This window comes from Sphingobacterium arenae (genome assembly GCF_014692505.1).
Classification (GTDB): Bacteria; Bacteroidota; Bacteroidia; order Sphingobacteriales; family Sphingobacteriaceae; genus Sphingobacterium; species Sphingobacterium arenae.
Genome location: NZ_JACNYK010000005.1, coordinates 57672 through 115342 on the forward strand (window position 1 = coordinate 57672; position 57671 = coordinate 115342).

Genomic DNA, 57671 nt, shown 5'->3' on the forward strand with positions numbered 1-57671 from the left:
GTTTTATTAAGATTTTGGTACGCACTCGTTTCCTCTCAATTTTTATCCTATTTTTGCATTGATTTTATTCAAACGGATAAGAGGGATATTACGTATATGAAATTTACGCTTCAGGCAAAGGATACAGCATCTAAGGCGCGTGCCGGCGTCTTGGAAACTGCACACGGAGAGATTCAGACACCTATTTTCATGCCTGTTGGTACAGCCGGGACTGTTAAGGCTGTACACCAGCACGAATTGGTGCAGGATATCCAGGCGCAGATTATTTTGGGCAATACATACCACTTATACTTACGTCCTGGTTTGGATGTTTTGCATAAAGCCGGCGGGTTACATAAGTTTAATCATTGGAATGGGCCTATTTTGACAGATTCCGGCGGTTATCAAGTATATTCCTTGACAGAGGTACGCAAGATCCGAGAAGAAGGCGTTACCTTCCGTTCCCATATTGATGGTTCGAAGCATCTCTTTACACCGGAAAATGTGATGGATACGCAACGTATAATCGGCGCAGACATTATCATGGCTTTTGATGAATGTACCCCGTATCCCTGTGAATACAGCTATGCCCGAAAATCGTTGGACATGACCCATCGCTGGTTAAAGCGCTGTGTAGACCGATTTGACAGCACCGAACCGTTATATGGTTATGAACAAACACTTTTTCCCATCGTTCAAGGGTCGGTATATAAGGATTTACGGGAGAAATCGGCGGAGGTGATAGCATCTTTCAATCGGGATGGTAACGCTATTGGCGGGCTTTCCGTCGGCGAACCTGCAGAGGAAATGTACGCTATGACGGAAGTTGTAACCAATATCCTGCCGCAAGATAGACCCCGCTACCTCATGGGGGTCGGTACACCGATTAATATTCTCGAAAATATTGCGTTGGGTATCGATATGTTCGACTGCGTTATGCCTACAAGGAATGCGCGTAACGGTATGTTGTTCACGCAGCATGGTATTATCAATATTAAGAATGAAAAATGGAAGGCCGACTTTTCGCCTATTGAAGCAGAAAGCGATTTGTTGGTCGATCAGATACATACAAAAGCTTATCTTCGTCATTTAATCAGATCACAAGAGATTTTAGGTGCACAGATCGCATCACTGCATAACCTTCATTTTTATCTATGGTTGGTAAAACAAGCTAGAGAGAAAATTGTCGAAGGGACGTTCTATATCTGGAAAGAGAAGATGGTAAAAGTTTTAGGCCAAAGGTTATAAGAAGATGAACATCATTGACCGTTATATCATTAAAAAATACCTGAGCACATTCTTGTTCACGGTGGGTATTTTTGTTGTGGTGATTGTTGTTTTTGATGTTTCTGAAAAACTGGATGACTTCCTTAAGTATAAAGCACCTATGTCGAAGGTATTTCTGGAATACTACGCATTGGGTAGCATCCCTTTTTTCTTGAATATGTTGACGCCGCTGATCAATTTCATCGCCGTGATTTTCTTTACCTCCAAGATGGCCGACCAAACGGAAGTAGTCCCTATTTTGAGTGGCGGGATGAGTTTCAACCGTTTTCTGCGACCTTATATGATTGCGGCGAGTATCATCTTTTTATTTACACTGGTCTCCAATATCTGGATTATTCCCTATACCAATAAGATCAAAGTAAATTTCGAGAATGTCTATGTAAAACCACATAAGATCAGTACTTCAACGATGTCTACACACATGCAGATTGACTCCAATACCTATGTGTACATCGATAATTTTGATACGAAACGTAATATAGGTTATAATTTTTCTCTGGAAAAATTTGATGGTGACCAGCTGATCGAGAAGCTAATGGCGCAAAGTATTACCTGGGATTCCGTTGCCACGAAATGGAAAATAAAAGACTATACCGTTCGGATGATTGATGGTTTGACCGAAACCATGGAAAAGGGAGTGGATAGGGACACGACATTAGATATGTTGCCTAGAGACTTCGAAACCTACGACAATGTCTTTACCGCCATGGATACCAAAGAACTGAACCAGCGTATAGCAAAAGAAGAAACCCGTGGAACAGGTATGATGACTGATTTGCTACTGGAAAAATATAAACGCTATATCGGTCCATTTTCTGCCTACATTCTGACTTTAATGGGGGTGTCACTATCGTCTAAAAAAGTTCGGGGCGGTATTGGTTTGAGTCTTGGAATCGGTATCGCATTGAGTTTTACTTTTCTCGTCTTGGTCCAGTTTTCGACCATGTTCTCTTTAAAAGGAGGACTGCCGCCCTTAATTGCGATCCTGATTCCCAATATCTTGTTCTTGATTCTGGCACTCTGGCTAAAATATAAAGCACCGAAATAGTGAACAATAAAAATGTCCTTATCCTGCATTTCACGGTGTTGATTTGGGGATTTACAGGGGTGTTAGGCGGTTTGTTGTCGATATCGGCGGTCCATCTGGTCTGGTATCGTGTTTTGATCGCTGCACTTTCTCTTTTTATTTATTTTATCTTTATGGGTAAATCGATACACGTCTCTAAAGAAAAGCTAATCCAGTTTTTTCTTGTAGGGGGGATTGTTGGTGTACATTGGGTACTGTTTTTCCATTCCATTAAGATTTCAACCGTGTCCGTTACATTGGTGACCTTGTCCTCGCTGACACTGTTTACCTCTATTTTGGAACCCATTATCAATAAAACCAAAATATCGAAAGCCGATGTCGCCATAGGCCTGATTATTATCTTCGGGATCTACCTCATCTTTAAATTTGAGTTTCAATATGTCTGGGGAATAATATTTGGCCTTGCAGCAGCTTTCTGTGCTAGTGTTTTTTCTATCTTTAATGCGCGGATGGTGAAAAAAACCAGTCCCACAGTCATTACGTTTTACGAAATGTTAGGGGCGTTTTTCGCGGTATCCCTGATCATGGTGTTTATGGGTGATTTCAATGCGGAAATGTGGCTGCAAGATGCAGATTGGGCATATATTTTGTTATTGGGCGTTGTCTGTACCGCAATAGCTTACGTATTGGGCGTAGCGGTGATGAAAGAATTGAGCGCTTTTACGGTTGCGTTGACGACGAATATGGAGCCTATATACGGTATTCTTTTGGCGATGCTCATTTTTGGGAAACAGGAAACAATGAGTTTGGGTTTTTATATCGGAGCAGTTATTATTTTGGGAGCGGTATTCTTGTATCCTTACGTAAAAGTAAAAATAGAAAACAGAGAGAAAAGGTTAATTAACCGGAAGTTGCACTAAAAAGGGGCTGTAACACGTATTTATGATACAGCCCCGTTTCTTTGTGTTATAACACCTAAGCGTATGAAACTGCTTGATCTTTACATTCCAGTTCCGAGTACCCCATCAGGAACTCATCTACTTTTCGAGCGCATTCACGACCTTCGGAGATCGCCCAAACAACAAGAGATTGACCTCTGCGCATATCACCTGCTACAAATACCTTGTCAGCAGACGCTTTAAATTCGCCTTCCCGAGCTTCCACATTACCGCGTCCGTCAAGCTTTACACCGAGCTGTTGTAATAGACCTTCGTGTTGTGGATGCAAGAAGCCCATCGCTAATGTGACCAATTCACAAGGAATCTCCCGCTCGGAACCTTCTATTTCCTTAAATTTGGTGGGTCTGCCCAGCGCATCAGTTTCCCATTCTAAATCAACAATCAACGCCGCACGCAGATGTCCTTTGTCGTCTCCCAAGAATGCTTTCGTGCTTACGCCCCAATTACGTTGACAACCTTCTTCGTGCGATGTGGTTGTTTTGAGCAACATCGGGTAGGTCGGCCACGGCATTGCAGCTGTGCGCTCCTGCGGTGGTTGTGGCATCAATTCAAATTGTGTAACACTTTTTGCTCCGTGACGATTGGATGTTCCCACACAGTCGGAACCGGTATCTCCACCACCGATAACCAATACGTTTTTATCAGTTGCTAAAATTTCTTCCACCTCAACAGGGGAGTTGCCTACCCGTTTGTTTTGCTGTTTCAAAAATTCCATCGCGTAGTGAACACCTTTCAGTTCACGTCCCGGAATCGGCAAGTTACGTGGAATCGTTGATCCTCCAGCCAATACCACTGCATCGTAATCCTGTAATTCGCTGGCAGGAACATTTACACCTACCTCCGCATTTGTTTTAAATACGACACCCGATTGTTCCATCACTTCCACCCGACGGTCGATCACGGATTTATCCAGTTTGAAATCCGGAATGCCGTAACGAAGCAACCCACCCACTTTATCATCACGTTCGTATACCACGATATCGTGTCCCGCTTTGTTTAATTGTGCAGCCGCAGCCAACCCAGCAGGGCCGGAGCCGACTACTGCCACACGCTTGCCGGTCTTGATATAGTTTTTATTTGGCTGTACGTAGTTTTTCTTATAAGCAATTTCAATAATATGTTTTTCGATTTCTTCGATAGCTACCGGTGGTTTGTTGATACCTAGCACACACGCGGCTTCGCAGGGTGCGGGGCAAATTCTTCCCGTAAATTCCGGAAAGTTATTGGTGGACACCAAGATGTTATACGCTTCCTCCCAGCGGGCATCGTAAACGGCATCGTTAAATTCGGGGATTACATTTCCCAATGGACATCCCGAGTGGCAAAAAGGAATGCCGCAATTCATACAGCGCGCCGCTTGATGATTCAGCTGATCGTCTGTATAGCTGTGTACAAATTCCTGATAATTTTGTTTTCTGCTTTCTACAGACTCTTTCTGCGGAAGCACTCTTTCAAATTCTAAAAATCCTGTTGGTTTTCCCATGACTACTTTTCCTCCGCTAATTAAGCTTCCACTAATTTTTTACGTAACACATTTTTGTATTCACGTGGGAATACTTTGATAAATTTACCTTTTTCGTTCGCCCAGTTTTGCAAGATGAAGTTGGCGCGCTCGCTGTTCGTGAGGTGTACATGGCGCTTCAATAAAGCGATAATCTCGTTTTCATCTTCCGTGTCTAGCGGATCAAGGTCTACCATTTCCTGATTGCAATTGTCGCGGAAGTTGCCCGCTATATCGTAAATCCAAGCGATACCACCACTCATCCCCGCAGCAAAGTTACGCCCTGTTTCGCCTAGGATCAGTGCACGTCCTCCGGTCATGTATTCACAACCGTGGTCGCCTATACCCTCTACAACGGCAGTAGCTCCCGAGTTTCTTACTCCAAAACGTTCGCCTGCCATGCCATTAATAAAGAGGTGGCCCGACGTCGCGCCATATAAGGCAACATTCCCAATGATAATGTTCTCATGGGCTACTAACGGGCTATCATCTGTTGGATAAATAGCCAATTGTGCACCCGAAAGCCCTTTGCCTACATAGTCATTGGCTTCACCTTCCAATTCGAACGAAAGCCCTTTAACAGCAAACGCGCCGAACGACTGACCTGCCGAACCCTCAAACTTGAAGTTAATCGTGTTGTCCGGCAAGCCATCTGCACCATGTATTTTGGAAACTTCATTTGATAAAAGTGTACCAATGGTACGGTCTGTATTTTTCACTTTGAATGTGCCAAAGACCGGTGTTTTTGTATCGATAGCCGATTTCGCTTGATTCAACAATCCCCAATCTAAAATCATACTCATACCGTGATCCTGCTCTTGGGTGTTGTATAAACTCTCCGATGGAGCATTGCGTGCAACGTGTAATATCTGGGAGAAGTCTATCTTTTCCGCTTTCCAGTGATCGATGTTTTCCCGTTTCTTCAGGAACTGTGCACGACCAACCATTTCGTTTATGGTGCGGAAACCTAGCTGAGCCATCGTTTCCCGTATTTCCTCTGCGAGGAAGCGGAATAAGTTGACGATGTCTTCTGGTTTTCCAGAGAATAGCTTCCGTAATTCGGGATCTTGTGTAGCGACGCCTACAGGGCATGTGTTCAGATGGCATTTACGCATCATGATACAACCGCCTGCAATCAGTGCGGCGGTGGCAACGCCCCACTCTTCGGCACCTAATAAAGTCGCAATAACGATATCGCGTCCAGTTTTCATCTGTCCGTCGGCCTGCAAGACCACACGACTACGCAATTTGTTCTGTACGAGGGTTTGGTGTGCCTCGGCTAACCCTAACTCCCATGGTAAGCCCGCATGCTTAACGGAACTTAACGGTGAGGCGCCTGTACCCCCATCGAATCCGGCGATTAGAATGACATCAGCATGTGCTTTTGCTACGCCGGCGGCTATGGTACCTACCCCAGCTTTTGAAACCAGTTTTACATTGATTCTCGCTTGGCGATTGGCATTTTTTAAATCGAAAATCAATTGAGCAAGATCTTCGATAGAGTAAATATCGTGATGTGGCGGTGGAGAAATCAATCCGACACCTGGTGTTGCGTGGCGTAAACGAGCAATAAAATCATCCACCTTATGTCCGGGTAACTGGCCACCCTCGCCTGGTTTTGCCCCTTGGGCCATCTTGATCTGAATCTCGTCTGCCTCTGTTAGGTAATGCGAGGTTACGCCAAATCGGGCCGAAGCCACCTGTTTGATAGCAGAACGCATGGAGTCGCCATTAGGCAATCTTTTAAAACGAACAGCATCCTCACCACCCTCTCCTGTATTGCTTTTTGCGCCGATACGGTTCATCGCAATAGCGAGTGTACTATGTGCTTCCGTAGAAATAGAACCCATAGACATCGCGCCCGTGGCGAAACGTTTCATGATATTTTCGGCAGGCTCGACCTCTTCTAGTGGAACCGATGTTCTATGTTTCGCAAAATCAAGTAATCCCCGCAACGTATACATCCGTTCTTTTTGGTTGTTAATTATGGCTGCGTATTGTTTGTACGATTCGAAATCAGCCGTACGACAAGCTTTTTGTAGAAGGTGTACCGTTTCGGGGCTCCACAAATGGCGCTCACCACGTCGCTTCCATTGATAAATACCACCTTCCGGTAGGAGTTTCTGTTCTACACGCGCCCGACCAAAAGCTCGCCAATGTTTGGATAGCGCTTCTGTTGCGATATCGTCTAATGTCAATCCACCGATTCGGGAAACTGACCCGCAGAAATACGTGTCTACGACCGATTTGTCAATACCGAGCACCTCAAAAATCTGGGCGCCATGATAAGACTGTAGGGTCGATATACCCATTTTGGAGAATATCTTTAATAACCCAGCACAGATCGCTTTTACGTAATTTTTACGTAAATCCTCCCACGCAAGTTCCGTCTCGATCTGCCCCAGTTCTTTCATTGTACGAATCGACGCCAATGCCATATATGGGTTGACAGCTGTGGCTCCAAAAGCTAACAAACAGGCAAAATGATGGACTTCCCAAACATCACCTGCCTCTATCACTAACCCTACTGCACCCCTGTTTCCTGTTTTTATCAAATGATGGTGCACAGCAGATATGGCCAAGATAGACGGAATTGCACAATGTTGTGAATCGATGGCGCGATCAGAAAGAATGATGACCTCAAAACCGTCACGAACTGCATCATCAGCATATCGGCATAGCCTTTCCAACCCTGCTTGCAGTGAACCAGATTTGCCATCAGCTTTGAAGTACGTTTGTAACGTTTTTGCTTGGAATATCCCTGTATCAATGGATCGAAGTTTCTCGAGTTCACTCGAGGTCAGAATAGGATGTTCTAATTTAACACTATGGCAGAATTTTTTGTCTTCTACTAAAATATTGCCCGCATTGCCAATGAATGTTGCTAAGCTCATCACCAAACGTTCCCGAATCGGATCGATAGGTGGGTTGGTGACTTGGGCGAAGAACTGTTTGAAATAGCTGGATAGATGCTGTGGTTGGTCAGAAAGAATAGCCAATGGAACATCCGTACCCATCGAACCAATCGGCTCATATCCTGTTAACGCCATTGGTGTAATAATGCTTTCTAAATCTTCTCGTGAGTAGCCAAAAGCTTGTTGATATTTGAAAACAGATTCTTTTTTAAGATAAGTATAGGTAACCCGAGGCGCCTCCAATTCCGCCATCCGGATTTTGTAGTTATCCAACCATTCGCCGTATGGCTGCTGACGGATAAGCTCGCCTTTGACTTCATCGTCGGAGCGAATACACCCTTTTTCCATATCCACGACAAAAATTTTACCCGGTTGCTGACGACCTTTCTTAATGATGAGGTTTTCAGGTACCGGTAATGCACCTGCTTCTGAAGCCACGACCACACGATCGTCCGATGTAACAGCAAAACGTAACGGTCTCAAACCATTGCGGTCTAATGTCGCACCAATGGTATTACCGTCGGTAAAGCATAAGGCAGCCGGGCCATCCCATGGTTCCATTAACGTCGCGTGGTATTCATAGAATGCTTGTTTGAGCGGATCCATTTGTGTATTACCATCCCAAGCCTCCGGCACGAGCATCAGCATAACATGTGGCAAGCTTCTTCCACTATGTAAAAGTAGTTCTACCACATTATCTAAGCAGGCCGAATCCGATTGTCCGCGATCCACTACTGGAAGGAGGATCTGCATCTCTTCTTCAGTAAAATAAGGTGAAGAAAGTGCTCGCGCTCCAGCATAGAACCAATTTAGGTTTCCAGTCAAGGTATTAATCTCACCATTGTGCGCGATATTACGGAACGGTTGTGCCAAAGACCAAGAAGGGAACGTATTGGTGGAAAAACGAGAATGCACCAGTCCGAATGCTGATACGACACGCGGGTCTTTCAGATCTTCGAAATACGAGCCGACTTGATAGGTCGTTAATTGTCCTTTATATATGATGGTTTTGCAAGACAACGAAGCAATGTATAAAGGCAATGGATATGCCTGATGTTCCTTGATTTTTTGGATGATTAGACGTCTCAAGACGAAAAGCTTCCGTTCGAAGTCTGCTGTCGTGGATACGCCATCAGGACGGGAAACAAAAAACTGAATAATCTCGGGTTCTGCGCCTAGTGCAGTGGGCCCGATGCCTTCTCGATTGACGGGAACGTCGCGAAAGCCTAAAAACTTCATACCGCGCTCTTCTGTTGCTTCGATGACCGTATCGCGACAAATTTGGTTTAACTCCTCCTCTTTTGGAAGAAAGACCATGCCTGTGCCATAATAACCTGGCTCTTCTAATTGGATACCGAGGTTTATACATTCTTCCCACAAAAATTCGTGAGGTACCTGAATCATAATCCCAGCTCCATCTCCACTTTCCGGGTCACAGCCACATGCTCCTCGGTGTTCCATGTTCTCCAACATCGTCAAAGCATCCTGTACTTGCTGATGCGACTTCTTACCTTTGATGTGCGCGACGAAACCAACGCCACACGCATCGTGCTCAAAGTCAGGGCTATACAGTCCTTGTTCCGGTAATCTTTCGTTTATCATTTCTCTCCTAAAATATTAGGTTACAAATATATGAAGGAAAAATTGTTTTTATTGAATTTTTTTTAATAAAAATGATTTAGTGTTGTGTTATTTGTAATTTAATGTGTTTTTATTATGGAATTTGTATTTGTTATTTAGATTCTATCTAACCAAATCAAATGCCATAGCGAACCGTAATAATTCGGCGAAAGAATGGCATTCTATTTTCTGTATGAGGTTTTTACGATGTGTGGATACGGTATGGGGAGATAAAAAAAGTTGTTCGGCAATGTCTTTGGTAGACCGTCCGTTTGCGAGTAAGGAGATAATTTCTTTCTCCCGATTAGTCAGCAGGGCGAATTTTCGGTAATGCGTACGAATATAATTATCTTGATCCAGCGTTTTATTTACGCGGGCAACCAAATTATCCAAGCCCATCACAGGAGAAGAGAGCAATACCAATTTCTCGACAAACCCTGAATCCGTTTTTATCTTCAGTAATTTGCAAACGGTATAAAACCAAGTGTAGTTCGTGTGACTATAGAGTCTAACCCGCTGGAAGAAATTGTATTGCTTGTCAAAATCGCCTGCTGCTAGATAATTTCCGATGCCCTCAAAACTGGCCACTTTCTCTTCTGTTACGAAGTATTGGTCGTAGTATGTATCGCCGAGCTCATTTATCTCTTCAACGCAAGTACCTAAACGTTCACAACCCCATTTGTTCATATAGCTGCAGCCAATAGGCTGAAGTCCTTTCAATTCTTGAAGCATCAGGGCTGCTGGTACGACATCTCCGATATCAGGGATGCTGAAATCCCCCTGTTTAATGCCTTTCGCAATACCGAATAGCTGGGTATCAAATGTTTCCATAAATGAGACAATAATGGCAATTGTAAGTCAGTCAGTTGAAATTAAATAGTATTTATGGTTTTTCCAAATTTTGGAGTGCTAAAATACCTAACCTTAGGTATTTATGTGGCTTAGAAGAGTATATATCTTTGATAAAGTTGTGAACAAAATAAATTAGAGATGAGCAAAGAGTGTATCAATCCATACACTGTTAGCAACAGTGACTTTACGCATCATATTGATGTAATTTGTCCGCGTTGCGAGAAGAAAGCGATCGTCATCGGGACAAGTCTTTATGTACCTATGGTTGAGCATGAAGAAAAAGTACGCTTCGCCTGTGTGCGTTGTGGTTACGCCATCAAATATGCAAATACGCCGAAGATGATCGTCTATGTGAACAGCCGCGGTAAGCCGAAATATAGCCGGATGGTCTACCAGAATGCACCTGTCGATCCTTTCTTTGGTTTTTCGGTATGGTACAAAATTGAAACTAACCACGGGTTGCTTTGGGCTTATAATCTAGCGCATATGTCGGTTATTGAGGCTTATATTGCAAATCCCCTACGGGAGCGAAATGGGATAGAAAACAAAAATAGTAGTCTCGCAAGTCGCCTGCCAAAATGGGTGAGTGCTGCCAAAAATCGTTCGTATTTGCTGCGGTTGATTGCACGCGTGAAATCGAAATATTAGACCAAAAACCTCATATAAGCAACCCATCAATAAAATTAAGCTAATGATTGGTAACTTCAGAGCGCCCAGCTTTTGTTGATAAACCAAAATTCGGTGGGAATGATAGCACAAACCGGACAAAATCATTTTTTTGTATCGAAAATGGCCGATCTGTGCTATGCTATTGACCGATCAAAATATATTTGTTATGCGGTGAAGCTACTCTTTATCCGCAAGCTTGTTATACAAAGCCAGATATTCTTCTTTGGTTGGTGGGTACCCCGGAGGCCAATCACCATACACGTCGAAATAAGCGACTACAGCTTCAGGTGGCAACTCTCTTGCGATGTTAGTGAATACTTCATTGATCTCGGGATCACTTGTTATACCCCATTGGTAGTGTATTTTGTCTTTGTAGTTAGGAATTTGATTCGCTGGATCCTCATTCAGGCAATGGTCGACAGCCTCCAAAAGATCGAGATCCATATAGACTAAGGAATATTCTGTTTTTTGAAAGGCCTTTATCAAGATTTTCATAAGAGGGAGCCATTTAATCTTATGGAGCAATATCCTTTTATGGCTATCGATATTCGGGAATTGCATATAAGATCGTCCCTCAAATATTCCTAAATCACGTGCAACGATCGCAGCAGCATTGCTAGCCACATCCGGATGAACTTCTAGCCATTCGTCGGAATCTCTAGATTGAAAATAAAGGCAACGGGATATATAAAAGAGTGTTTCCGCAAGGAGAGAAGCCAGTTCCAGTTCAGGGCTGTACGATTGTTTTTTATAACTAGTTTTAATAGGGGCGATCGTGTTGAGCACCTCCCAGATTTCTTCGTCCGTTGGATTCTCTGATAGAACACCCGTTTTTCGGATACGGGAGTCTGTTCCGTACTGCAAGTCAAAGTTATGATCTACAACCCTGTAATAGAGTTGTTCAAAGAAATGTTCTCTCGCATTGAGATGGAATAACGCGTGATATGCACTTTTTTTCCCAACCTTCAGGGGTTAACTCTTGAATTAATTCGGGTAAGATTTTAAAGAGATCGGTGAATACATTGATCATTACTTTTCTCGGGAAAAGTTTGTGGTTTTTGAGCAAATTTGTCATAATGGTTTTAATTTGATGTTTTTCAAATATATGAAAAAAATATTAAACTAATACAATATAAAATATCCTATAACCAGCCCTTGTCTACGGCAAGGGAAATCAACTCGACAATGTTCTTGCATTTCGTCTTTTGAATGATATTTTTACGATGAGTAGCTACAGTTTGGGGACTGATACAGAGCATATCGGCGATTTCGCTGGTGGTTTTTCCTTGAGAAATTAGTCGTACTACCTCTATCTCTCTCGCACTTAGGGTGATATCCTTGTTGCTGCCTTGAGGAGCGATCGACGACGGTAGAACCTTTTTCCGTGCATGAGCAATGGAGAGATTGATAGTGAGCAACAGTTGTTCTTTGTGAAACGGTTTGAGAAGATAGGCATAAGGCATAACGAGCTCTGCTTTCTGTAGAGTCTGGAGATCAGAATAGGCGGTGAGAAACACGACTGGTATTCGTGCAGGGACAAATTGTTGTGCAAAGGTAATCCCATCAATAGCGTGACGTAGGTTGATATCGCTGAGTACTAAATCGAACAATCGATGTTCCAATAGCTTCACAGCTTCCTCGGGGTTCGTCGCTATTTGGGCAGCAAAGCCATTTGTTTCCAAATGAAGTTTGATGCTTCTGGCAATGATAATCTCGTCTTCTAATATCAATATATTGGCTTCCATGATTTTCGCTATTTGAGGGGAAGTTTGATGATAAACATCGTTCCAGCATTGATCACTAAATCGATTGTTCCTTTGAGTTCCACGATGAGTAAATGGATGAGGTTCATCCCTTGATGGCCCGCGTCCCAAATCTTGTCTTTGTTAAATCCGACGCCATTATCTTGGTACCGCAAGATCATCTTATCGCCACTTATATCCAGGTGAATATAAATTGTTTTATTCACCTGTTGATCCTGAAATGCATGCTTTACGGAGTTTGTGATCATCTCATTGATGATAAGTCCGATATAGGTTAACCTATTTGATGGTAGTATGACCTGTTCCATCTCGGAGTGAAAGGCAATCTCCTGTCCCGAAAAAACAATCAGATCTTGCGCAAGGTTATCGATAAAGGAGTTGATATATGCGCCTTGTTCCGAGTCGCGGATATTCAGAAGATCATGTATTTTAGAAACGGTAAAAATACGTGACTGCAAAGTGTGCAATTTATCCTGAATACGTTGGTCGCTGATTTCAAAACTTTGTATGTCGATAAGGCTGGTGATCAGCTGTAGATTATTCTTGACACGATGATTGAGTTCCTGCATCAAGAACGAGATACTTTCTTTTTGTTGCTGTGTCAACTCCAACGACTGGTGTAGCGCCCTATTGGTCTTCGACAGTTCTTCGGTACGCTCTTGGACCATGCGGAGCAGGCGGTGGTTCGTTTGTCGTTGCTGATAGGTTTTGTAGGAAAATCCGCCGGCGATGAGTATTAATACAAACAAAACCAATCCGATCCGGAAAACGGTGGTAGCATACCAGGGAGAACGGATAATAACCGTAATTTCATCGATATCACCCCATAACAACTCGTTGTTGCTTCCTCGTACTTTAAAGGTATAGGTTCCGGGAGAAAGGTTAGTATATGTGGTAGATCGGTCAGATGTCACGGGACGCCACCCTTTATCGAATCCTTCCAACGTAAATTGATACCTGTTTTTTTTGCTCCATAGATAATTTAAGTTCACATAGTCAAAAGTGATAACGTTCTGATCGTGCGAAAACACCAAGGTGTCTGTGTAAAGAATATTCTCTGCTATAGGTCTTCCGAACAGGAGCACATTTTCGATATGCGTTTTTCCTGTATGTGTATTGATAGGGATACTATCCGGGTGAAAAATGTTAAACCCATTCATTCCGCCGAAATAGAGATACCCTAAACTGTCTTGATATGCCGCTTTACCATTGAACTCGTTGTTTTGTAGACCATCATCCTCTGTGTAATTTTTAAATGTTTCGGTATGCTGATCCAATACGGAGATACCGTAATTGGTCGATACCCAGATATTGTTTTTGTCATCCACCTGTACACCGTAGATGAAATCGTTTGGAAGCCCCGTCTGTTTTGTATAGTGGGTTATTTTTCCTGTTTCGGGATGAAGTTTATTTAATCCTTTTGCTGTACCGACCCAGAAATGCTGTCGGTCCTCTGCGATCGCAAACACGCGTTCGTTGGATAAAGAGTCGTAATGAATAACTTTTTTGTTTCTTTTAATTTGATAGAGACCGTTCTCACTCCCGATCCATATATTCCCTTTGCAGTCTACATAACTGGTTCTAGAACCTAGAATGGGCTTGTCCCAAAGACCCACCCGATTCGCTTTTAGATTATGTATGTTGAGCGCATAAATCCCGCTGGCCAACGTGTGGACCCATATCGTATCTGAAGAGAGGGGGGTTATCTGGATGATGTCACGATCCACCATGGGTAAGGGGATGCGATCGAATTTGTCGGTCTGTGTGTTGTAGCGCAAAAGACCTTGGTCATAACCACCTGCCCAAAGTGTGCCTTGGGCATCCTCAGCGAGTGTGTACCCTACATAATCTGTCCGGTAGAGTTTGTAATCGACCGATTTTAACGGATGTTTTACAAATCCAAATTCGGTTGCCATCCATAAAGTGTTTGCCGATCGCAAAAAATTGAATACGCTTATAAAATCCTTCTTGGGAGCATTTCTTGCTTGGATACGCTGCGGTTTGAATTTGGTTTGATAAGGGTGATAATAAAATAGACCTCGTGTTTCCGTCCCCAACCATTTTCCCCCCTGTGTATCTTGCTCATAGGCTAAAACAACGGCTTCCAACTCTTTCCCTCGATGATCTACGAATGTTAATCTTTGCCATTTCCAGTCTTCTGTTACGAGAAAATTTGCACTGGAACCGCTCATCAATAGACAGGTATCGTCCCAAGGATAAATACCGCGGATAACCTGCTCACTTTCTTGCTGCAGTTCTTTTGTATCCCGTGCCCATGTATATAGTCCGTGATCTGTTCCGATGAGGATATCGCCGCTCGGTTGTTTATACAGAACGTTTATCTGTCTCCTCTGTAAAGTCTTTAAATAATCGGTGGCATACAAGGATTTTGATCGAAGGTCTAGTAGATACAAGCCGCTGGCATTTGTGCCTATTAAGTAGTGGCGTTCGTCAAGCGATGCGATACAGGTGACGAAGTCATGTTCGAGTAGTTGTGGAATCGGTAAGGCTTCATAGGTTAATGTATGCCGGTTAAAAAGTAAACAATGACCGGCCGTGCCAATTATCAATTGATTGCCAGACGCGGCATGTAATGCTAGACTCTGTTTGAGGGAAGGTGTGTTTTCAAAATCAAGTTGGTCGGAAAAATGAATAAACCTGCTTTCTGCCAAGAGGTAGGCACAGAGTGCATTCGTATGGGTGGTCATCCAGAGCGTATCGTTTTCGTAATACATCGCCCGGATAAGATCATTCGGAAAATTATTGATTTCTTCCTCGGCAAGCCAGACTTTCATTTGGTAAGCGTTGAAACGGTTCAAGCCATTTTGCGTGCCGATCCACAAATAGCCATTTTTATCAAATTGCAGTGATGTGGCGCCCAACTGGGAGAGCCCTTCCTCCTGTGCGATTTGAAGGACAGCAAGTGTGTCACCCCGCATCGTTTGTGCGTTGCCCGACAACCATGCTGTGACCACCATAAGATACAGGAGGAATAGTTTTCTCATTTCTTTTGCGAAAGGTTAATAATTCTTTCGGATGCTATCCAAAGTTAGGGAAACCATTTTTTGTTACCAATACCCGTTGGTGGGTATTTTTTTGTTTGCAAATTCAGACAGGTTTTTCTAAGTTTATCCAAAACCAAGTGTTTATTATGGAGCAAGAATTAGAAGAAAAATACAAAATCGGAGCGCCGGAGGCATGGGCAACCCCATTATCGGAAGAAGAATTGCTCTCCAACATGGTGGAAAGTAACTTTTCCCAACAACAATATGATGAAGGAAAGGATTATTGTTATTTCCTACGTAAAATTCAATATACCGACGATACACAGAATGCAGAATACAATTGTATGGCTTATAGTGCTCAACAGCCTGGAACACTTGAGTTTGCGTCGGTAAATGAGTTTGTCCTTTATCCATCCGAACACATGGTTTTCCATCGCATTGCCGTACTCCGCGATGGTGTGTTGATCGATAAATTGCCAGATACGACGTTTAAAGTGTTGGATAACGAAGGGGAAAGTTTGGATGGCGTCATCAATAGCTCGAAGAAAATCAATATCAACATTAAGGATGTACGTCTTTATGATATCATTTTGGTGGAAGATACGCGTGTGCTGACCTTCTCTGGTAAAGATTTTTTGCGTAAAGAATTGATAAAGTATGTCTGGTCCAGCCCAGATGTCTATTGGGCTTATGGAAGTTACACATTTGATTTTATTAACAAACGGTCAAAATCAGTGGCTTATAAAAAGCAGTTTTTTAGGGATGAGCGAGCGAACCTATTGCCTATAGAAGAAGGTGTGATCGCACCCGGCGAAACCTTTTCGCTGCGGTATGCAGATTATCTGAATCCGGTCGATGTCAATCGGGAGCTTTTTCCGTTTATTGATTTTAGCACGCAATATACATACGAAGAATTGCTCGGTTTGGTGATTCCTTATTATGAAGCCGCATTGACCGCTAAACCTCTTCCAGAGTATGCCCCCGACCTGATTGCCAAATTGGATGCACTGGGCGACGATATCGAAGCGAAGATCCAGTTGGCGATTGAGTTTGTTCAGAATCATGTCCGTTATATTTATAACGAAGAAGAAATGCATGGGCATAAACCACAAGACCCGTGGGTGACGTATGAATTTAAGCAGGGGGATTGTAAAGCGAAAACCGTTCTACTCAAATGTGTACTTGATTATTTAGGTGTCGATTCGTCGGTTGCATTGGTGAATTACAATGCAGACTATTATTTGAAATACTATTTACCGTCATTGTTCAACTTTAACCATGTCATCGTAAAAGTGCATCATAATGGGAACGATTATTTTGTGGATGCTACCTACCGCGACGAAAATGGTACGCTGGAGAACCGTACGTTTATCAGCTTTCTAAATTATATGGAAATCAAGCCAAATGGTACTTTGCAGCAGCGCGAGCCGTATAAGAGCCCGGATTTTTCTATTTTTGATGAGATTACGCTGGACGTAAAGGACGAGATCGGTATAATTACTATAAAAACGACTTATCGCTATGGTCGTGCAAACGGTATGCGCCGCTACGTGAAGACGACCAATAAGAAAGCCGTGATAGATAATACCAACAATTTTGTTTTCAGTTGTATGGATTTTGTCGAGAGTGAAAATGGAAATGACAAACGTGAGTTGTTTAAAGACGCTTCACTGACGGTCTTAAGTGACGATAAAGTAAATAATATCTTTGTGACGCTGTACACGGCTACCATTAATAAACCTTATTACGTAGGAAATAATGGCCGAAAGTACTTGAAATTCTATGACGGCAACATCTTGAAAAATCACTTAAAGGACTACGTGCTGAAAGATGTGAGTTTCTGGCATTCATATGATCGTGAGCGCTATTCAATAACGATCCGTTCGGATAAGCCGATCGATACAGAAGATCACTATACCAATCGGCAAATGGATGTGCACTATGTGCTGTTTAAGTATAGCTTGAAGAAAAAGATCGATATGTATGGTGCTAGGGCAGAGATTGAATATAGTCCACTGTCTAATGTGGAGGTGCCTATAGAAGATATTGCCGACTTGCGCGACAAGTACGCCGCCATAGGTAAGGAAAGCGCTTTCGGATTAGGCGTGGCAATGGCGAAGCCCGGTTTTTTTGATTCGGTTAGAGCATTGTTTCGCAGTAAGTAGGACGGCTGCTATAGGTAATAAACCGACCTGCTTTTACGCAGCGGATCGGTTTATTTATGGTGTGCAATTATCTTCCAAAATCATCTTCTACCCGAACGATATCCGTTTCGTCAGATGGATTGTCGGCATCGGTGTGCTGCCATATCTCTGCGACCACGCCGTAAGTTTTCAAACCAATCAATCGGTGACGTTCACCTTGAGAGAGACGGATAATATCGCCCTCCTTTAGTTTTTTTAGTTCGTTTTGCTCATCCGTAGCACTGGTAATAATGCCTACCTCGCCTTGTGTGACACGCCATATTTCCGCACGGCGGTGGTGATATTGCCAGGATAATCTTTTTTCGGGAGCAACCACCAAGACTTTAGGGCTTAATTTACCGGCTATTTTAAGATTTTGTATATCCATTCCGTCAAAATAGGTATTGGCAAATTGCTGTGCTTGTTCTTCCGCGATAACAAAGAAACCTCCCCAAGGGCGAGTTTGGTCGATGTGGTCAATAATGAAGCCCTGTACCTTTAGTTGCTCTGCTATTTGACTAAATAATTCGCTTTTATTAACGTATTCTTCTGACATGTCTTTTCTTGTTTGTTAGTAATTGGTGAAGTTAGCTGTTTTCTGGAAATTAAACAATACATGTTTTTAACCTCCTGAACTTTTCTTACATTTGATAGTCGGCAACATGCTTAACAATCCAAAAAAGAAAATCAATGACACAGTTAAAATTTGATAAACAAAACGACGCATTTTTGCAGGCAGTTTCTTTTGTGAATCAAACCAACCAGCATTTGTTCCTAACGGGTAAAGCAGGTACCGGTAAAACCACCTTTTTAAAATACATTCGGGAAAATTCCCATAAAAAAATGGCCATTACAGCCCCTACAGGAGTAGCAGCAATGAATGCAGGAGGAACCACCCTGCATGCGCTCTTTTGGTTGCCGTTTGGAACATTTATCGAAGATTACCCTTTGCAGTGGAACGAACAAGATAGCCATATATATAATAAGAGCCGTTTATTTTCGACCATCAAGCTTACCAAGCAGCGACGCGCCATTTTACAGGAACTGGAATTATTGGTTATTGACGAGGTTTCGATGGTTCGGGCCGATACATTGGATGCTATCGATGTTATTCTAAAATCGGTACGCCGCGATATGCGGCCGTTTGGCGGAGTGCAGATGCTCTTTATCGGCGACTTGTACCAGTTACCGCCTGTTGTCCGCGATCACGAATGGCAGGTGTTGCGTGATCATTATCGCAGTCCGTTCTTTTTTGATGCGAAAGTATTGCGGGAGCACCCACCGGTTATCTTGGAGCTGAGCAAGATTTACCGGCAGAATGACGACGAATTTATCGATCTGTTGAACAATATTCGAAATAACGAATGTTCGGCAGGCGACCTGGAGAAACTGAACGCGCATTATCAGTCCGCGTTTTCCCCGGATGAAGATGAACAATACATTACTCTTACCTCACATAATAAATTAGCGGATGCCATCAATCAGGAACAGCTGGCAACGCTAAAAGGAACCATGCATAATGTACGGGCGGTCGTAAAAGACGAGTTTCAGCAAGGCGCTTTTCCGGCAGATGAAATGTTGCCCTTAAAAATAGGTGCGCAGGTCATGTTTATTAAAAACGATAGTGGAGAAGATCGGAAATTTTTTAACGGAAAGATCGGAACGGTTAAGGAGCTGAATTTGGATCGCCATCAGGTGCTGGTGGGTTTTAATGACGGTTCCGACGATGTGGTGGTCCGGCGGGAGACTTGGGAGAATATTCGGTATAAGTATAACAAAGGCGAAGATAAAATCGAGGAAGAGGTGATGGGGACATTCTCCCAATTCCCCTTGCGGTTAGCATGGGCTATTACCATTCATAAGAGCCAAGGGCTTACCTTTGATAAGGCGGTCATCGATGCAGGTACTTCCTTCGCTGCAGGGCAGGTGTATGTCGCGTTGAGTAGACTAACGGGATTGGAGGGGTTAGTATTAAAATCCAAAATTCCGATGCATTCCATCCGAACGGATGCGCAGGTGGTAGACTTTATGCAGCGTATGATGCCCAATGCGGAGATGGTAAAAGTGCTGGAAACCTGTCAGCGCAACTATCTGGGGCAAATCGTGCTGCAAAGTTTCCGATGGGGTACCTTGGTCGAGAGTGTAGACGAACTAAAGGAATCGCTCGAAAAACGGAATATTGACAGCAAAGAGGTGGCATTGGAGTATTTGGGGAATCTTTCCATCATATTAAAAGAGCAGGAAAAAGTAGCGAATAAGTTCGTTACCCTATTATATACGATGTTGCGTGATAAGGAAGCTTTGGATTATGGCAAAATCTGCGAACGGACAAAAGCTGCGGTAGCTTGGTTCTTGCCCCGGCTCGACGAAGAGATACTGCTCACCATACAGGAACATATCGAAGCTTGGAAAATCAAGAAGCGAACCAAAAAATATGTACAGGAGCTGCGCTCGATATTGTTGGACTTCCGTCGGAAAAAGGAGCAGTTGGCACATTGTCTCACGATTGCCGACATCCTGACGCAAGAAGGCGATCTTTCCCGGCAGGTGCAGACGCTCAGCCAGCCGGAAAAAACAAAGGATGCCGAAATCAAGGAAATAGAAGACGAAGGTGTGGAAAAGGATACCAAATCGATTTCGTTAGATTTGTTTTTGGATGGATTCAGCGTGGACGATATCGCGCAGAAGCGGGGTATGGTCGTGGGCACGATATATGGGCATCTCATCCATTTTGTAGGAAATGAGGTGGAAGCGGAAGACCTCATCGATCGAGCTAAACTAGACGTGCTATTGGATGTATTGCGTAGGCACGAAGGTAAATCGTCTTCGGAGATCAAGATGATACTCGGTGAAGATTATTCGTATCCGGATATCAAGCTGGGGCAAAAGGTGTTGGAAGTGGAGAAAGTGATGAGTGATGAATGATAAGGTTATAAAGTTAACTCGCTAACGTTATAACAAGCTACACAAACAATGAAAACAAATACAAATCGCAAAAGAATGGCTGCGTGGATCGGTGTGCCATTTCAGATGCTAGCGACTATCTTTGCGGGCTATTGGCTGGGAAGCTGGCTGGACGAAAAGTATGCGGTAGAAAAAAGTTGGTGGACGATAGGGCTGACGTTGTTTGCTGTGCTAATTTCGTTATATCAGCTAGTTGTGCAGGTTCAGCGTATGGGGAAGAATAAAAGTAACAACTAAATTTATAACATATTGAAAATGTTAAAAGTCAGCGGGCAATTTGCTTGGAAGCTATTATTGGGAAGCGTATTCGTTTTCGGAGGTGCTTATTTTATACAGGAGTCGGTAGACTTCCGTTTTATAGATAGCAGCTTTGTGTCGCTCTGCATATGGCTATATATTATTACAGTATTGGCTTATGCAATATCGCGTTTGGGAATAGATAGTAATCCGGAACTTGGCGTCTATGCTATCCTAGGTGGTGTTATGATAAAAATGTTGGTATCTCTCGGTATTTTTATCGTTTTTCTGTACGGGTTTAAACCCGAAAATAAGTTGCTGTTAGGGCTGAATTTTTTTTGTATATATTTATTAATGTCATGCTTTGAAGTTATTGTTTTGTTGCGTAACTTGCGGCGCAAAATAAAATAGCTAAAAATATTGTATAGATGGAAATAAGCCACTTTTTAACTTCAGCCAAAATCAGAACTTTCATGATTTTGGGCGTTTTTCTAGCTTCTTTCTCTTCGTTTGCCTCCTCTTTAACTACGACATCTGCACCGGAACAACATGCCGAAACAGCGGGTGAACACGCACACGAGAAGAAAGGTTTTGACATTACAGCGTTTATTTTCCATCACATCGGCGATTCGCACGAATTTACCTTTTTCGGTGGTGATCCAGAGGGTAAAACAAAGTGGGTCGGTATTTATTTGCCGGTTATATTATATACAGAAAATGGGCTGGTAGCTTTTTGTTCCAGCGAATTTGCGAGGAACGACGACGGTACCAAAATCGTCGAGAAAAAAGGGCAAGCTTTCGTTAAATACCACGGTAAAATCTATTACGCGGCAGACCAAGCGAATGAGCATAGTTCATATATTGTGTATGACGAAGAACACCATGCTACTAACAAGCGTCCGTTAGATTTTTCCATCACGAAAAACGTATTCAGTATTTTTCTAGGATTCATCGTATTGATCCTTGTGTTCTTTGCGGTAGCAAGGGGGTATAAGAAAAATGCCGGAAAAGCACCTAAGGGTATACAGTCCTTTATGGAGCCCATCATTCTCTTTGTGCGTGATGAGATTGCGATTCCAAACCTAGGCCACCGATATGAGCGCTTTATGCCTTATTTATTGACGGTGTTCTTTTTTATATGGTTTATGAATATGTTGGGCTTGGTGCCTTTCTTCCCGGGGTCGGCCAACGTAACGGGGAATATTGCCGTGACGATGGTGTTGGCGGTTATCACGCTATTGATTATCTTGTTTAATGGGAATAAATATTACTGGGGGCATATTTTTAATCCGCCGGTACCTTGGTGGTTGAAGCCGCTGATGATCCCTGTCGAGATTATCGGTGTGTTTACCAAACCGTTCGCATTGATGATCCGTTTGTTTGCGAACATTACTGCAGGTCACATCTTAGTCTTGTCTTTGTTGTGTTTGCCGTTTATTTTTAACGCAAGCGCAGTCGCGGGCGGCTCGGTTATATTTACTATCTTTATCAGCTTGATTGAATTGTTAGTGGCTTTTATACAAGCGTTTATCTTTACAATTCTTTCGGCACTGTTCATCGGTATGGCCATCGAAGAACACCACGAACATTAATAATAACAGATTAAGGGATAATTTTTTAACTAATATATTTTAAAACTATGACAGGTACATTAGCCGCAATTGGAGCAGGTTTAGCTGCTATCGGAGCTGGATTGGGAATTGGTAAAATCGGTGGTTCTGCAATGGAATCTATCGCTCGCCAACCTGAAGCTGCTTCAAAAATCCAAACTGCCATGTTGATCGCTGCAGCCTTTATTGAGGCGGTTGCGCTTTTCGCAGTAGTTGTTTCTTTGATCGCTTAATAATAGCCTCAAAAAACACAAAGGGTCAAAAGAACCCGGCTTGGGATTGCCAATCGGGTTCTTTTATTCATACACAATAGTTAAAAAGAAAAACTTTAAACGTTATACATAGCATAATAATATGGATTTATTAATTCCCGAAATTGGTCTGATTTTTTGGCACACCATTAGTTTCTTAATCCTGTTATTTTTATTGGGTAAATTTGCTTGGAAGCCGGTGCTGAAAGCAATTAAAGAAAGAGAAGAAAATATCCAAAATGCGCTGGACTCTGCAGAAAAGGCAAAATTGGAAATGGCTCGTCTGACTAATGAAAATGAGCAGTTATTAAAGGAAGCACGCGTGGAGCGGGATAATATCTTGAAAGAAGCAAAAGAGCTTAAAGATAAGATTGTTTCGGATGCTAAAACAGAAGCACAAGAATCCGGTAAAAAGATTTTGGATCAGGCGAAAAGAGAGATCGAAGAGCAGAAAAACAAAGCATTAGCAGAAGTTAAAAATCAAGTCTCTTCCTTATCTTTGGATATTGCCCGTAAAGTTTTAACAAAAGAATTCGAAGATCAGGCTAAACAGGACGCTTTCGTAGGCGACTTGTTGAAAGATGTAAAATTAAACTAACGGGTTGTTCAGGTTTTAAATTAAAAATATGTCAATTTTTACAGTTGCATCCAGATACGCTAAATCTTTATTGGATCTAGCACAGGAACAAGGACAGTTAGATGCCGTGAAAGGGGATATCGACGGTGTGATTTCGGTTTTGAAGTCTAACTCCGAGCTGTTGGCTGTTCTTAAAAATCCGATTATCAGCGGTGATAAGAAGCGGAATATCCTGTCCTCCATTTTTGAGGGGAAAACCAATCCCATCATTCTTTCTTTCTTCTATATATTGGTGAACAAAGGACGAGCAACCATCTTATTGGATATTGCGCAAGAGTTTGTCCGGGAATATAACGAAGCAAAAGGCATTGTGAAGGCGTCCGTGACGTCTGCGACAGCGCTTTCAGAGGCAAATCTTGCAGAGCTTCAAAAGATCATTACGGAAGAAATCAAAGCGGCTGTTGTACTGAAAAATATCGTCGATCCATCCTTAATCGGTGGTTTCGTGGTGCGTGTAGGTGATAGACAGATTGATGCAAGTATTGCTGGTAGATTGAATAAATTAGAAAAGCATTTTGCAACACAAGGCGTATAGTCCTTGGTATTGAATTGGAAATAGAATCAAAAACCCCTTATAATAATAACAATGATAGAGGTAAGACCAGATGAAGTTTCGGCAATCCTTAGAGAGCAATTGTCGGGCTTTAAATCAGAAGCCGAACTAGAGGAAGTGGGTACCGTACTTACCATTGGTGACGGTATTGCTCGTATATACGGCTTAACTAAAGTTCAGTCCGGTGAGTTGGTTGAATTTGATAATGGATTAGAAGGTATCGTATTAAACTTGGAAGAAGACAACGTGGGTGTCGTTCTTTTGGGTTCTTCCGATGAAATTAAAGAAGGAGATACCGCGAAGCGTACCAATCGTATTGCATCTATTCAGGTAGGTGAAGGTATGTTAGGGCGTGTGGTAAATACGTTGGGTCAGCCGATTGATGGTAAAGGACCTATTGCAGGAGAGACGTACGAAATGCCGATCGAGCGTAAAGCGCCGGGTGTTATCTACCGTCAGCCTGTAACGGAGCCATTGCAAACAGGTATCAAAGCGATCGACGCTATGATTCCAGTTGGTCGTGGACAGCGAGAATTGGTTATCGGCGACCGCCAAACGGGTAAAACCGCGGTGTGTATTGATACCATTTTAAATCAAAAAGAGTTTTACGATGCAGGCCAGCCTGTATTCTGTATATATGTTGCTGTTGGACAGAAAAATTCAACCGTGGCAAATATTGTACGTGTACTGGAAGAGAACGGAGCGATGGCTTATACGGTTGTTGTGGCGGCTTCTGCTGCTGATCCGGCTCCGATGCAATTCTACGCGCCAATGGCGGGTGCAGCTATCGGAGAATTTTTCCGTGATACCGGTCGTCCGGCATTGATCGTTTACGATGATTTATCTAAACAAGCGGTAGCTTATCGCGAAGTTTCCTTGTTGTTGCGCCGTCCACCGGGCCGTGAGGCTTATCCGGGTGACGTATTCTATCTACACTCCCGTCTATTGGAAAGAGCAGCGAAAATCAACACGTCAGATGAAATCGCCCGTAACATGAACGATTTACCGGAGTCTATCAAGCACTTGGTAAAAGGTGGTGGTTCATTGACAGCACTTCCGATCATTGAAACCCAAGCGGGTGACGTATCGGCCTATATCCCGACAAACGTAATTTCGATTACCGATGGGCAGATTTTCTTGGAATCTAACTTATTCAACGCAGGTATCCGTCCGGCGATTAACGTTGGTATCTCGGTATCACGTGTGGGGGGTAACGCACAGATTAAGCCAATGAAGAAAGTATCCGGTACGTTGAAACTAGACCAAGCGCAGTTCCGTGAACTGGAGGCGTTTGCTAAATTCGGTTCGGATTTGGACGCGGCTACGAAAGCGGTGTTGGATAAAGGTATCCGTAACGTGGAAATCTTGAAACAAGGACAGTATTCACCGGTTTCTGTAGAGAAACAAGTAGCGATTATCTATGCTGGTACAAAGGGACTACTTCGTTCGGTTCCTGTAGATAAAGTTCGTCAGTTTGAGGAAGAATATTTGACACAATTAGAGCAACGTCATCCAGAAGTTTTAGCAGGTTTTAAAGCCGGTAAATTTACAGATGAGTTAACAGATGTATTGGAAAAAGTAGCTAGCGAATTAGCAGCAAAATATTAGTAAACACGCACAATACGTACTACTAAAGAGAAATGGCAAATTTAAAAGAAGTAAGAAGCAGGATTAGTTCGGTAACATCAACGCAACAGATTACCAAAGCCATGAAAATGGTGGCTGCGGCGAAATTGAAGCGTGCTACAAACGCTATCGTACAGTTACGCCCTTATGCCAATAAATTAAGGGATATTCTGGCGCAAGTTTCTGCTTCTGTCGAAGGGAATGATTCGCCCTATACACAAGATCGTCTTCCTAGAAGGGTATTAATTATCGTATTGACATCTAACAGAGGTTTGGCTGGTGCATTTAATGCTAATGCCATTAAGACGGCGAATAATTTGATTTTCGATAAATATGCAGAACAACACGCCAAGGGTAACGTAAGCGTTATTGCTATCGGTAAACGCGGACATGATTTCTTTCAGAAGCGCGGTTTTAACGTTATAGGAAACTATAATGAACTGTACAGTGATCTTAATTTCTTAAACGTATCCCAGGTGACGGATTATGCGATGAGCGAATTCAGAGCTGGGAACATCGATAGGGTGGAGGTTGTGTATAATGAGTTTCGCAATGCAGCGGTTCAAATATTGACAACAGAACAGCTGTTGCCGTTGGTGCCTCAAGATAAGCCGGAAACAGCAGTAACAGCAGAAACGGACTATATTATAGAACCCTCTAAAGAAAGAATTATTGAAGAGCTTATTCCTAAAGCTATCAAAACGCAGCTATATAAGGCGGTTTTAGACTCTAATGCTTCCGAGCATGGAGCACGTATGACAGCGATGGACAAAGCAACTGAAAATGCAGGCGAACTCTTAAAACAATTAAAATTGTCTTACAATCAAGCAAGACAAGCAGCGATTACGACAGAGTTGACAGAAATTGTCTCCGGCGCCGCCGCTTTATCAAATGGATAAGGTATAAAATACAATCATTAAAAAAGGGAATCTTTGCAGGTTCCCTTTTTTGGTATTAGCTTATATGCCATCTATTTTATGTAACTTTGTGACCTCATAAATAAGAACAGATCGGAATGCGGGCAAAGAAATCCCCATTGATGTATAAAATATAATATGGCAAATATAGTGGCAATTGTTGGTCGCCCGAATGTAGGGAAATCGACGTTATTTAACCGTTTAACAGAGAGCAGAAAAGCGATCGTTGACGATTTTAGTGGTGTGACGCGTGATCGCCATTATGAAATGGCGGAATGGATAGGAAAGAGATTCACGGTTATTGATACAGGTGGCTTTGTGCATGGCTCAGACGATATTTTTGAAGAGGCTATTCGCGAGCAAGTCCACATTGCTATAGAGGAAGCGTCTGTTATTCTATTTATGGTAGATGTGACTACCGGTATTACGGATTTGGATGATGAAATCGCCGATTTACTTCGTCGTACGTCGAAGCCCGTTTACGTCGTTGCAAACAAAGTCGATCATGCTAGACGAACGCACGACTCCGCTGAATTTTATGCTTTTGGACTGGGTGAAGTGTATAATGTGTCGTCTATCACGGGTTCGGGCACAGGCGAATTACTGGACGACGTGGTCTCTCATTTTCCAGAAGAGAAAGAGGAAGAGGAGATATCTCTGCCGAAGATCACTATTGTCGGACGACCCAATGTAGGAAAATCCTCTTTGACAAATGCGCTGCTTGGGAAGGATAGAAATATCGTGACAGATATTGCTGGCACCACTCGTGATTCTATCCGTATCCATTATAATCAATTTGGTAATGAGTTTTTATTGATCGACACGGCGGGGCTCCGCCGGAAAAACAAGGTAAACGAAGATATCGAATTCTACTCTGTTATGCGTACGATCAAAGCATTGGAGGATTCGGATGTCGTCATTTTGATGTTGGATGCCAATGACGGGATTGAATCACAAGATATCAATATCTTCCATTTGGCAGAAAAGAATAAGAAAGGAGTTTTGATTGTCGTTAACAAATGGGATACTATTGAAAAGGATCATAAGACAACCAAAGAATTCGAAACGCGTATTCGGGAGAAGATAGCGCCATTCACGGATGTTCCGATTATTTTTACTTCGGTCACAGAAAAACAGCGTATTTACAAAGTGGTAGAAAAAGCTATGGAGGTGTATGCTAATAAAATGAAAAAGATACCGACATCTAAACTGAATGACACCATGTTGGAGATTATTCAAAACTATCCTCCGCCGGCTATCAAAGGAAAATATATAAAGGTCAAGTATATTACACAACTGACTGGGCGCTCTCCTATGTTTGCTTTTTTCTGTAACCTCCCGCAATATATCAAAGATCCGTATAAGCGTTTTATTGAGAATAAATTGCGCGATCATTTTAATTTTACCGGAGTACCTATTCAAATATTTTTTAGACAAAAGTAAGCTGATTATAGATGGAAAAACAACTTGTTCTTTATAATACCCTTACCCGAAAAAAAGAAAAGTTTGCCCCCCTTAATCCACCGTTTGTAGGCATGTATGTATGCGGGCCAACGGTATATAGTGATGTGCATTTGGGAAATTGCCGGACGTTTGTGTCTTTCGACATGATCTTCCGGTATCTACTGCACTTGGGCTATAAGGTAAGATATGTTCGAAATATCACGGATGCGGGACATCTGGAGGGCGATAGGGACGAAGGAGATGATAAATTTTCTAAAAAGGCAAAGCTAGAACAATTGGAGCCGATGGAGATTGTGCAGAAATATACGCTCGGTTTTCATGAAGTTTTACGACTTTTCAATACATTGCCACCCAGTATCGAACCTACGGCAACAGGGCATATCCTTGAACAAATTGAAATGATACAACGTATCATCGACAATGGTTATGCCTACGAGGTTAATGGTACCGTGTATTTTGATGTGGAGAAATATATAAAAGAACATGATTATACGATTTTAACGAATCGTAAATTGGAAGATCTTTTGAATAATACCCGGGAACTGGGCGGACAGGACGAAAAGCGTGGACGATTGGACTTTGCTCTTTGGATAAAGGCAAAGCCGGAACATATAATGCGCTGGCCAGCTCCGTGGAGTGTGGGGTTCCCGGGTTGGCATATCGAATGTTCGGCTATGAGTAGTAAGTACCTCGGGGCACAATTTGATATACATGGAGGAGGAATGGATCTCGCCGCGACACATCATACCAACGAGATTGCTCAATCGGAGGCTTGTCATCATGTGCAACCTGCAAAGTACTGGATGCATACAAATATGCTAACCGTGAACGGTGCACGGATGTCGAAATCGGCTGGAAATGGCTTTTTACCGCATGAATTGTTTACCGGTAATCATCCGTTGTTAGAAAAAGGATATGCGCCCATGTCCGTGCGGTTTTTCATGATGCAAGCCCATTACCGTAGTACCTTGGACTTTTCAAATGATGCATTAGAAGCAGCAGATAAAGGGTATAAACGGTTGATGAATGCCATTACGTTGTTGGACAAAATTAAGCCTTCTAATAAAAATACCTATGATTTTGATTTAACCGATCTGAAAAAGCGTTGTTATAAAGCAATGGATGACGATTTTAATACGCCGGTGCTTATCGCGGAATTGTTTGAAGCTGTTCGTTTTATCAACGCAGCGTACGATGGGAAAGCGACGGCGGACCAGACAATGCTAGACGAACTCAAATCGTTTGTGAAAATTTTCGTAGTGGACATACTAGGGTTAAAAAATGACAATTTAGGTGCGGATACGGATGATGCGGAGGCCTTAATACAACTTATTATCAAACTGCGTAATGAGGCGAAGAAAAATAAAGATTTTACGACATCAGATCGTATTCGTGAAGATCTGCAGTCTATTGGTGTTCAATTAAAAGATAGTAAAGATGGGACGCTTTGGAATAAGATTTGATTGTATAGGACGAAAATAATAATTGGATGAAATTAATAAAGGTCTATTCGTTACTAGCCGTCGCCATATATAGCGGTGTATTTTCTGATGTATATGCACAGTTGCCCGATAAAGTGGGTAGTTTGATCAACGCAGATCGGACAGCATCTAATGTGGCAAAAAGAGAAAACCCGCATGAAGCGTTGATATCGATTGTAGATAAAGAATCTACACTATATGTTCCGTCGCCAGTAAATGCATTAAATTATCTAAATAACCGACCAAACATACCGGACGTTATGTCGTGGAATCCTAATTTTGCTTTGGTGTCTAAAAGCCTAGATTGGGGCGTTACATCGGGGCCGATGGAGTTTCAAAAGGTCGGAGCTATCAAACGATACGGACAATATCTTACCGTGTGGCGTCGGGACAGGAAAGGAAACTGGAAAGTACATATAAGGGCTGAAGTGGAAAATTTTGGAAAGGGGCCAAAATCGGATTTGGTGTTTTACGAACCCGATGATTCTTGGTATTTAAAACACCGATCGAAAGTCCGTCTGCAACAGCGCGAAGAGGTCGTAACGCAAAGTGACGAACTCTTTTCTACCATTCTGAAAGCAAACAATGAGGCTGCATTCAACGAATTTCTTGCCGATGATGTACGCTATTATTATCCTTGGGAAGCAGAAATAGAGGGGAAGAAAGATGTGTTGGCTTTTTTGAAGAAAAAAAGAATAGAGATTACTACGGACCCGTCAGGCGTAGGTCGCGCTTATAGTGGAGAATATGCATATACATCTGGGACAGCAACCGTGCGATCCAAAGAAAAAGTGATTAAATTCAACTATATCCGCATTTGGCAGTTGAAAGATGATTATCAATGGCGGGTGATTATCGAGATGATGTTTGAGAGATAAAAAAGAGGCCCCTGAGCCTCTTTTTTTATTTTTTTGCTAAAATTTCTTTGGTTTCATCAACCCATGGTTTCAATACATCGCATGCTAGGAAATCTTCATTGATGTCAATAAACGTATTTTCCTTGCGTTGTTCGAACCACTCACTAAGTTCTCTATTTACCTTATCTTGACTAGCCGCTTCTTGTATTTTCGCGAAATCTTGCTCTAAGTTTGCTTTGTGCGGCGCTATGCGAGATTTGAGATAAACAAACTTATAGACCTGTTCTCCGGTTTGATCGGTGGAGAGGAAGGATTTAGAATATTGCCCAATCTCTAATGGGTCTATCGCCGTAAATGTTTCCTTGTCTAATCTATTGATGGGAATCAAGGGCGAATTATCCTCCGGATTTGTAATCATTCCGCCGGCATATTTCGTTTCATTGGCATCGGAATGTAACGATGCAGCTGTATGGAAAGCCAATTTTCCTTCCGATACTTTCTCGTAGATACTGTCTATTTTTGCTTTTGTACGCTGTAAACTAGCAGAAGTAGCTTTCTTTTTTATCAGCACGTGGCGTACGTTGACTTCTTCTCCTCGTCGTTGTAAGACTTGTAAAAAGTGGAAACCAAACTGTGTCTCGAATACAGGTGAAACTTCTCCCTCTTTGAGCTTAAAAGCCATCGCGGAAAATTCTTTTACGTAATGCTCCCGCGTGGCAAAGCCAAGCTCTCCACCATAGGGGGCCGAGCCGTCTTCAGAATAAAGACGAGCTACCGTGCCAAAGTCAGAACCATTTAATACTTGTTGTCTATAACCCTCGGCTTTCGTTCTAAATTGTTCTTTTTCTTCTTTCGTTAATTCCGGTTTGATAACAACCTCGCCAATCTCTACTTCCGTATCAAAATAGGGGAGGCTATCTTGGTCTAAACTTTCAAAATATTGTTTTACTTCGGCTGGTGTAATATTAATGGTGGAAACGATACTATGACGCATCCTATCTGCTTTCAGTTGTTCTGCTACATTGGAACGCATTTCTTCTTTATATTGCAGGAGAGAACGGTTTAAAAACTCTTCCAAGCGCTCCTTTCCGCCGGCTTGTCTGACCATCATTTGCATCCGTCTGTTCAGATTATCGTCTACCTCCGACTCGGATACTTCTATGGAGTCGATCGCCGCCTGTTGTGATAATAATTTTTGGGTGAGAAGTTGCTGTAAGACGAAGCACTTCATGTCTTCATTTGGTTTTTCCCCTTGCGCTAAGTATTGTGCATATTGCATTTCCACATCGGATTGCAAGATAATACTGGAACCCACGGTGGCGACTACCCGGTCTACCAGTCTCCCTTGACTATACGCGAATTGCAAACAGATGATAGACATGATCATCATTCCCAATAAAGTTATATATTTCTTCATCATAAATATTGCCTCGATACCCTACAAAATTACCATAAATAACGGGATTTTCGACGGTACTTTGCGTTTAAAACTGTTAAAAATGTTAAAAAGTCCGCTTCGATTTTCCCTTATCGAATTCAAAAATATGTAGTTTCGTAGCAGTTATCCATAAATACAGCAATATGAGAGTTTCAATGTTAGTTGTTTTAAGTTGTTTGATTCAATATACGATGGCACAGGAAATCCCTTTGTTTATCGGTACGTACACGCATACCGGGAGCCAAGGAATCTATTTATATATGTTTGACAAGCAAAGCGGAGATGCGACGATGTATTCTTCGACCGTGAGCGAGAACCCTTCTTTTTTGGCAAGATCTCCGGAGGGAAACACACTATATGCGGTAAACGAAACGGGCGATAGTACCGCTGCATTGTCGTCCTTTACTTTCGACGGTGATGCACTGTCTTTTGTAGATGCCATTCCCACCAATGGTAGTTATCCATGTCATGTTGCTGTTAGTAAACAGCACCCTATTGCCATCGTCTCTAATTATGGCGGTGGATCTTTAACAGTATATCGATTGGAAGAGAATGGGGGGTTAGCGGAGCAGATACAACATATCCAACAGGAAGGATCTGGACCTAACAAGGATAGGCAAGAGGCCTCACATGTACATTCCGCTTTTTTCAGTCCGGATGAAAAGCAAGTATATGTGCAAAACCTCGGCACGGATAAGATTACCATTTATCGGGTAGATAGGCAGCAGGATAGTTATAGCTTGGTGGAAGAAACTCAATTATCAACGCCGCCGGGAGGTGGTCCGCGTCATTTGGTGTTTGACGAACAAGGAAACAATATGTATGTGCTGTTGGAAATGACTGCTGAGATTGCGCACTATAAAAAAGATAACGAAAGTTGGATCTTACAATATACGATTTCTATCAACGACGACGGATTTCAGGGAGATAATGGTGCAGCGGAGATAAAGCGTTCTGCGGAGGGTAAATTTATGTATGCAACGAACCGGGGCGATGCGAATACCATTACGCTATTTGCTGTGGATAAATCGGGTAATCTGGAACGTAAAAAAGTATATCCTACCGAAGGGGAGGGGCCGAGAAACTTCAATCTAACTCCTGATGGACATTTTTTACTTGTAGCCAATCAGAAAACAAATAATATCACGGTTTTCGAGCGTAACCAGGAGACTGGAGAGTTGAAAGATACGGGGAAACAGATTGAGGTGTCCACACCAGTTTGTATCGTTTTTTAACCTCTACTTTGTTTCTTCTTCCGTTTCAGCGATATTAGGCGCGTCACCTTTGTCTCGTTCCTCTTCTTCGCTTTCTAGGGTATGCGTTTCTTCGTCGTACATCCCGGCTAGCTCATCTGCAATGGTGCCTTTCCAAAGTGGTGTGCCCGTGAAATAGGCCGCTCTACCAATCATGTGTGCACCAATCGGGGCGGTAATTATCAAAAAGAAGACAATAGCGATAGCTTTGGTGGTTACCGAAACATCGGGGAACATAATAGCAGCGCAAATAAGTAATAAACCTACACCTAACGTCGACGCCTTTACAGTTACGGATAAACGTAAATAAAAATCAGGCATACGCAGTATACCAATAGATGCGAATAAAATAGAAAGCGCACCCGCTGTACTCAAAAGAGCTAACACGATATCAATCATCTTTTTGTTTTTCTATATAGTAAGCAAAGGCCACTGTGCCAAGGAAAGCAATCAGGGCGAGAATAATCGCGACATCCAAAAATACCTGTTGATCCGATCGGATACTATACACCGTTATAATACCGATACCGATGGTGATAATTAAATCCAGCGCTACCACCCGGTCCACTACTGCAGGCCCCTTGAACAATCGGATAAATACCAACATCACAGAGATGGATAAGATCGGGAGGATAACATAGTCGAAATAGGCTTCTAGTGTAATCATCTTAAAATCGCTAATAGTCTTCTCTCCAAACCGGTTTGTGTCTGTCTGACGAATGTCTCTGGGTCTGTCAAGTACATGACGTGAATATAAATTGTTTTTTTATCGTCACTAATATCCACAATTAATGTGCCTGGTGTTAGTGATATCATGGTGCTCAATAATTGGATCTCAAAATCTGTTTTGGCAGCCATTGTATATTTGACAATCCCAGGTTTGAAAAAATATTTGGGTGTAATCACGTCAAAGGCCACCTGGACATTTGCTTTTATGATTTCATAAAGAAAGTAGAAAGCAAAACTGATGATTTTTGGATCTCTAAAAAAATACCGTTGATCCGTCTCGTTACGATTCATGATCCATAACACGAAGAAGCCGAGCATAAATCCAAACAAAAAATTGGTGTAATAAAGAGAGCCTGTAAGCGCTACCCATATGGCCGCGAGTAGGAGGTTCATTAAAAAATTCTTAATCATATCTTAATCCGTTTTATTTCCCAAAACAGCATCAATGTATGCTGAAGGATCCATTAACTGTGTCGATATTATATCTGTTACATTAACAATTGCTTCTGCGTTTAACCCTATGTAGAGCGTTACTAATGTCATGAGCCCTATAGGTAGTACCATCAGTATTTTTTTATAGGGGGGCATGGGAGCGAAGCGATTTTCGAGGTCTTCGGAAGCCGGCGGGTTTTTCCAAAAAACTTGTGCCCACATGTTGGCAATAACATATAATGTTACGAAGCTACCGATGATCAGGGCGACGACGTAAAAGTATTGATGCTGATTGAAAGCTTCTTGAAAAAGAAAGATTTTTGGCCAAAATCCTGATAACGGTGGTATCCCTACCAACGAGAATAAAACGAGGGCGATGAGGAGTGATATTTTTGGATAGTCGCGATACAAACCACCTAGTTTGTTCATGTCCATTGTGCCGCCCAGCTGACGGATAACGCCGGCCACGAGAAACATATTGGTTTTGACCATAATATCGTGTATTAAATAAAAAACGGCCCCCATGAGGGCGACCTTGCTAAACATCGCAATACCGCCGACCATAAAACCGATATGGCATACAATGAGGTAAGAGAACAAACGCCGTATATTCGTCTTGATGAGGGCACCAAAGGCTCCTGTTAAGATTGTTAGCACAGCGATGACCATTAAAAGTGTGCGTGTAAATTCGTCTGGAACAAAAATTAAACTGAACACCCGGAGCATAGCATAGATTCCAACTTTTGTTAATAAGCCTCCAAAAGTGGCTGCGACCGCAGAAGGAGGTGTGTGATAGGAAGATGGTAACCAATAATATAAAGGAAATACAGCAGACTTGATGCCAAACCCAATAATAAAAAAGCAGGCCGTAATACCGACGAGTGCCGTATTTTGTACCTCTTGGATTCGAATGGATAAGTCGGCCATATTGAGCGAGCCCGTAATGCCGTAGAGAATGCCAATTCCAGTCAAAAAGAACATGGACGCTAAAATATTCATGGCCATATATTTGACAGCGCCCTCCAGCTGCGCTTTTCTTCCACCTAAAGTCATCAATACAAATGACGAAATAATAATGACTTCAAAAAAGACATATAAGTTAAAGATGTCTCCAGTTAGGAACGCACCGTGCAGCCCCATAATAAGAAAGTGGAAAATAGGAAAATAACCATAGAGCATCCTTTGCCTGCTCAGGCCAACAGATGAAAAAATCGACACGGCAAAACAGGCGATAGATGTGAGCAACACCAAAGTGACGCTCAGCAGATCCGCTACAAACACGATCCCAAAAGGAGCGTCCCAGTTGGCTGCATTTATAGTTAGAATACCACTTTCGTGTACGCGTCCAAACAGACGGAAAGCGACCATCAAACCGATCAAACTCCCGCCGACGCTTAAATAACGCTGCGTGAGTGTCTTTCGCCAAAATGCGAGTTGCATAATGGCCGTGAATAACTGCACAAGAATAGGTGCTAAAATATGGTTGTCGATCATATATCTTCTTCTTCTGGGGTATTTAAATCATCCAAATCATCGGAGTCTACTAATGCATATACGCGCTTTAATAACACGATCGCAAAGGATGTTAATCCAAAGCTAATGACGATCGCGGTCAAGATAAGCGCCTGTGGTATCGGATCGGCATAAATATCCTGAAAGACCTTGTAGGCTTCGTCGATCACCGGCGGACTCCCTTTTGTGATTTTTCCGAGTACAAAAATCAAAATATTTGCACCGTTGCCCCATAGTATGATGCCCAGTAGAAGCTTTACCATACTGCGTCGGAGGATAAGATAAACGCCGCCGGCAAATAATAAGCCCAATATTAAAATCAGTAATAATTCCATATCAATCGTTCAGGGCTATAGTAAACAGAATAGTTAAAACGACTCCGATCACAACTAAATAGACGCCAATGTCGAAAAACAATGCGGAGCCTATCATCCCAATTACGGGGATCGGTTCTTCGAGCCATAAGCCTGTCATAGGCGGTAGGCCGAACAGTAACGGGAGCGTAGCACTCACAGTTAAAATTGCTAAACCAATGGGTATCAACGATAGTGGTTTGTATCGAAGTATCTTCATGGTGTTTTCCGTACCATTAGCGAAGCTATGTAGGACAAATGCGATAGAAGCGACTAATCCGCCAACAAAACCACCTCCGGGATAATAATGTCCACGAAGGAGTAAGAAGAATGAAAATAACAGCAATATAGGTAGTAAATACCGGGTGGCTGTTTGTAAAATTGCACTTTTCATATTTTTTGTTTTTTGTGATCACGACACATCATTGGTAACGCATCACTTCTTTTTATTCTTTCTCAGAGGATTTCAACCGTAACTTGATCAAACTATACACACCTAAAGCCGCGATGGCTAAAACCACCGTTTCAAACATCGTGTCGATACCGCGGAAATCAACTAATATTGTGTTGACAACGTTTTTCCCCTTTGCCAATAAGTACACGTTCTCGCCGTAGAAGTCACTGATTTCTGTCTTGTTTGGCTCGTATAGCACACGTAGGGCTATCAGTGAAATGATAATTCCAAATAGTAATGCTACAATAGCGTCGCGTATCAATATCTCGCGGCGTACGAAATTGATAAAAGGAGGAAGTTTATACAATACCAATACAAACAATACGGTGGTTAATGTATCAATGGTGAACTGTGTCATCGCCAAATCGGGAGCACTGTAGAAAACGAAAAGCAAACAAATGCAATACCCGATGACACTTGTCGATACGACAGAAGTAAGACGGGATTTTGTCGTGACGACAATATACAATGCGCCAATTAGGATTGCTACAATACCGACCTCGTACCACGATAGCGGAGTGAGATTTTCATAATCAATTTGAATCGGACCCCCGAGCCAAAGCTTATAAGCGAGCAGCAGTTCCGCGAAGAGAATAATCTTTAGATGATAGGAGCGCAGGTATCCGTTGTGGATGTTGTTCGTATACAGTACAGAAAAACGTTTGATACCTTGACCAAAGCTCATCATAATACGTTCTGGTGAAATTTTGTTAAGGCGCTCAATGGCTTTTAATTTAGCCTCGCTTGGTTTATTGAACAGGTATACGACCGTGCCGATTGCTAATGTCGCCAAACTTAAAATGAGCACCGTATTAAACCCATGCCATATTTTAAGTTGCATGTCTGTGTTTTCGCCCGCGATAGCATTGGCGGTCTGATGATTGAAGTAATCGCCCGTAATTCCTGGAAATATACCGAAAATGAAGCCAAGTGCTGCCAGGATAAGTGGTGGAATCCACATGGATTTGTAAGGAAGATGCACTTGCTCGAATTTTTGTGGTAATTTCCCTGTAAAAGGCTTTATTCCCGCCATGAATCCTGCTGCTACCAATCCAACGTTGGTTATGACGGCCAGTGTGGTCAACCATAACGCCCAATTTTCTTCGTAATGCAGGGTAGCCTCATAGATAAGATCCTTTCCGATAAAGCCAAAACTTAAAGGGAGTCCGGCACTGGATAATGCGGCCAATAATGCGGCAATAAAAACCGGCATCAGTACGTTACGTAACCCACTCAATTTTGTGATGTCGCGGGTATGCGTTTCGTGGTCGATGATTCCCGTCACCATAAAAAGCGTCGCTTTATATAGTGCATGAACGAGAATGAATACGCTGGTTGCAATAATAGCTTCTCGGGTGCCGACACCTAACAAAAAGGTTAGAATACCGAGCGCAGAAATGGTAGAATAGGCTAAAATACTTTTAAGGTCGGTACGAAACAGCGCGTGTATGGCCGCATATACCATTGTGACTCCACCAACAACCATAAGGGTCGTATTCCATAAGTCGGTACTGCCTAGTACCGGCGTGAAGCGTGCTAATAAATAAATGCCCGCTTTGACCATAGTGGCAGAGTGAAGATATGCAGATACAGGAGTAGGTGCTTTCATCGCGCCAGGTAGCCAAAAATGGAACGGAAACTGCGCCGATTTGGTAAAAGCGCCTATAAAAACAAGCCCAACGATTAGAGGATACAATGGATGACTCACGAGCTTGTCATGCTGTGCAAACAGCTCGCTGATGATGAATGTATTTGCGATATTTCCGGCTAATACCAATCCTGCCAATAAGAAAAAACCGCCTAGCCCCGTAATACTAAGTGCGGTAATAGCGCTTTTTCTGGACTCTTTGCTGTCATTATTGAAGCCTATGAGAAAAAAGGAACTGATACTAGTCAGTTCCCAGAAAACGAATAGCGTGAGGATATTGTTTGCGAGTACTAAACCTAACATAGCGCTCATAAAAAGGAGCAGATAGGCAAAAAAACGGTCAAAATAAACATGTCCTTTCAAATAGCTACGGCCGTAAAAGAAAATAGCTGTTCCGATACCCGTAATCAACAGCGCAAAAAGGAGGGACAAACCATCCAGCCGGAAGTCAAAGTTAACACCCAGAGTAGGAACCCACGGAAGGTGTTGCATAACATTCGTTCCGTTCGCTACGACGGGGACATGCCATAAAAAGAATAAAAAGAGGGTGATAGGTATAACGGGGAGTAAAATACTCCATTTCGTCTTAATAATCTTGCCAAAAGGAACGAGAAGGCTTGATGTTATTAACCCTGTTAAAACAGTAAATAGCATGCAGTCTTTATGTTTAAGTAATGTTGGAAACGTTATAAAATTACAAAAAATCCGCAATTTGTAAGGCGGTTTTTTGAAATATTGTTATTTTAGTGCATGAAGAGAATAAGCCTATTGATCCCCCTGTTAGCTTTTTTATGCTATTTCCAGGTGGCCGCACAGTACCAAAAGCCGGCACTTACCGATGATGAATCGTGGTCCTTGATCTTGATGCCGGATCCGCAAACCTATACACGTTTTCATAAAAACATCGGGATACTAAATTTGATGACAGGATGGATATACGAAAACGTGGACCAACTGAATACGCAGTTTGTATTGTGTACCGGTGATTTGGTGGAACATAATGATTTGATTCATTTGAAAGGGAACGATGGCACAGCGAATAGTTTGCGACAATGGGAAAATGTTAGAAATGCATTTGCTACGTTAGATAACCGCGTGCCTTATGTGTTGGCTACTGGGAACCATGATTTTGGTTACCGGAGTGCAGAATATCGTTCTACCAATTATGATCACTATTTTAATGTGAACCAAAATGGATTCAACCAACGTGCACTGAGAGAGATTGGACCCCAACTGAACGGGCAGTCCAGTGCGGTGAACGCACTATATGAATTTCATACGCCACACGGTAAAGATTGGCTGGTCATGGTCTTGGAATTTGCGCCGCGTGACACGGTGGTCAGTTGGGCGAAGCAAGTATTGGAAGCAAAGCCCTACGTAGAGAAAGATGTAATCCTATTAACGCATACGTATCTCAACAGCAAGAGTGAACACATCAAAAAAGAAGGTTATAAAATGATAGATGTGAATTATGGGGCAGCTTTATTTGAAAAGTTGGTGAAGCCATCGAAGAATATCCGTTTGGTCTTTTCGGGACATATTGGGGCTCCAGATAATTTTGATGCGCACCTAGGTTTTAGACGTGATAAGAATGCCGCTGGAAACACCGTGTCACAAATGACATTCAATGCGCAAGCGATGGGAGGGGGGTGGCATGGTAATGGTGGAGACGGCTGGCTGCGTTATCTAGAATTTATGCCGGACGGTAATACGGTAAAGGTGAAGACTTTTTCCCCCTTATTTGCTATTTCGCCCGCGACGCAGGGTTTGGCCTATAAAACCGAAGAGAACCAGGAGTTTATCTTTACACTGGATGAGTAAAAAAAATGCCTCTTGTTTTTGCGAGAGGCATTTTTTATGTGCGTTATTTCACCCTATTTCTTCATGTCGCCTGCTCCCTTGATGATCGCTTCGACTACGGTTGGGTCTTGCAGTGTGGATGTATCACCTAATTTATGCATTTCACCCTCTGCAATCTTACGTAAAATACGTCGCATAATCTTTCCCGAACGTGTTTTTGGCAAATCTGTCACAAACTGGATGATATCGGGTTTTGCAATAGCACCGATCAAACGGGTAATGGTCTGCAGAATATCCTTGCGTGTGCTCTCTTCATCAATATGGTGATTTGCAATTACAAAAGCATAGATACCTTGTCCTTTAACCGGATGTGGATAACCGACAATGGCAGATTCGACGACATCCGAGTGCATGTTGATAGCATTCTCCACTTCGGCGGTGCCAATACGGTGGCCGGAAACATTCAATACATCGTCCACACGACCGGTAATCTTGTAGTATCCTTCGGGACTTCTGTAGCAACCGTCGCCCGTGAAATATTTATCTGGATAGGTGGAGAAATAGGTTTGGCGGCATCGCTCGTGATCTCCCCACGTGGTGCGCAGCATACCTGGCCAAGGAAACTTAATGCAGAGATTTCCAGTTACATCATTTCCGTCTAGCTCGTTGCCATTGTCATCCATCAGACAAGGCTGTACGCCAGGTAGTGGAAGCATGGCATAGCTTGGAATAGTAGGTGTAATGCCAGCCAACGGCGCGATCAATATGCCGCCGTTCTCGGTTTGCCACCAAGTATCCGTAATAGGAAGTTTTCCTTTTCCGATCTTCTCATTATACCAGTTCCAGGCCTCTTCGTTAATAGGTTCTCCGACGGAACCTAATCTTTTGAGGCTGCTTAAATCTTTACCTTCTAGGTACTGTTCACCGAAAGCCATTAATGAACGAATAGCCGTAGGTGCTGTGTATAGAATATTCACTTTGTACTTGTCTACGATATCCCATAAACGTCCCGCATCCGGGTAGGTCGGCGTCCCTTCAAACATTAACGAAGTTGCACCTTGTGATAGCGGACCATATATAATATAGCTGTGTCCGGTAATCCATCCGATATCGGCTGTACAGAAATAGACCTCACCAGGTTGGTACTGGAACACATTGGAAAAGGTATAACCCGTATAAACCATATAACCTCCAGTAGTGTGTACTACCCCTTTAGGTTTGCCGGTCGAGCCCGATGTGTAGAGTACAAATAACGGGTCCTCTGCGTCCATTTCTTCTGCGGGACACGGCGGGTTTCCTTGTGTTTCTACTTTTTTAATTTCGTCTTCCCACCACACATCACGACCTTTTATCATCGATATCGGTGTGCGTGTACGCGTTAACACAATGACACGTTCTATAGAATCACATTGCATAAGTGCATCATCAACGATAGATTTTAATTCCAACACTTTTCCGGCACGGAATCCACCATCGGCGGTAACCACTAATTTACATTCCGCGTCATTGATTCGGTCTGCTATAGAACGAGCGGAGAAACCACCAAATACAACAGAATGGATTGCACCGATACGAGCACATGCTAAGACGGCGATAACTAGCTCGGGTACCATTGGAAGGTATATACATACGCGGTCTCCCTTCACGACGTTGTTATTTTTCAACACGTTGGCAAAACCTTCTACTTTTTCTAAAAGTTGTTTGTAAGTGAGGATTCGGTGTGCCTCGTTTGGATCGTTAGGCTCCCATATAATGGCAGGTTTATCGCCTAATTTGTAGATGTGGCGGTCAAGGCAGTTTTCTGTAATATTCAGTTTACCTCCCTCAAACCATTTGATATTCGGTTCGGTAAAGTTCCAGTTTAATACATTCGTCCATTTTCGTTTCCAAAAGAAGTTTTCTGCAATTTCTCCCCAAAATGCTTCCGGGTTTTCGACGCTACGTTTATACGCCTCCTGATACTCCTCAAAACTTTTGATCTGTAGGTTCATTTTTTTTTATTTCTGTACCAAAATTTATGTTTATACTATTTTTTTTATCCAATACAGACAATTATTTATTAAAAAATGTCCGTATTGGATATGCAAGCACTAATTTAGCTTTTTTTGCCATGAATGGCAATTTTTTATCTTTAAGTATTCTTATTTTTATTTTCGATGAAGCTGTTAAAGCATTTATACTATTTCTTAATCTATACGAACCTGCTCATTGCAGGCGCTGCAATAGCACAATCTGCAGTTACCTACCTATTCTTTGATGTCCCGTTTGATTATCCGATTATGATGATAGAAGGGGCAGCAACTTTGCTTTTATATAATTTTAGTATGATGCTGTCCAAGCCTGAGAATCCGCAGAAATCAGTATATAAACGTACACGCTGGATATTTAAACATGAATGGCTATTATGGTTAAATAGTGGAATAGGGGGCATCGTATTGGTGTATGCAGTTTCACATATTCACCTGTATAGTTTATTCTTTTTAGCAGGGATAGGTATGATGAGTGTAGCGTATTCTATTCCAATGATGCCGTATAAAGGGAAATGGGTTGGTTTTCGTCAATTGCCAGGCACGAAGATTTTTCATATAGCCTTGGTTTGGACACTAAGTTCGGTTTGTTTGCCAGTTTGTGAAATGTATTTGGATGGGCTAGCAATTAATATACACCTCTTCCAAACGCTTTTCGTGCTAAAGTTTATTTTCTTACTTATTTGCACTTTACCTTTTGATATTCGGGATATCCAACAGGATTCCTATTATCATCTAAAAACCATCCCGAATATGATTGGGGCAAATAGAGCGATTATATTATGCTACGTTCTTATCATTGTCCATAGCGCCATCGTTCTGTTGTCAGCTATTCAGCTAGAGGTACAGATGGGCGTATTAGCAACGAACTTATTAATTGCAGTCGTGCTTAAGCGAGTGGTTTTCCGAAATGCAAATCGCTACCATTACGCATTCTTATTAGACTTTGCGTTGATAGCACAGTTTTTAGTTATTTATCTCTTTTTATGAAACCCGATAATCTTATCGGCAATAATATCCGACAATTTATAATAGCTTTCGAACGTCCATCCTGCAACATGTGGGCTAAGCATCACATTATCCCTTGAAATGAGGTCAGCGTACCAGTCTGTTTCGCTGAGCGCCGGAAACTTTTCGATCGGTAACACATCAAATGCTGCCCCCAAAATTTTACCTTCATCCATGTATTTTAAGACCGATGGGATATGCGTTATAGCCCCTCTGGCGCCCATCAGGAAAAAGATAGGTTTGCGGAAATGAAACAAATATTCATCATCTACCATGCCTCTGGTTTCACGTGTTAGCGGAATGTGAAAACTTAATATATCTGCTTGTCTAACAACCTCTTCCATCGAAGCCTCTTTGGCGTAAGCATCGGAAAATCCAGTTTTGTATTTGTCATACGCAATGACATTAACCTCAAAACCCGACAGTTTTTTTGCCATCGCTTGCCCATTATGTCCATACCCAATGAGGGCTACTGTTCGTCCTTTTAATTCGTAACCTCGGTTTTCTTCTCTAAGCCATTGCCCGTTGCACACTTCCCGATGTCCACGGTTTAGGTTGTTCATGAGTGCCAGCAGCATCCCGATCATGTGCTCACCAACAGCATCCTTATTACCATCGTTCGCTGAGAAGAGACGAATACCTTTTGAGGTGGCATATTCCTCATCGATGTTATCCATCCCTGCGCCCGGTCGGGCAATAAACTGTAAGTTGGCCGCGAGATTAAGAAAGGATTCGTCGACCTGAAATTTGGAACGGATAACCAGCCCCGTATATTGTCGGATGACGTTTTCGGCATCCGCTCTGTTGAAGGATGGTCGGTAATCGTACGAAATTCCCGCTTCATTCAGCTTGTCTAATAGTATATGGTGTATGTCGTCTACAATAAGAATATTCATTTTTTGCTAATATTTCATAAAATCCACAGATAATAATTTGTCCAGGTTCCTTTGAGCCAGTCTGGTAGGCATAATTTTCATGAGTATATTACGCATATGGATTAACATACTATTGTCCCATTGTGCGATTTCTCCAATCCGTTTGGACGTATCTGTAATATATGTTGTCCGAGACAACCTTCTCTTTTCAAACGAAGAGAATGCGTTCTTGACGTCGTTTTCTAATCCCAGTTCATCTGATAGAACGGCTACATCCTCTAAAGCTTGGCAGGCACCCTGTCCCATATTTGGGGTTGTAGCATGTCCGGCGTCGCCAATGAGTAGAATGTTGTCATAAGCCAAACGTTTGAGCGGCTTGACGTCCATAATGTCACCCCAAATCAGGTCGCTATCCTTCGTCTGTATTAAAATAGCGGGAATAGGATCATGGTACGATTGAAAATGTTTTAATAAATCTTTGACTTTATAATCTCGGTATATCGGATTATCAGATGTAGCATTTATACATGCATACCAGTAGATGCGATTATTGGATAAGGGTGTCATCCCAAACCTTCCTGATTTCCCCCAAGTTTCTGTTCCCCTATCTAATCTTATCTTGGTATTGTCAATAGTCGCGCGCCAGCATGTATATCCTGAATAACGAGGTATGGATGATGGTATGAGCTGTTGCCGGAGTGGAGATTTTACGCCGTCAGCAATAATTAAAAAACGTGACGTATGTTGTGTGCCGTCTTCAAAAAATAAGGTAACAGCATCTACATGTTGTTCTAATCGGAGAGCTTTTTTACCTAACTTTAGTTTTTGAGTGTTAATTTTAGACAGCATGAATAGGTGTAAATCTGCACGATGAATGGCGAAATTTTGTTGCTGATACTTTTTACGGATAGCGTGGGTGTTGGGAGCTGCTAACAGCTGTCCCTTATCGTCTAAAATATGGTAGCTGTCCAGATAATAGCCTATTTTTTCTACGTCAGTTTTTAAACCAAGTAGGTCTAAAGCACGCATCGCATTTGCTGCCAGACCAAACCCTGCCCCTATCCCTTTTAGTTCTTTCGCTTGCTCAAAAAGCATAAAGTCTTTGTTGATTTGTTGGAAAGCTATGGCCGTTGCAAGTCCTGCTACGCCACCACCTACTATGGCAAACTCACTATTTATCGTTTTGGTGTATGGCATGGGTAATTTCATTTGTTAAGATGACAAAATCTTCGACTGACAGCCGTTCTGCGCGAAGCTCGTATAATGGGTTGTCGCTCATCCTATCTTTTGGAACAACGGCAGACAAGGCGTTTCTTAACGTTTTGCGCCGTTGATTGAAAGCAGCTTTTACGACACGCCAAAATAGTTTTTCATCACAATCGAGCGTGTCACGGTCGTTCCTCGTCATCTTGATGACACCCGAAAGAACTTTAGGAGGCGGACTAAATGCCCCGGCTTTGACCGTAAAAAGGTACTGCAGATCATAATAAGCTTGTAAGAATACGCTAAGGATGCCATATTCTTTACTACCCGGTTTCGCCACGCAACGCTCAGCCACCTCTTTTTGAAACATCCCGACCATTTGTGCCACCCGCCCGCGCTCCTCTAAAACTTTAAAAAGAATCTGGGAAGAAATATTGTACGGGAAATTGCCAATAACGGCCACTTTATCGCCAAAAAACTGACTGAAATCTAGTGCAAGAAAGTCGCCGTGAATAAGCCTGTTGTCCAGCTGTGGGTATTTGTCGGCCAGAAATATGATGGATTCATCGTCTACATCAATCAACCAAGTCTCATAGGTGTCTTTTTGGAGTAAAAAATCGGATAACACCCCCATGCCGGGGCCAACTTCCAATACCTGTTTAAAACCTAAAGCAGGTTCAAGAGCGTCTACAATCTTCTGTGCAGCATGCTTGTCGTTTAGAAAGTGTTGCCCTAAGTGTTTCTTTGCGCGTACGGTATTCATTCGTCGTTGGGGTATTATAAAAAGCAAAACTAAACATTATTAATCAATTTTCGCGGTATTTAAGGACGCGTATACGATGTGAAAATGATTGTCTTCTTTGCTTGTACGCATAATATTTTCCGGGTCAGATGCCTGTTTTACTGTGTAGAAAGCTTTTTATTTACCCTAAATTTTGTAATTTTGATTCAAAGCTTTGGGATAATGAGTGAAAAACTAAAAATAGGTATTACCGTAGGTGATGTAAACGGCATCGGATTGGAAGTGATTATCAAATCGTTGATGGATAATCGGGTGTTAGATTACTTTACGCCGGTTGTGTATGGTAATACGAAAGTAGCTTCGTTTCACCGTAAAGCTATTGGGGTACAGGATTTTAGCTTTAATGTTGTCCATCATCCCGACCAAGCAAATCCTAAGCGCGCTAATATGATTAACTGCTGGCAGGAAGATGTGAAGATTACATTAGGCGAACAGAACGAGATTGGCGGAAAGTATGCGTTTCTTTCTTTGGAAAGGGCTTCGGAGGATCTCCGTAATGGTAAGCTGGATGCGTTGGTCACTGCACCCATCAATAAACATAACATACAGCAAGATGGATTTCATTTTCCTGGGCATACAGAATACCTACAAGCCAAGATGGAAGCACAGGATGTTTTAATGTTTATGATTGCTGATGAACTCCGCATTGGCGTGGTTACAGGGCATATACCTGTGAAGGAAATTGCGGGAGCGATAACCACGGACGCTATTTTGCAAAAACTCAGGATGATGAACGAAAGTCTTAAGAAAGACTTTTGGATAGAGAAACCTAAAATAGCGGTATTGGGTCTAAATCCACATGCTGGAGATAAAGGTCTAATCGGTACGGAAGACGAAGAAATTATTGTACCAAGTATCCAGAAAGCGAAGGAAGAAGGGATTTTTTGTTTTGGCCCTTATCCGGCCGATGGTTTTTTTGCTAGCGACACATATACTGAATTTGATGGAATTTTGGCGATGTATCACGATCAGGGGCTGATTCCTTTTAAACATATCGCTTCTCGTAAAGGAGTCAACTATACTGCAGGATTACCCATCGTCCGGACTTCTCCAGATCATGGCACCGGGTACGACATTGCTGGGAAAAATATCGCCTCGCATGAATCTTTCCTAGAGGCGATTTTCGCTGCCGTTCATATCGTAAAACGCCGTCGGGAGCAAGAAGAACTGGTCGCTAATCCGCTGCCGTTCCGTCGCCTGTCAAAAGATAGGGATTAGCGTCAAGGGGAGTTCATGAACACCAAAAAATAAACATCTGTTCATAGACTTCATCCCTGCGGATATTTGAAACAATGATCCGTGCAAAGGACAGATTTCAAAATTCTAAAGGCGACATTTCGTGTTAATTAAGGGATAGTACCTAAGCGGGGAGAAGATATTATACAAAATAATCTGTATTTTTGCCCGCTATCGGCATTGAACCCCGAGAAGAAGTTATGCGAGAGAATTTACAACATCTTATTTTTCAAATCATCAGAGATTTAGCGGATAAAGAAGAGGTCGAATGTTATGTTGTCGGCGGTTATGTTCGTGACTGCCTCATGAAGCGTCCTTTTAAAAACGACGTTGATTTGGTTGTCATTGGAAGTGGGATTGATTTTGCTTGCAAGCTTGGCGAAATTCTACATACGAAGGTTTCGGTATATAAGAGTTTCGGAACAGCGATGTTGGTGCATGATGGCATCAACTTAGAGTTCGTAGGTGCCCGCAAAGAATCCTATCGCTCTAATTCCAGAAAACCCATCGTCGAGGATGGTACGCTGGAAGATGATCAGAACCGTCGGGACTTTACGATTAATGCTATGGCCTATTGTTTAAATACCGCCCGTTTTGGAGAACTTGTGGACCCTTTTGGAGGGGTAGAAGATATTCAAAACCGCATTATTCGGACACCGCTTGATCCAGATATCACCTTTTCTGACGATCCGCTTCGCATGATGCGCGCTATTCGCTTCGCTACACAACTTAACTTTAAGATCGATGTAAAAGCAGTTCAAGCTATCGCGGAAAATGCGGAACGTATTAAAATTATTTCTAAGGAACGCGTTATAGATGAGTTAAATAAAATTGTGATGGCAGCCAAACCATCTGTTGGCTTCCGATACTTATTTGATACCGAGTTGCTGAAGATTATTTTTCCTGCTATGTATAATTTACACGGGGTAGATATAATAGATGGAAGAGGGCATAAGGATAATTTTTATCATACCCTGGAAGTTTTGGATAATGTCGCAGCTAATTCAGACAATTTATGGTTACGGTGGGCGGCCATTATGCATGATATAGCGAAGCCTGCAACAAAACGATACGATAAGAGGATCGGATGGACTTTTCATGGACATGAAGATCGCGGTGCCCGGATGGTGCCGAAACTTTTTGCCGAACTGAAGCTTCCTCTAAATGATAAAATGAAGTTTGTCCAGAAGTTGGTGCAACTACATCTGCGACCTATCGTGTTGGCACAAGATATTGTAACAGACTCTGCGGTACGTCGTTTGCTGTATGAAGCAGGTGATGATATTGATGCGTTGATGCTTTTGTGCCATGCTGACGTGACCACCAAGAATGAATACAAGAAGAAAAAATATCGTAATAATTTTGAGCTGGTTGAGCAGAAATTAAAGGATGTCGAAGAGCGTGATAAAATACGCAATTGGCAACCTCCTGTATCGGGTGCGGATATTATGGCACTTTTTGAAATCGAACCGAGCCCCCTAGTCGGTACGATAAAAAATGCGGTGAGAGAAGCTATCTTGGAGGGAGAGATCATGAATGTACGTCAGGAGGCATTGTCTTTTATTTTGAAAAAAGGAGAGGAATTGGGGTTAAAGCCCAAAACGAAGACGATCCTTTAATTTTTTAAAAATTGTTGTAATTTTAACCTTTGTATAAACTATACGATTAAGAATGGCTATTTACAGATTTCGAGCAACTTTTGAAGATTATGAGGACGTATATCGCGAAATAGATATGCCCTCGAAAGCGACATTTTTAGAATTGCATCAAGCGATCCATAAAGCTACCGGCTACACACCCGATGTCTCTTCTTCTTTTTATGTGAGTAACGATCAATGGAAAAAAGGAACGGAGATTGCATTCTTGCCATCAGAGCGGAAGTTAACAGGTGGTGTGCTAAAAATGGAAGATATCCGCTTGAGTAAGTTTATCGATGATCCACATCAGAAGTTTTATTACATATATAATTTTGATCGCCCTTACGACTTGCATGTTGAGCTGATAAAAATTTTGAAAGAAGAGGACGGTAAAGCATATCCGTTCGTATTTAAGTCGATCGGAACTGTACCTAAACAACTTGCCGCTGCAAATTTCCCATTATCGACAGCGGAAGACGAGGATGAAGAAGAGGAAGATTTACCGACAGATGAAACTGAATACGGTGTTGATGAAGATGAAGACTTCGATTTATTTGACGGTGAAGACGAAGGTGAGGGAGAAGAGGGAACGAATGGGGTGGAAGATGAATATTGATGATAGATGGGAACATAAAAAATTAATTATTGTCGTCGGACCAACCGCAGTGGGAAAGACTGCAATGGGGATTTCTTTGGCCAAACATTTTAAAACCGAAATTATATCGGCTGATTCCAGGCAGTTTTATAGGGAGATGTCTATCGGTACAGCAAAGCCGGATACAGACGAGCTTAAGGAAGTAAAACACCACTTTATTGATTCCCATACCATTGAGGACGAATACTCGGCTGGCGATTTTGAGAGAGATGCGCTGTCGCTGTTGAAGTTGCTATTCGAAAATCATGATGTTGTTGTTATGGTCGGTGGGTCGGGACTCTTTGTGCGTGCGGTGTGTGAAGGGCTGGATAATTTGCCTAAAGCACCAATAGCCGTACGGGAACGTTTGAACGGCATTTTTGATCGGGAGGGGTTGGAACCATTGCAGCAGAAACTGCGAGAAGTCGATCCCGATTATTATGGCGAAGCCGACATACACAACCCTCAGCGTGTCATCCGGGCGCTAGAAGTTTATGAAACTACAGGACAACCTCTTTCATCCTATCATGTACAAGAAATGGTTAAGCGTCCGTTCGAGATCGTAACCATCGGATTGAATATGGAACGACAAAGACTATACGATCGTATAAATTTGCGTGTAGATAAGATGATCGAAAAGGGATTGGTAAATGAGGTACGCTCGTTATTGGCCTATCGGAACAAACCGGCGTTATTGACGGTCGGCTACGTAGAGATATTTGATTTTATAGATGGGAAAATCAAGCTGGAGGAAGCTATTTCCCGTATTAAGCAGAATTCCCGACGTTATGCGAAAAGGCAAATTACCTGGTTTAAGAAATACGGCAATACGGTTTGGTTTGAATCGGATGATTGGGAAGGGATTTTATCTTTTTTAAGGTAGAGGCTTAACCCCTACCTTAAAAAGATAGTTATACGATGAAGTTCCATCCAAAAGGATCATCTATTTTACCATATCGGAGCTGATTTAAATAATCCAATACTTTATTTGAAAACTCTCGGCCCTCTACCGGAGGTAATTCATAGTCCTGGCCCTCATAGCCGATTCTGGAGATATGAGTGACTGTCGCAGCAGTCCCGGCTGCAAAAGCCTCTGATACGCGGCCGGCCTCAATCCCGTCGATCAATTCTTGTATGGAAACTTTACGCTGTTCCGCTTTGTATCCCCATTTTTCAGCGAGTTCCATGATCGTACGACGTGTAACACCATGTAAAATCGTATCACCATGGGGGGTGATGATCGTATCGCCGATACGGAAAATTAAGTTGGCCGTACCCGCTTCTTCTACGTATTTATGTTCATTCGCATCTGTCCACATGATTTGATCATAACCTTCATCGTTCGCCAACTGGGTAGGATACAAAGAAAGGGCATAATTTCCTGCGTTTTTCGAAAATCCAACCCCGCCTTCAGCAGCACGTGTATAATACGTTTCCACTTTTAAGCTGATAGGTTTGCTATAATAAGCACCCACAGGACAAGTAATGATGGCAAAAGTATATGATTTAGATGGATGAACACCCAGTGCACCTTCTGTTGCAAACATAAACGGACGGATATATAAGGATGTACCCTCCTGTGACGGTACCCATTTGCGATCAACTTCCAATAGTGTTTTCAGACCGTCCATAAAAATTTCTTCAGGAACTTCCGGCATTTGAAGCCTTTTTGCGGATTTATTAAAACGTTCCCAGTTTTTCTCCGGACGGAATATACTTACTGTTCCATCGGCAAATTTGTAACCTTTAATTCCTTCAAAAATAGCTTGACCATAATGCAAGGCAGACATCGATGGATTGACGGTGAAGTCTCCATAAGGGACGACAACCACATCTTGCCATGCACCGTCATCATAGGTGGCGACTAACATGTGGTCAGACATGATAGCACCAAATTTCAAATTACTGAAATCTACTTGCGAGAGTCTTGATTCTTTCGTTGGCTCTACGCGAATGGAATAGGTATTCGTATCGCTCATCACATTAAAATTTTAATATGTGCAATTTAGGAAAAAAGTATGAATATAATTAGGTATTCATTATTTTCAATAATGCGTCGAGATAGGTTCTTTCATTCGCCAAGCGAGGAACTTTATTCTGTCCACCAAGCTTCCCACGGCTTTTCATCCACTTATAAAAGGTATCCTTTTCTGCCCGATGAACAATAGGATAGGCTAGCGCTAAGTTTTTGAATCGCTTAGCATCATAGTCAGAATTGATTTCCCGTAAGGTGTTATCCAAAACATCGCAGAAGGTTTGAAAATCATCGGGATGTTTTTCAAATTCAATAATCCATTCATGTGCACCAGCCTCTCTGCCTTTAAAATAAACAGGTCCCGCAGTGTAATCACGGATAATAGCATCTGTTGTCCGACAAGCTATTTGCAACGCATGTTCGGCATTATCGACAATTAACTCTTCACCAAAGGTATTGATATAATGTTTTGTACGACCAGATATTTGAAAACGATAGGGCGATAAAGAGGTGAATTTTATGGTGTCACCAATTTTATATCGCCATAATCCCGCATTTGTAGAGATGATTAAGGCATAGTTCTTCCCTATTTCTACTTCGTCTAAGCGTAATGTTTTAGGATGTTCTTCATGGATATGTTCCATCGGTAAGAATTCATAATAAATGCCATAATCTAGCATGAGCAAGAGCTCCTCCGAGTTGGATTGATCCTGTAATCCGAAATACCCCTCTGACGCATTGTAGTTTTCAAGATAATACATGTTATCCGAGGGGATTAGTTGTTGGAACATATCTCGATACGGTTTGAAACTCACACCGCCATGTCCATAAAACTCAAGGTTAGGCCATACTTCCAAGAGATTGCTTTTTCCAGTAATTTCCAGAACCCGCTTTGCCATGACAATATTCCACGTTGGAACGCCCGCTAAACTCGTGACATTTTCTTTGATAGTAATCTGGGCAATCTGTTCTATTTTTTCTTCAAAATTTGGGTTTAAAGTTACTCCAAGATTAGGCGTGCGTTTAAATTCCGCCCAGAAAGGAAGGTTACGAATGAGAATAGAAGAAAGGTCTCCATAGTAGGAGTCTGGGCTAAAATTATTTATTTGAGAAGACCCCCCAATAACAACGGACTTACCAGTAAATACTTTGTTTTCCGGCTTGTTATGGCAGTAGATAGAAAGCATGTCTTTCCCTCCTTGGTAATGACAATCTTCTAATGCTTCCATACTGACGGGGATGAACTTAGATCGATCTGAAGTGGTACCCGATGATTTCGCAAACCATCTGATGTCCGAAGGCCACACTAAATTTTGTTCCCCTTTGATCATACGGTCCACATAACCTTTTATATCATCGTAATCTTGGATTGGAACACGTTGTTTGTATTCTTCTGGCGTTAAGATACTCGTGTAATCATATTTTTTTCCCCACTCGGTCGCCTCTGCGGTCGAAATTAAACTTTGAAACCATTCTTCCTGTACGTCATGTGGATATTTCATAAAAAGCTCAATCTGGTGAATGCGCTTTTTCATGATCCATGTAAAGAGAGAATTTAATAATGCCATGAATAACAGTCCTGTCGTTGGTTTATAGTTTTTTTCTTCTCAGTTCAAAATGGCGGCCTAAATAGAACTTGCGAGCCAATTCGTTGTCCGCAATTTCTTCGGGTGTTCCAGTAAGCATGATCTTCCCTTCTGTCAACAAGTAGGCTCTATCTGTAATGGATAATGTCTCCTGCACATTGTGGTCTGTAATCAGTACGCCTATGTTCTTTCGCTTAAGTTTAGAGACGATCGTTTGTATCTCTTCGACTGCAATAGGGTCTACACCAGCAAATGGTTCATCCAATAAGATAAAATGTGGATTCGCGGCTAATGCTCGCGCTATTTCCGTACGACGTCTTTCTCCTCCTGATAAAAGGTCTCCACGGTTTTTGCGGACTCTATGTAAACTAAATTCAGTTAATAACTCCTCCAGTTTTTCGATACGCTCTTCTTTATTTTTATAATGTATTTCTAAGACGGCAAGGATATTATTTTCTACGGATAACTTTCTGAATACAGATGCTTCTTGTGCTAAATAACCGATTCCTTTTTGCGCACGCTGGAACATAGCATCTTGTGTGATTTCTTGGTCGTCTAAAAAAACATGACCGTCGTTTGGTTTGATCAAACCCACAATCATGTAAAAAGATGTGGTTTTCCCCGCCCCGTTTGGACCCAACAAGCCGACAATTTCGCCTTGTTCAACATGAAAAGACACGTCATTAACAACCGTCCGCTGCTTATATTTTTTGACTAAATGTTCTGCCTTTAAAATCATCTACTATTCTAACCGTTTGATTACAAACCTAAATAAATTCGGTCTTATATGCAATATGATACATCTGCTTATAAAATGAATTATTCACCCTCCTCTGCCATTGAAAATATGCTATAAGAGGAAATATATGCTAATATCGTATTGCTTTGATATTTAATTGCAAATTCTTTTTACCTCGCCAATTATTCTCCTCAATGGTATAGCAGATATCGAACTTATGCCCCGCATTAATATAATCTATATAGTCTGCTAATCCAAAGCCGATACAATCGAATGACATAGAATCCTCTTGTTTTATCGTTATTTTTATATGGTTTGTTCCTACAATGTATCCTGCTCCCCACACACTACGCGTGAGAAGGATAGGCGCTTCGTTTTGCGGGCCAAAAGGCTCAAACTGCTTTAATAAACGAAAAAACTTGTTATCGATATCTTTAAGGTTTAGCTCAGTTTCTATGAGCACTTCTTGTTGCAGCATTTCGGGCTTAATACTGTTCTCTACGACGGTTTCGAATTTTTCTTGAAACGCAGGCACATTTTCGATACGCATGGTGAGACCCGCAGCATACTTATGTCCGCCATACTGATCCAACAGATCTGCACATTCGCTCAGTGCTTCATATAAGTCAAACCCCAATACTGACCGAGCCGAACCAGCTATATGCCCATTGGTTTGGGTGAGTATAACTGTAGGACGATAATACTTTTCGGTCAAACGGGAAGCCACAATGCCAATCACACCCTTGTGCCAATCGGCTTTAAAAAGTACGGTGGATTTACGTTGTTTTAATATCTCGTCATTGTCGAGGATATGTAAAGCTTCTTCCGTTATCTTCAGGTCAAATCCTTTCCGTAAGGTGTTTTGGTCATCAACCGTTGTTGAGTAAGCCTCCGCTTCTGCTAAGGATTTTGAAATCAATAATTTAACTGCGTCTTTGGCATGTTCGATGCGCCCAGCAGCATTAATGCGGGGTCCAATTTGAAAGACAATATCGCCTACAGAAAAATGACCACTCTTATTAGACGAAAGATTGATGAGCGCCTGGAGACCGCAATTTGGATTCGTATTTAACTTTTTGAGGCCAAAATGGGTGAGGATCCGGTTTTCTCCGGTAATAGGCACAATATCTGAAGCTATACTGACTGCTACTAAATCAAGATATTGGTAGGCAAGCTGCACGTCCATATTGTTTTTTTGGACAAAGGCCTGTATGATTTTGAAGCCTATCCCACACCCAGAAAGCTCTTTATAGGGGTACGGACAATCGTTACGTTTAGGATCCAATACGGCGATGGCATCTGGGATTTCCTTCCCAGGAAGATGATGGTCCCCAATAATGAAATCAATGCCTTTAGCACGTGCATAATTGACTTTTTCGATGGCTTTAATGCCGCAATCCAAGGCGATAATCAGGGAAAAACCATTTTCTGAAGCGTAGTCAATTCCTTGAAAAGAAACACCATACCCCTCTAAGTATCGATCTGGAATGTAAAATTCCAGACCCGAATGAAAATCCCGAAAAAAACTATAGACAACCGAAACGGCAGTAGTTCCGTCGACATCATAGTCGCCGTATATCAATATCTTTTCCTTGTTACCGATAGCTTTTTCAATTCGCGATATGGCTTTGTCCATATCTTTCATTAAAAACGCATCGTGCAATAAATCAAGACTAGGGCGGAAAAAAATCTTGGCCTGTTGATAGGTTTGGATATCACGGTTAAGAAGCAGCTCTGTTATTACAGCGTTTATACCCAACTCTTCACGCAGTTTGTTGGTTTTTTGAACATCGTTTTTTGGCTTAACCACCCATCTTTTTTGCATATCGTTGCCGTTGTATTAACGCGTAAATATACATTTTGTAAACGGGTTTACCTAATGGGGACGCCTGCTAGGAATAAAAGAGATTGGGGCTTATGGTGTTATAATGGAATAAAAAATGTGATTTTTTTATTAGTTTTGTTTGAAACAGATATTCTAGTTAAGAATACGAATGTTGTATTTAATTTTTTTGCTATGTCAATAGTTAGAGAAAGCGACTTGATTGGTATCGGTAAGAAGTACCAAATCGAGACGGAAGCCGGTGACCACATGGTGGTCGTCATCCACGACGACGGCAAACGTGAACTTTATCGTGCGGAAGGAGACGACAGTGAGACGCACTGTGTTATGACACTCTCTGATGAAGAATCCCGCCAGGTAGCGGGTATTATCGGAGGACTGTCTTATAAGCCTAAGGCGTTGGAAACCATGGAGCTGGCGTTAGACGATTTACGGATTGAATGGTATAAAGTGGGGGCTCCGAGTGATGGCGTTAACAAAAGCATCGGAGAGTTGGGGGTTCGTCAACGCACAGGCGCTTCGATTATTGCGGCTATTAAGGAAGAAGATACGATTATTAACCCGGGTCCAGACTATTTGATTACACCAGGAACAACCTTGGTAGTTGCCGGGAAAAAAGCGAATATTAAGCAATTGAAAGAAATTCTAACATCCTAATTTAATCCTATGCTATCGCCTACCTTGGTATTAGAAGTTGGTATTGCCGTATTATTAGTCGCTATTGTTGGCTTGTTGGCTAATAAGTTACGATTTTCGGTAATTCCATTTTTTATAATAATCGGTATGGTAGTTGGACAACATGCCCCTCAAATCGGATACATCGATCTTACGTTTACCGAGAGTAAACCTTTTATCGATTTCATGGGGCGGTTAGGTGTACTTTTTCTTTTATTTTATTTGGGACTGGAATTCTCGGTAGGACGACTAATGCAATCGGGGAAATCCATTGTTACGGGGGGGCTAGTTTATGTATTTCTTAATTTTATCTCGGGTGTCCTGATAGGATGGCTCATGGATCTTCCTTTTAAGGAAATGATGGTGCTATGTGGCGTCATGACTAGTTCATCTACGGCAATTGTTGCGAAAGTGCTGACTGATTTGAAACGGACAGCAAATCCCGAAACGGAGATTATCATGGGGATGATTATGTTTGACGACCTCTTTATTGCCATGCATATCTCTTTTCTCTCGGGATTGATTCTGACTGGAGGAACTTCTTTTTGGTCGGTTCTGGGAACATCCCTGCTGGCTCTAGGGTTTATTTTGACGTTTTTGATATTAGGACGGAAGCTTGTTCCGGCCATTGATCGGCTTTTACAGGATAAATCGCCCGAGCTATTTATCTTAATCATATTCAGTTTGTTGTTTATCATTGCGGGATTTTCAGAAACGATACATGTTGCAGAAGCAATTGGAGCGTTGATGGCTGGGTTGGTGTTTGCTGATTCCCGTTATATTAAAAAGATTGAAGGGGTGATTGCACCTTACCGAGATTTCTTTGGAGCGATGTTCTTTTTTAGTTTCGGATTATCTATTGATATGTATACTTTAGGAGGAGCTGTAGGTTGGGCTACATTGGCAGCAGCTATTACTATCGTTTGCAATGTGGCGTCGGGGTATTTCGCTGCCAGATTTTCGGGTAGAAAACCCAAAGCTTCATTTGATATAGGATTTACGCTTTCTGCAAGGGGAGAATTTTCCATTATTATGGCGAATATTGGAAAAGCGGGCGGCTTGCTTCCCATCCTTCAATCTTTTGTCGTTGTTTATGTACTTATTTTATCTATTGTGTCACCGTTATTGACGAAAGAGTCACGTACGTTGTGGAATGCGCTGTTCGGAAAAGACGCTACTCCTCTAAAACAGAAAAAGACATTAGAACAATTGGAAGAATCGGTCGGAGATATCGGCAAAACGAGTTAGACGTCGTCGTATCCCAACAGACGAATAGTGGTATACGCCATCGCCTGCATAGAGGTTCTAAACGAATTTTCATCTAAATTAAATCTAGCATTGTGTAATCCGTACTGGAGGTGGTGGTTTTCATTCCGAATACCTACTAGAAAAAACAACGAGGGAAAGCGATGCGAATAGTAGGCAAAATCTTCTGCCGCCATCCATATCCCCACA

Annotated in this window: 50 protein-coding genes (1 of these 50 only partly in view); 26 read left to right on the forward strand and 24 right to left on the reverse strand. The window is 42.2% G+C overall.

The features are described from left to right. The first annotated feature begins 96 nt into the window (after positions 1–96). Genes tgt through H8B17_RS16040 form a run of 3 tightly spaced genes read left to right on the forward strand, consistent with a single transcriptional unit; the run spans position 97 to position 3213 of the window. Positions 97–1227, forward strand: coding sequence for a tRNA guanosine(34) transglycosylase Tgt (gene tgt, locus H8B17_RS16030; RefSeq protein WP_190310245.1), 1131 nt, complete (start codon positions 97–99; stop codon positions 1225–1227). Between the two features lie 4 nt (positions 1228–1231). After that, entirely contained in the window at positions 1232–2314 is a 1083-nt protein-coding gene (locus H8B17_RS16035; protein WP_190310246.1) for an LptF/LptG family permease, read from the forward strand. Continuing rightward, entirely contained in the window at positions 2311–3213 is a 903-nt protein-coding gene (locus tag H8B17_RS16040) for a DMT family transporter (protein WP_190310428.1), read from the forward strand. Before H8B17_RS16035 ends, H8B17_RS16040 begins: the two co-directional genes overlap by 4 nt. 55 nt (positions 3214–3268) lie before the next feature. Here the strand turns inward: H8B17_RS16040 and H8B17_RS16045 are convergent, their stop codons facing one another. From H8B17_RS16045 to H8B17_RS16055, 3 genes are all read right to left on the reverse strand, one after another. Then, on the reverse strand, positions 3269–4735 hold the full coding sequence (locus H8B17_RS16045; protein ID WP_190310247.1) for a glutamate synthase subunit beta: 1467 nt from the start codon (positions 4733–4735) through the stop codon (positions 3269–3271). Between the two features lie 20 nt (positions 4736–4755). Then, positions 4756–9270 (reverse strand): glutamate synthase large subunit, encoded by a 4515-nt coding sequence (gltB, locus tag H8B17_RS16050; RefSeq protein WP_190310248.1) that lies wholly within the window; start codon positions 9268–9270, stop codon positions 4756–4758. A 141-nt stretch (positions 9271–9411) separates the two neighbouring features. Then, the gene (locus H8B17_RS16055; protein ID WP_190310249.1) at positions 9412–10119 is read right to left on the reverse strand and encodes a response regulator transcription factor; all 708 of its coding nucleotides are present in this window, start codon (positions 10117–10119) and stop codon (positions 9412–9414) included. Positions 10120–10278: 159 nt separating this feature from the next. On the opposite strand from H8B17_RS16055, the gene H8B17_RS16060 reads away from it, so the two are divergent. Next, positions 10279–10788: a hypothetical protein gene (locus H8B17_RS16060; RefSeq protein WP_190310250.1), complete on the forward strand. Its 510-nt coding sequence runs from the start codon at positions 10279–10281 to the stop codon at positions 10786–10788. A gap of 198 nt (positions 10789–10986) precedes the next feature. Here H8B17_RS16060 and H8B17_RS16065 read toward each other — a convergent pair whose 3' ends face one another. From H8B17_RS16065 to H8B17_RS16075, 3 genes are all read right to left on the reverse strand, one after another. Beyond that, positions 10987–11673, reverse strand: a complete 687-nt coding sequence (locus tag H8B17_RS16065; RefSeq protein ID WP_190310251.1) for a hypothetical protein — start codon at positions 11671–11673, stop codon at positions 10987–10989. 278 nt (positions 11674–11951) lie between these two features. Continuing rightward, positions 11952–12554 (reverse strand): response regulator transcription factor, encoded by a 603-nt coding sequence (locus H8B17_RS16070; RefSeq protein ID WP_190310252.1) that lies wholly within the window; start codon positions 12552–12554, stop codon positions 11952–11954. 8 nt (positions 12555–12562) lie between these two features. Further along, entirely contained in the window at positions 12563–15577 is a 3015-nt protein-coding gene (locus H8B17_RS16075) for a ligand-binding sensor domain-containing protein (protein WP_190310253.1), read from the reverse strand. Positions 15578–15723: 146 nt separating this feature from the next. Here H8B17_RS16075 and H8B17_RS16080 point away from each other — a divergent pair, with 146 nt between their 5' ends. Then, positions 15724–17742, forward strand: a complete 2019-nt coding sequence (locus H8B17_RS16080) for a hypothetical protein (RefSeq protein WP_190310254.1) — start codon at positions 15724–15726, stop codon at positions 17740–17742. Positions 17743–17809: 67 nt separating this feature from the next. On the opposite strand, the gene H8B17_RS16085 is transcribed toward H8B17_RS16080, so the two are convergent. Beyond that, positions 17810–18316 (reverse strand): cupin domain-containing protein, encoded by a 507-nt coding sequence (locus H8B17_RS16085; RefSeq protein WP_190310255.1) that lies wholly within the window; start codon positions 18314–18316, stop codon positions 17810–17812. A 134-nt stretch (positions 18317–18450) separates the two neighbouring features. Here H8B17_RS16085 and H8B17_RS16090 point away from each other — a divergent pair, with 134 nt between their 5' ends. The 12 genes from H8B17_RS16090 (at position 18451) to H8B17_RS16145 (ending at position 30378) form a co-directional block, all read left to right on the forward strand. After that, entirely contained in the window at positions 18451–20685 is a 2235-nt protein-coding gene (locus H8B17_RS16090; protein WP_190310256.1) for a helix-turn-helix domain-containing protein, read from the forward strand. Positions 20686–20733: 48 nt separating this feature from the next. Next, on the forward strand, positions 20734–20961 hold the full coding sequence (locus H8B17_RS16095; protein WP_190310257.1) for an AtpZ/AtpI family protein: 228 nt from the start codon (positions 20734–20736) through the stop codon (positions 20959–20961). Between the two features lie 18 nt (positions 20962–20979). Continuing rightward, a complete protein-coding gene (locus H8B17_RS16100; RefSeq protein WP_190310258.1) occupies positions 20980–21372 on the forward strand; it encodes a hypothetical protein in 393 nt (130 codons plus the stop codon). Positions 21373–21389: 17 nt separating this feature from the next. Next, positions 21390–22553: a F0F1 ATP synthase subunit A gene (atpB, locus tag H8B17_RS16105; protein WP_190310259.1), complete on the forward strand. Its 1164-nt coding sequence runs from the start codon at positions 21390–21392 to the stop codon at positions 22551–22553. A gap of 47 nt (positions 22554–22600) precedes the next feature. After that, positions 22601–22804: an ATP synthase F0 subunit C gene (gene atpE, locus H8B17_RS16110; RefSeq protein ID WP_105727133.1), complete on the forward strand. Its 204-nt coding sequence runs from the start codon at positions 22601–22603 to the stop codon at positions 22802–22804. Positions 22805–22925: 121 nt separating this feature from the next. Next, positions 22926–23420, forward strand: coding sequence for a F0F1 ATP synthase subunit B (locus H8B17_RS16115; protein ID WP_190310260.1), 495 nt, complete (start codon positions 22926–22928; stop codon positions 23418–23420). Positions 23421–23448: 28 nt separating this feature from the next. Continuing rightward, positions 23449–23994, forward strand: coding sequence for a F0F1 ATP synthase subunit delta (locus tag H8B17_RS16120; RefSeq protein ID WP_190310261.1), 546 nt, complete (start codon positions 23449–23451; stop codon positions 23992–23994). 51 nt (positions 23995–24045) lie between these two features. Continuing rightward, positions 24046–25620 carry a F0F1 ATP synthase subunit alpha gene (gene atpA, locus H8B17_RS16125; protein ID WP_190310262.1) on the forward strand — a complete coding sequence of 525 codons (1575 nt, stop codon included), beginning with the start codon at positions 24046–24048 and terminating at the stop codon, positions 25618–25620. Positions 25621–25652: 32 nt separating this feature from the next. Beyond that, positions 25653–26537 (forward strand): ATP synthase F1 subunit gamma, encoded by an 885-nt coding sequence (gene atpG / locus H8B17_RS16130; RefSeq protein WP_190310263.1) that lies wholly within the window; start codon positions 25653–25655, stop codon positions 26535–26537. A 156-nt stretch (positions 26538–26693) separates the two neighbouring features. Continuing rightward, positions 26694–27998, forward strand: a complete 1305-nt coding sequence (der, locus tag H8B17_RS16135; protein WP_190310264.1) for a ribosome biogenesis GTPase Der — start codon at positions 26694–26696, stop codon at positions 27996–27998. An 11-nt stretch (positions 27999–28009) separates the two neighbouring features. Then, entirely contained in the window at positions 28010–29482 is a 1473-nt protein-coding gene (gene cysS / locus H8B17_RS16140) for a cysteine--tRNA ligase (protein WP_190310265.1), read from the forward strand. A gap of 26 nt (positions 29483–29508) precedes the next feature. Then, a complete protein-coding gene (locus H8B17_RS16145) occupies positions 29509–30378 on the forward strand; it encodes a DUF4440 domain-containing protein (RefSeq protein ID WP_190310266.1) in 870 nt (289 codons plus the stop codon). A gap of 25 nt (positions 30379–30403) precedes the next feature. On the opposite strand, the gene H8B17_RS16150 is transcribed toward H8B17_RS16145, so the two are convergent. Beyond that, positions 30404–31777 carry a peptidylprolyl isomerase gene (locus H8B17_RS16150; protein WP_223816632.1) on the reverse strand — a complete coding sequence of 458 codons (1374 nt, stop codon included), beginning with the start codon at positions 31775–31777 and terminating at the stop codon, positions 30404–30406. Positions 31778–31938: 161 nt separating this feature from the next. Here H8B17_RS16150 and H8B17_RS16155 point away from each other — a divergent pair, with 161 nt between their 5' ends. Beyond that, positions 31939–33030, forward strand: a complete 1092-nt coding sequence (locus tag H8B17_RS16155; protein ID WP_190310267.1) for a lactonase family protein — start codon at positions 31939–31941, stop codon at positions 33028–33030. A gap of 3 nt (positions 33031–33033) precedes the next feature. Here the strand turns inward: H8B17_RS16155 and mnhG are convergent, their stop codons facing one another. Genes mnhG through H8B17_RS16190 form a run of 7 tightly spaced genes read right to left on the reverse strand, consistent with a single transcriptional unit; the run spans position 33034 to position 38830 of the window. Then, positions 33034–33447, reverse strand: coding sequence for a monovalent cation/H(+) antiporter subunit G (mnhG, locus tag H8B17_RS16160; RefSeq protein ID WP_190310268.1), 414 nt, complete (start codon positions 33445–33447; stop codon positions 33034–33036). Further along, the gene (locus tag H8B17_RS16165) at positions 33440–33715 is read right to left on the reverse strand and encodes a monovalent cation/H+ antiporter complex subunit F (RefSeq protein WP_190310269.1); all 276 of its coding nucleotides are present in this window, start codon (positions 33713–33715) and stop codon (positions 33440–33442) included. The genes mnhG and H8B17_RS16165 overlap by 8 nt, the downstream gene beginning before the upstream one ends. Further along, complete coding sequence (locus H8B17_RS16170) at positions 33712–34188, reverse strand: Na+/H+ antiporter subunit E (RefSeq protein ID WP_190310270.1); 477 nt, start codon at positions 34186–34188, stop codon at positions 33712–33714. The genes H8B17_RS16165 and H8B17_RS16170 overlap by 4 nt, the downstream gene beginning before the upstream one ends. A gap of 3 nt (positions 34189–34191) precedes the next feature. Continuing rightward, complete coding sequence (locus H8B17_RS16175) at positions 34192–35703, reverse strand: proton-conducting transporter transmembrane domain-containing protein (protein WP_190310271.1); 1512 nt, start codon at positions 35701–35703, stop codon at positions 34192–34194. After that, on the reverse strand, positions 35700–36056 hold the full coding sequence (locus H8B17_RS16180; RefSeq protein ID WP_190310272.1) for a Na+/H+ antiporter subunit C: 357 nt from the start codon (positions 36054–36056) through the stop codon (positions 35700–35702). Before H8B17_RS16180 ends, H8B17_RS16175 begins: the two co-directional genes overlap by 4 nt. A gap of 1 nt (position 36057) precedes the next feature. Further along, positions 36058–36468 carry a Na+/H+ antiporter subunit B gene (locus tag H8B17_RS16185; protein WP_190310273.1) on the reverse strand — a complete coding sequence of 137 codons (411 nt, stop codon included), beginning with the start codon at positions 36466–36468 and terminating at the stop codon, positions 36058–36060. 52 nt (positions 36469–36520) lie between these two features. Continuing rightward, positions 36521–38830, reverse strand: coding sequence for a putative monovalent cation/H+ antiporter subunit A (locus tag H8B17_RS16190; protein ID WP_190310274.1), 2310 nt, complete (start codon positions 38828–38830; stop codon positions 36521–36523). Positions 38831–38926: 96 nt separating this feature from the next. Between H8B17_RS16190 and H8B17_RS16195 the strand changes: the two genes are divergently transcribed. Next, a complete protein-coding gene (locus tag H8B17_RS16195) occupies positions 38927–39997 on the forward strand; it encodes a metallophosphoesterase (protein ID WP_190310275.1) in 1071 nt (356 codons plus the stop codon). Positions 39998–40050: 53 nt separating this feature from the next. Here the strand turns inward: H8B17_RS16195 and acs are convergent, their stop codons facing one another. Further along, positions 40051–41967 carry an acetate--CoA ligase gene (acs, locus tag H8B17_RS16200; RefSeq protein WP_190310276.1) on the reverse strand — a complete coding sequence of 639 codons (1917 nt, stop codon included), beginning with the start codon at positions 41965–41967 and terminating at the stop codon, positions 40051–40053. Between the two features lie 165 nt (positions 41968–42132). On the opposite strand from acs, the gene H8B17_RS16205 reads away from it, so the two are divergent. Beyond that, a complete protein-coding gene (locus tag H8B17_RS16205; protein ID WP_190310277.1) occupies positions 42133–42993 on the forward strand; it encodes a UbiA prenyltransferase family protein in 861 nt (286 codons plus the stop codon). Here the strand turns inward: H8B17_RS16205 and H8B17_RS16210 are convergent. From H8B17_RS16210 to rsmA, 3 genes are read right to left on the reverse strand one after another with little or no spacing between them, the layout of a single operon-like run. Then, the gene (locus H8B17_RS16210) at positions 42978–43907 is read right to left on the reverse strand and encodes an NAD(P)-dependent oxidoreductase (protein WP_190310278.1); all 930 of its coding nucleotides are present in this window, start codon (positions 43905–43907) and stop codon (positions 42978–42980) included. The genes H8B17_RS16205 and H8B17_RS16210 overlap by 16 nt on opposite strands. Before the next feature lie 6 nt (positions 43908–43913). Continuing rightward, entirely contained in the window at positions 43914–45095 is a 1182-nt protein-coding gene (locus H8B17_RS16215) for an FAD-dependent monooxygenase (RefSeq protein ID WP_223816633.1), read from the reverse strand. Further along, the gene (gene rsmA, locus H8B17_RS16220; RefSeq protein WP_190310279.1) at positions 45058–45852 is read right to left on the reverse strand and encodes a 16S rRNA (adenine(1518)-N(6)/adenine(1519)-N(6))-dimethyltransferase RsmA; all 795 of its coding nucleotides are present in this window, start codon (positions 45850–45852) and stop codon (positions 45058–45060) included. The genes H8B17_RS16215 and rsmA overlap by 38 nt, the downstream gene beginning before the upstream one ends. A 201-nt stretch (positions 45853–46053) precedes the next feature. Here rsmA and pdxA point away from each other — a divergent pair, with 201 nt between their 5' ends. The 4 genes from pdxA to miaA all read left to right on the forward strand — a co-directional run bounded on the left by pdxA (position 46054) and on the right by miaA (position 50281). Continuing rightward, entirely contained in the window at positions 46054–47109 is a 1056-nt protein-coding gene (gene pdxA, locus H8B17_RS16225; RefSeq protein ID WP_190310280.1) for a 4-hydroxythreonine-4-phosphate dehydrogenase PdxA, read from the forward strand. Positions 47110–47327: 218 nt separating this feature from the next. Then, entirely contained in the window at positions 47328–48746 is a 1419-nt protein-coding gene (locus H8B17_RS16230) for a CCA tRNA nucleotidyltransferase (protein ID WP_190310281.1), read from the forward strand. A gap of 52 nt (positions 48747–48798) precedes the next feature. Beyond that, positions 48799–49380 (forward strand): IS1096 element passenger TnpR family protein, encoded by a 582-nt coding sequence (locus tag H8B17_RS16235; protein ID WP_190310282.1) that lies wholly within the window; start codon positions 48799–48801, stop codon positions 49378–49380. Continuing rightward, entirely contained in the window at positions 49301–50281 is a 981-nt protein-coding gene (gene miaA / locus H8B17_RS16240) for a tRNA (adenosine(37)-N6)-dimethylallyltransferase MiaA (protein ID WP_317171055.1), read from the forward strand. The genes H8B17_RS16235 and miaA overlap by 80 nt, the downstream gene beginning before the upstream one ends. A gap of 28 nt (positions 50282–50309) precedes the next feature. Here the strand turns inward: miaA and H8B17_RS16245 are convergent, their stop codons facing one another. From H8B17_RS16245 to recJ, 4 genes are all read right to left on the reverse strand, one after another. Further along, positions 50310–51377 carry a branched-chain amino acid aminotransferase gene (locus H8B17_RS16245; RefSeq protein WP_190310283.1) on the reverse strand — a complete coding sequence of 356 codons (1068 nt, stop codon included), beginning with the start codon at positions 51375–51377 and terminating at the stop codon, positions 50310–50312. 49 nt (positions 51378–51426) lie between these two features. After that, positions 51427–52941 carry a GH3 auxin-responsive promoter family protein gene (locus H8B17_RS16250; RefSeq protein WP_190310284.1) on the reverse strand — a complete coding sequence of 505 codons (1515 nt, stop codon included), beginning with the start codon at positions 52939–52941 and terminating at the stop codon, positions 51427–51429. Between the two features lie 22 nt (positions 52942–52963). Further along, positions 52964–53698 carry an LPS export ABC transporter ATP-binding protein gene (lptB, locus tag H8B17_RS16255; RefSeq protein ID WP_190310285.1) on the reverse strand — a complete coding sequence of 245 codons (735 nt, stop codon included), beginning with the start codon at positions 53696–53698 and terminating at the stop codon, positions 52964–52966. A 130-nt stretch (positions 53699–53828) separates the two neighbouring features. Beyond that, positions 53829–55523, reverse strand: a complete 1695-nt coding sequence (recJ, locus tag H8B17_RS16260) for a single-stranded-DNA-specific exonuclease RecJ (RefSeq protein WP_190310286.1) — start codon at positions 55521–55523, stop codon at positions 53829–53831. A gap of 192 nt (positions 55524–55715) precedes the next feature. Between recJ and H8B17_RS16265 the strand changes: the two genes are divergently transcribed. Together H8B17_RS16265 and H8B17_RS16270 are read left to right on the forward strand one after the other, a co-directional pair. After that, the gene (locus H8B17_RS16265) at positions 55716–56198 is read left to right on the forward strand and encodes a cation:proton antiporter regulatory subunit (RefSeq protein ID WP_190310287.1); all 483 of its coding nucleotides are present in this window, start codon (positions 55716–55718) and stop codon (positions 56196–56198) included. Between the two features lie 9 nt (positions 56199–56207). Beyond that, the gene (locus tag H8B17_RS16270; protein ID WP_190310288.1) at positions 56208–57464 is read left to right on the forward strand and encodes a cation:proton antiporter; all 1257 of its coding nucleotides are present in this window, start codon (positions 56208–56210) and stop codon (positions 57462–57464) included. On the opposite strand, the gene H8B17_RS16275 is transcribed toward H8B17_RS16270, so the two are convergent. After that, positions 57461–57671, reverse strand: partial view of a M20 metallopeptidase family protein gene (locus tag H8B17_RS16275; RefSeq protein WP_190310289.1) — the 3' end only. Its footprint extends 995 nt past the window's final position; the window shows 211 of its 1206 coding nt (coding positions 996–1206); its start codon lies off the right edge, out of view; it ends in the stop codon at positions 57461–57463. The genes H8B17_RS16270 and H8B17_RS16275 overlap by 4 nt on opposite strands.

Bases quoted from the DNA above. Each gene is read 5' to 3' on its own strand.
- acs (WP_190310276.1), bottom strand. From the start codon at position 41,967: ATGAACCTACAGATCAAAAGTTTTGAGGAGTATCAGGAGGCGTATAAA.
- atpG (WP_190310263.1), top strand. From the start codon at position 25,653: ATGGCAAATTTAAAAGAAGTAAGAAGCAGGATTAGTTCGGTAACATCA.
- miaA (WP_317171055.1), top strand. From the start codon at position 49,301: ATGAAGACTTCGATTTATTTGACGGTGAAGACGAAGGTGAGGGAGAAG.
- H8B17_RS16055 (WP_190310249.1), bottom strand. From the start codon at position 10,119: ATGGAAACATTTGATACCCAGCTATTCGGTATTGCGAAAGGCATTAAA.
- H8B17_RS16080 (WP_190310254.1), top strand. From the start codon at position 15,724: ATGGAGCAAGAATTAGAAGAAAAATACAAAATCGGAGCGCCGGAGGCA.
- tgt (WP_190310245.1), top strand. From the start codon at position 97: ATGAAATTTACGCTTCAGGCAAAGGATACAGCATCTAAGGCGCGTGCC.
- H8B17_RS16170 (WP_190310270.1), bottom strand. From the start codon at position 34,188: ATGATTAAGAATTTTTTAATGAACCTCCTACTCGCGGCCATATGGGTA.
- H8B17_RS16045 (WP_190310247.1), bottom strand. From the start codon at position 4,735: ATGGGAAAACCAACAGGATTTTTAGAATTTGAAAGAGTGCTTCCGCAG.
- H8B17_RS16165 (WP_190310269.1), bottom strand. From the start codon at position 33,715: ATGATTACACTAGAAGCCTATTTCGACTATGTTATCCTCCCGATCTTA.
- H8B17_RS16085 (WP_190310255.1), bottom strand. From the start codon at position 18,316: ATGTCAGAAGAATACGTTAATAAAAGCGAATTATTTAGTCAAATAGCA.
- rsmA (WP_190310279.1), bottom strand. From the start codon at position 45,852: ATGAATACCGTACGCGCAAAGAAACACTTAGGGCAACACTTTCTAAAC.
- H8B17_RS16155 (WP_190310267.1), top strand. From the start codon at position 31,939: ATGAGAGTTTCAATGTTAGTTGTTTTAAGTTGTTTGATTCAATATACG.
- cysS (WP_190310265.1), top strand. From the start codon at position 28,010: ATGGAAAAACAACTTGTTCTTTATAATACCCTTACCCGAAAAAAAGAA.
- H8B17_RS16190 (WP_190310274.1), bottom strand. From the start codon at position 38,830: ATGCTATTTACTGTTTTAACAGGGTTAATAACATCAAGCCTTCTCGTT.
- lptB (WP_190310285.1), bottom strand. From the start codon at position 53,698: ATGATTTTAAAGGCAGAACATTTAGTCAAAAAATATAAGCAGCGGACG.
- H8B17_RS16265 (WP_190310287.1), top strand. From the start codon at position 55,716: ATGTCAATAGTTAGAGAAAGCGACTTGATTGGTATCGGTAAGAAGTAC.
- H8B17_RS16180 (WP_190310272.1), bottom strand. From the start codon at position 36,056: ATGGAATTATTACTGATTTTAATATTGGGCTTATTATTTGCCGGCGGC.
- H8B17_RS16205 (WP_190310277.1), top strand. From the start codon at position 42,133: ATGAAGCTGTTAAAGCATTTATACTATTTCTTAATCTATACGAACCTG.
- atpA (WP_190310262.1), top strand. From the start codon at position 24,046: ATGATAGAGGTAAGACCAGATGAAGTTTCGGCAATCCTTAGAGAGCAA.
- atpB (WP_190310259.1), top strand. From the start codon at position 21,390: ATGGAAATAAGCCACTTTTTAACTTCAGCCAAAATCAGAACTTTCATG.
- H8B17_RS16145 (WP_190310266.1), top strand. From the start codon at position 29,509: ATGAAATTAATAAAGGTCTATTCGTTACTAGCCGTCGCCATATATAGC.
- H8B17_RS16230 (WP_190310281.1), top strand. From the start codon at position 47,328: ATGCGAGAGAATTTACAACATCTTATTTTTCAAATCATCAGAGATTTA.
- H8B17_RS16100 (WP_190310258.1), top strand. From the start codon at position 20,980: ATGTTAAAAGTCAGCGGGCAATTTGCTTGGAAGCTATTATTGGGAAGC.
- H8B17_RS16120 (WP_190310261.1), top strand. From the start codon at position 23,449: ATGTCAATTTTTACAGTTGCATCCAGATACGCTAAATCTTTATTGGAT.
- H8B17_RS16090 (WP_190310256.1), top strand. From the start codon at position 18,451: ATGACACAGTTAAAATTTGATAAACAAAACGACGCATTTTTGCAGGCA.
- H8B17_RS16035 (WP_190310246.1), top strand. From the start codon at position 1,232: ATGAACATCATTGACCGTTATATCATTAAAAAATACCTGAGCACATTC.
- der (WP_190310264.1), top strand. From the start codon at position 26,694: ATGGCAAATATAGTGGCAATTGTTGGTCGCCCGAATGTAGGGAAATCG.
- recJ (WP_190310286.1), bottom strand. From the start codon at position 55,523: ATGCAAAAAAGATGGGTGGTTAAGCCAAAAAACGATGTTCAAAAAACC.
- pdxA (WP_190310280.1), top strand. From the start codon at position 46,054: ATGAGTGAAAAACTAAAAATAGGTATTACCGTAGGTGATGTAAACGGC.
- H8B17_RS16150 (WP_223816632.1), bottom strand. From the start codon at position 31,777: ATGATGAAGAAATATATAACTTTATTGGGAATGATGATCATGTCTATC.
- H8B17_RS16215 (WP_223816633.1), bottom strand. From the start codon at position 45,095: ATGAAATTACCCATGCCATACACCAAAACGATAAATAGTGAGTTTGCC.
- H8B17_RS16245 (WP_190310283.1), bottom strand. From the start codon at position 51,377: ATGAGCGATACGAATACCTATTCCATTCGCGTAGAGCCAACGAAAGAA.
- H8B17_RS16235 (WP_190310282.1), top strand. From the start codon at position 48,799: ATGGCTATTTACAGATTTCGAGCAACTTTTGAAGATTATGAGGACGTA.
- H8B17_RS16060 (WP_190310250.1), top strand. From the start codon at position 10,279: ATGAGCAAAGAGTGTATCAATCCATACACTGTTAGCAACAGTGACTTT.
- H8B17_RS16115 (WP_190310260.1), top strand. From the start codon at position 22,926: ATGGATTTATTAATTCCCGAAATTGGTCTGATTTTTTGGCACACCATT.
- H8B17_RS16095 (WP_190310257.1), top strand. From the start codon at position 20,734: ATGAAAACAAATACAAATCGCAAAAGAATGGCTGCGTGGATCGGTGTG.
- atpE (WP_105727133.1), top strand. From the start codon at position 22,601: ATGACAGGTACATTAGCCGCAATTGGAGCAGGTTTAGCTGCTATCGGA.
- H8B17_RS16270 (WP_190310288.1), top strand. From the start codon at position 56,208: ATGCTATCGCCTACCTTGGTATTAGAAGTTGGTATTGCCGTATTATTA.
- H8B17_RS16070 (WP_190310252.1), bottom strand. From the start codon at position 12,554: ATGGAAGCCAATATATTGATATTAGAAGACGAGATTATCATTGCCAGA.
- H8B17_RS16075 (WP_190310253.1), bottom strand. From the start codon at position 15,577: ATGAGAAAACTATTCCTCCTGTATCTTATGGTGGTCACAGCATGGTTG.
- H8B17_RS16195 (WP_190310275.1), top strand. From the start codon at position 38,927: ATGAAGAGAATAAGCCTATTGATCCCCCTGTTAGCTTTTTTATGCTAT.
- gltB (WP_190310248.1), bottom strand. From the start codon at position 9,270: ATGATAAACGAAAGATTACCGGAACAAGGACTGTATAGCCCTGACTTT.
- mnhG (WP_190310268.1), bottom strand. From the start codon at position 33,447: ATGATTGATATCGTGTTAGCTCTTTTGAGTACAGCGGGTGCGCTTTCT.
- H8B17_RS16175 (WP_190310271.1), bottom strand. From the start codon at position 35,703: ATGATCGACAACCATATTTTAGCACCTATTCTTGTGCAGTTATTCACG.
- H8B17_RS16210 (WP_190310278.1), bottom strand. From the start codon at position 43,907: ATGAATATTCTTATTGTAGACGACATACACCATATACTATTAGACAAG.
- H8B17_RS16250 (WP_190310284.1), bottom strand. From the start codon at position 52,941: ATGGCATTATTAAATTCTCTCTTTACATGGATCATGAAAAAGCGCATT.
- H8B17_RS16185 (WP_190310273.1), bottom strand. From the start codon at position 36,468: ATGAAAAGTGCAATTTTACAAACAGCCACCCGGTATTTACTACCTATA.